At 39.7% G+C, this 55,597-nt stretch carries 69 protein-coding genes, 4 tRNA genes and 1 other RNA gene (1 of these 74 running past the window's edge); 15 read left to right on the top strand and 59 right to left on the bottom strand.

What is annotated here, in order from left to right; genetic code table 11:
* Nucleotides 1-130: 130 nt before the first annotated feature.
* On the top strand, nt 131-580 hold the full coding sequence (gene smpB / locus WC631_03705) for an SsrA-binding protein SmpB (GenBank protein MFA6227548.1): 450 nt from the start codon (nt 131-133) through the stop codon (nt 578-580).
* A gap of 56 nt (nt 581-636) precedes the next feature.
* Nucleotides 637-1,046: a transfer-messenger RNA gene (ssrA, locus tag WC631_03700) on the top strand.
* Between the two features lie 49 nt (nt 1,047-1,095).
* Here the strand turns inward: ssrA and WC631_03695 are convergent.
* Nucleotides 1,096-1,452 (bottom strand): hypothetical protein, encoded by a 357-nt coding sequence (locus WC631_03695; GenBank protein ID MFA6227547.1) that lies wholly within the window; start codon nt 1,450-1,452, stop codon nt 1,096-1,098.
* A gap of 149 nt (nt 1,453-1,601) precedes the next feature.
* Nucleotides 1,602-2,201: a redoxin domain-containing protein gene (locus WC631_03690; GenBank protein ID MFA6227546.1), complete on the bottom strand. Its 600-nt coding sequence runs from the start codon at nt 2,199-2,201 to the stop codon at nt 1,602-1,604.
* A gap of 97 nt (nt 2,202-2,298) precedes the next feature.
* On the opposite strand from WC631_03690, the gene WC631_03685 reads away from it, so the two are divergent.
* Genes WC631_03685 through rplT form a run of 4 tightly spaced genes read left to right on the top strand, consistent with a single transcriptional unit; the run spans nt 2,299 to nt 4,061 of the window.
* A complete protein-coding gene (locus WC631_03685) occupies nt 2,299-2,922 on the top strand; it encodes a phosphatase PAP2 family protein (GenBank protein MFA6227545.1) in 624 nt (207 codons plus the stop codon).
* A gap of 31 nt (nt 2,923-2,953) precedes the next feature.
* A complete protein-coding gene (gene infC / locus WC631_03680; protein ID MFA6227544.1) occupies nt 2,954-3,475 on the top strand; it encodes a translation initiation factor IF-3 in 522 nt (173 codons plus the stop codon).
* A 24-nt stretch (nt 3,476-3,499) separates the two neighbouring features.
* The gene (locus WC631_03675) at nt 3,500-3,688 is read left to right on the top strand and encodes a 50S ribosomal protein L35 (protein ID MFA6227543.1); all 189 of its coding nucleotides are present in this window, start codon (nt 3,500-3,502) and stop codon (nt 3,686-3,688) included.
* A gap of 28 nt (nt 3,689-3,716) precedes the next feature.
* Nucleotides 3,717-4,061 carry a 50S ribosomal protein L20 gene (gene rplT, locus WC631_03670; GenBank protein ID MFA6227542.1) on the top strand — a complete coding sequence of 115 codons (345 nt, stop codon included), beginning with the start codon at nt 3,717-3,719 and terminating at the stop codon, nt 4,059-4,061.
* Between the two features lie 111 nt (nt 4,062-4,172).
* Here rplT and WC631_03665 read toward each other — a convergent pair whose 3' ends face one another.
* The 19 genes from WC631_03665 to WC631_03575 form a co-directional block, all read right to left on the bottom strand.
* Nucleotides 4,173-5,546 carry an MBL fold metallo-hydrolase gene (locus tag WC631_03665; protein MFA6227541.1) on the bottom strand — a complete coding sequence of 458 codons (1,374 nt, stop codon included), beginning with the start codon at nt 5,544-5,546 and terminating at the stop codon, nt 4,173-4,175.
* Nucleotides 5,547-5,565: 19 nt separating this feature from the next.
* Nucleotides 5,566-6,006: a hypothetical protein gene (locus WC631_03660; GenBank protein MFA6227540.1), complete on the bottom strand. Its 441-nt coding sequence runs from the start codon at nt 6,004-6,006 to the stop codon at nt 5,566-5,568.
* Nucleotides 6,007-6,299: 293 nt separating this feature from the next.
* On the bottom strand, nt 6,300-6,986 hold the full coding sequence (locus WC631_03655) for a hypothetical protein (protein MFA6227539.1): 687 nt from the start codon (nt 6,984-6,986) through the stop codon (nt 6,300-6,302).
* A 173-nt stretch (nt 6,987-7,159) separates the two neighbouring features.
* Nucleotides 7,160-7,777 carry a hypothetical protein gene (locus WC631_03650; protein MFA6227538.1) on the bottom strand — a complete coding sequence of 206 codons (618 nt, stop codon included), beginning with the start codon at nt 7,775-7,777 and terminating at the stop codon, nt 7,160-7,162.
* 209 nt (nt 7,778-7,986) lie between these two features.
* Nucleotides 7,987-8,379, bottom strand: coding sequence for a 50S ribosomal protein L7/L12 (gene rplL, locus WC631_03645; protein MFA6227537.1), 393 nt, complete (start codon nt 8,377-8,379; stop codon nt 7,987-7,989).
* Nucleotides 8,380-8,404: 25 nt separating this feature from the next.
* Nucleotides 8,405-8,896, bottom strand: a complete 492-nt coding sequence (gene rplJ, locus WC631_03640; protein ID MFA6227536.1) for a 50S ribosomal protein L10 — start codon at nt 8,894-8,896, stop codon at nt 8,405-8,407.
* A 262-nt stretch (nt 8,897-9,158) separates the two neighbouring features.
* Nucleotides 9,159-9,626 (bottom strand): hypothetical protein, encoded by a 468-nt coding sequence (locus tag WC631_03635; protein MFA6227535.1) that lies wholly within the window; start codon nt 9,624-9,626, stop codon nt 9,159-9,161.
* Nucleotides 9,627-9,823: 197 nt separating this feature from the next.
* Nucleotides 9,824-11,002, bottom strand: coding sequence for an aminotransferase class I/II-fold pyridoxal phosphate-dependent enzyme (locus WC631_03630; protein ID MFA6227534.1), 1,179 nt, complete (start codon nt 11,000-11,002; stop codon nt 9,824-9,826).
* A 142-nt stretch (nt 11,003-11,144) separates the two neighbouring features.
* Complete coding sequence (gene lysA / locus WC631_03625) at nt 11,145-12,416, bottom strand: diaminopimelate decarboxylase (protein ID MFA6227533.1); 1,272 nt, start codon at nt 12,414-12,416, stop codon at nt 11,145-11,147.
* A gap of 194 nt (nt 12,417-12,610) precedes the next feature.
* Nucleotides 12,611-13,462 carry a 50S ribosomal protein L2 gene (gene rplB, locus WC631_03620; GenBank protein ID MFA6227532.1) on the bottom strand — a complete coding sequence of 284 codons (852 nt, stop codon included), beginning with the start codon at nt 13,460-13,462 and terminating at the stop codon, nt 12,611-12,613.
* 9 nt (nt 13,463-13,471) lie between these two features.
* Nucleotides 13,472-13,765 (bottom strand): 50S ribosomal protein L23, encoded by a 294-nt coding sequence (rplW, locus tag WC631_03615; GenBank protein ID MFA6227531.1) that lies wholly within the window; start codon nt 13,763-13,765, stop codon nt 13,472-13,474.
* A gap of 5 nt (nt 13,766-13,770) precedes the next feature.
* Nucleotides 13,771-14,538, bottom strand: a complete 768-nt coding sequence (gene rplD / locus WC631_03610) for a 50S ribosomal protein L4 (GenBank protein MFA6227530.1) — start codon at nt 14,536-14,538, stop codon at nt 13,771-13,773.
* A 56-nt stretch (nt 14,539-14,594) separates the two neighbouring features.
* Nucleotides 14,595-15,200 (bottom strand): 50S ribosomal protein L3, encoded by a 606-nt coding sequence (rplC, locus tag WC631_03605; protein MFA6227529.1) that lies wholly within the window; start codon nt 15,198-15,200, stop codon nt 14,595-14,597.
* 99 nt (nt 15,201-15,299) lie between these two features.
* On the bottom strand, nt 15,300-15,599 hold the full coding sequence (gene rpsJ, locus WC631_03600; GenBank protein ID MFA6227528.1) for a 30S ribosomal protein S10: 300 nt from the start codon (nt 15,597-15,599) through the stop codon (nt 15,300-15,302).
* 190 nt (nt 15,600-15,789) lie between these two features.
* Nucleotides 15,790-16,992: an elongation factor Tu gene (gene tuf, locus WC631_03595; protein ID MFA6227527.1), complete on the bottom strand. Its 1,203-nt coding sequence runs from the start codon at nt 16,990-16,992 to the stop codon at nt 15,790-15,792.
* Between the two features lie 346 nt (nt 16,993-17,338).
* Entirely contained in the window at nt 17,339-19,516 is a 2,178-nt protein-coding gene (gene fusA, locus WC631_03590) for an elongation factor G (GenBank protein ID MFA6227526.1), read from the bottom strand.
* A gap of 178 nt (nt 19,517-19,694) precedes the next feature.
* Nucleotides 19,695-20,165, bottom strand: coding sequence for a 30S ribosomal protein S7 (gene rpsG / locus WC631_03585; GenBank protein MFA6227525.1), 471 nt, complete (start codon nt 20,163-20,165; stop codon nt 19,695-19,697).
* Between the two features lie 9 nt (nt 20,166-20,174).
* Entirely contained in the window at nt 20,175-20,591 is a 417-nt protein-coding gene (gene rpsL, locus WC631_03580; protein MFA6227524.1) for a 30S ribosomal protein S12, read from the bottom strand.
* A 391-nt stretch (nt 20,592-20,982) separates the two neighbouring features.
* Nucleotides 20,983-21,600: a site-2 protease family protein gene (locus WC631_03575; GenBank protein ID MFA6227523.1), complete on the bottom strand. Its 618-nt coding sequence runs from the start codon at nt 21,598-21,600 to the stop codon at nt 20,983-20,985.
* A gap of 53 nt (nt 21,601-21,653) precedes the next feature.
* Here WC631_03575 and WC631_03570 point away from each other — a divergent pair, with 53 nt between their 5' ends.
* Nucleotides 21,654-21,896 (top strand): bL28 family ribosomal protein, encoded by a 243-nt coding sequence (locus WC631_03570; GenBank protein MFA6227522.1) that lies wholly within the window; start codon nt 21,654-21,656, stop codon nt 21,894-21,896.
* A 59-nt stretch (nt 21,897-21,955) separates the two neighbouring features.
* Here WC631_03570 and WC631_03565 read toward each other — a convergent pair whose 3' ends face one another.
* Nucleotides 21,956-22,810, bottom strand: a complete 855-nt coding sequence (locus WC631_03565; protein MFA6227521.1) for a ComEC/Rec2 family competence protein — start codon at nt 22,808-22,810, stop codon at nt 21,956-21,958.
* Between the two features lie 97 nt (nt 22,811-22,907).
* On the opposite strand from WC631_03565, the gene WC631_03560 reads away from it, so the two are divergent.
* Nucleotides 22,908-23,486 carry a Fe-Mn family superoxide dismutase gene (locus WC631_03560; protein MFA6227520.1) on the top strand — a complete coding sequence of 193 codons (579 nt, stop codon included), beginning with the start codon at nt 22,908-22,910 and terminating at the stop codon, nt 23,484-23,486.
* Nucleotides 23,487-23,542: 56 nt separating this feature from the next.
* Here WC631_03560 and WC631_03555 read toward each other — a convergent pair whose 3' ends face one another.
* The 23 genes from WC631_03555 to ruvX all read right to left on the bottom strand — a co-directional run bounded on the left by WC631_03555 (nt 23,543) and on the right by ruvX (nt 39,249).
* Nucleotides 23,543-23,767: a hypothetical protein gene (locus WC631_03555; protein ID MFA6227519.1), complete on the bottom strand. Its 225-nt coding sequence runs from the start codon at nt 23,765-23,767 to the stop codon at nt 23,543-23,545.
* Between the two features lie 40 nt (nt 23,768-23,807).
* On the bottom strand, nt 23,808-25,331 hold the full coding sequence (locus WC631_03550) for a ComEC/Rec2 family competence protein (protein ID MFA6227518.1): 1,524 nt from the start codon (nt 25,329-25,331) through the stop codon (nt 23,808-23,810).
* Nucleotides 25,332-25,402: 71 nt separating this feature from the next.
* A complete protein-coding gene (locus tag WC631_03545) occupies nt 25,403-25,678 on the bottom strand; it encodes a hypothetical protein (GenBank protein MFA6227517.1) in 276 nt (91 codons plus the stop codon).
* Nucleotides 25,679-25,693: 15 nt separating this feature from the next.
* Entirely contained in the window at nt 25,694-26,395 is a 702-nt protein-coding gene (gene rnhA / locus WC631_03540) for a ribonuclease HI (GenBank protein ID MFA6227516.1), read from the bottom strand.
* Nucleotides 26,380-26,979 carry an L-threonylcarbamoyladenylate synthase gene (locus WC631_03535; protein MFA6227515.1) on the bottom strand — a complete coding sequence of 200 codons (600 nt, stop codon included), beginning with the start codon at nt 26,977-26,979 and terminating at the stop codon, nt 26,380-26,382. Before WC631_03535 ends, rnhA begins: the two co-directional genes overlap by 16 nt.
* A 9-nt stretch (nt 26,980-26,988) precedes the next feature.
* On the bottom strand, nt 26,989-27,429 hold the full coding sequence (locus WC631_03530) for a 23S rRNA (pseudouridine(1915)-N(3))-methyltransferase RlmH (GenBank protein ID MFA6227514.1): 441 nt from the start codon (nt 27,427-27,429) through the stop codon (nt 26,989-26,991).
* Between the two features lie 3 nt (nt 27,430-27,432).
* Nucleotides 27,433-27,843, bottom strand: coding sequence for a cupredoxin domain-containing protein (locus tag WC631_03525; GenBank protein ID MFA6227513.1), 411 nt, complete (start codon nt 27,841-27,843; stop codon nt 27,433-27,435).
* 4 nt (nt 27,844-27,847) lie between these two features.
* The gene (locus WC631_03520; protein MFA6227512.1) at nt 27,848-28,927 is read right to left on the bottom strand and encodes a sulfite exporter TauE/SafE family protein; all 1,080 of its coding nucleotides are present in this window, start codon (nt 28,925-28,927) and stop codon (nt 27,848-27,850) included.
* A 58-nt stretch (nt 28,928-28,985) separates the two neighbouring features.
* A complete protein-coding gene (locus tag WC631_03515; GenBank protein MFA6227511.1) occupies nt 28,986-31,244 on the bottom strand; it encodes a heavy metal translocating P-type ATPase in 2,259 nt (752 codons plus the stop codon).
* A gap of 12 nt (nt 31,245-31,256) precedes the next feature.
* Nucleotides 31,257-31,520: a metal-sensitive transcriptional regulator gene (locus WC631_03510; GenBank protein ID MFA6227510.1), complete on the bottom strand. Its 264-nt coding sequence runs from the start codon at nt 31,518-31,520 to the stop codon at nt 31,257-31,259.
* A 66-nt stretch (nt 31,521-31,586) separates the two neighbouring features.
* Entirely contained in the window at nt 31,587-32,321 is a 735-nt protein-coding gene (locus WC631_03505; protein MFA6227509.1) for a ZIP family metal transporter, read from the bottom strand.
* Between the two features lie 146 nt (nt 32,322-32,467).
* A complete protein-coding gene (locus WC631_03500) occupies nt 32,468-33,019 on the bottom strand; it encodes a cob(I)yrinic acid a,c-diamide adenosyltransferase (GenBank protein MFA6227508.1) in 552 nt (183 codons plus the stop codon).
* A 151-nt stretch (nt 33,020-33,170) separates the two neighbouring features.
* A tRNA-Leu gene (locus tag WC631_03495) sits at nt 33,171-33,254 on the bottom strand.
* 87 nt (nt 33,255-33,341) lie between these two features.
* Complete coding sequence (rplS, locus tag WC631_03490) at nt 33,342-33,800, bottom strand: 50S ribosomal protein L19 (GenBank protein ID MFA6227507.1); 459 nt, start codon at nt 33,798-33,800, stop codon at nt 33,342-33,344.
* Nucleotides 33,801-33,840: 40 nt separating this feature from the next.
* Entirely contained in the window at nt 33,841-34,584 is a 744-nt protein-coding gene (locus WC631_03485) for an RluA family pseudouridine synthase (GenBank protein MFA6227506.1), read from the bottom strand.
* A gap of 159 nt (nt 34,585-34,743) precedes the next feature.
* Nucleotides 34,744-34,816, bottom strand: a tRNA-Val gene (locus WC631_03480).
* Nucleotides 34,817-35,152: 336 nt separating this feature from the next.
* Nucleotides 35,153-35,224: transfer RNA gene (locus tag WC631_03475), tRNA-Arg, on the bottom strand.
* A 97-nt stretch (nt 35,225-35,321) separates the two neighbouring features.
* Nucleotides 35,322-35,642: a hypothetical protein gene (locus WC631_03470; GenBank protein ID MFA6227505.1), complete on the bottom strand. Its 321-nt coding sequence runs from the start codon at nt 35,640-35,642 to the stop codon at nt 35,322-35,324.
* Between the two features lies 1 nt (nt 35,643).
* Nucleotides 35,644-36,204, bottom strand: a complete 561-nt coding sequence (locus WC631_03465) for a hypothetical protein (protein MFA6227504.1) — start codon at nt 36,202-36,204, stop codon at nt 35,644-35,646.
* Between the two features lies 1 nt (nt 36,205).
* Entirely contained in the window at nt 36,206-36,745 is a 540-nt protein-coding gene (locus WC631_03460) for a hypothetical protein (protein MFA6227503.1), read from the bottom strand.
* Between the two features lie 3 nt (nt 36,746-36,748).
* Nucleotides 36,749-37,834, bottom strand: coding sequence for a pilus assembly protein PilM (gene pilM / locus WC631_03455; protein ID MFA6227502.1), 1,086 nt, complete (start codon nt 37,832-37,834; stop codon nt 36,749-36,751).
* A gap of 46 nt (nt 37,835-37,880) precedes the next feature.
* Nucleotides 37,881-38,495, bottom strand: a complete 615-nt coding sequence (locus WC631_03450) for a DedA family protein (GenBank protein ID MFA6227501.1) — start codon at nt 38,493-38,495, stop codon at nt 37,881-37,883.
* A gap of 1 nt (nt 38,496) precedes the next feature.
* Complete coding sequence (ruvX, locus tag WC631_03445; GenBank protein ID MFA6227500.1) at nt 38,497-39,249, bottom strand: Holliday junction resolvase RuvX; 753 nt, start codon at nt 39,247-39,249, stop codon at nt 38,497-38,499.
* Between the two features lie 47 nt (nt 39,250-39,296).
* Here ruvX and WC631_03440 point away from each other — a divergent pair, with 47 nt between their 5' ends.
* Nucleotides 39,297-39,530, top strand: coding sequence for a DUF5652 family protein (locus WC631_03440; GenBank protein MFA6227499.1), 234 nt, complete (start codon nt 39,297-39,299; stop codon nt 39,528-39,530).
* Nucleotides 39,531-39,769: 239 nt separating this feature from the next.
* Here the strand turns inward: WC631_03440 and WC631_03435 are convergent.
* A tRNA-Ser gene (locus WC631_03435) sits at nt 39,770-39,856 on the bottom strand.
* A 94-nt stretch (nt 39,857-39,950) separates the two neighbouring features.
* Nucleotides 39,951-40,271 (bottom strand): hypothetical protein, encoded by a 321-nt coding sequence (locus WC631_03430; protein MFA6227498.1) that lies wholly within the window; start codon nt 40,269-40,271, stop codon nt 39,951-39,953.
* An 82-nt stretch (nt 40,272-40,353) separates the two neighbouring features.
* Here WC631_03430 and WC631_03425 point away from each other — a divergent pair, with 82 nt between their 5' ends.
* The gene (locus tag WC631_03425) at nt 40,354-40,518 is read left to right on the top strand and encodes a hypothetical protein (protein MFA6227497.1); all 165 of its coding nucleotides are present in this window, start codon (nt 40,354-40,356) and stop codon (nt 40,516-40,518) included.
* A 100-nt stretch (nt 40,519-40,618) separates the two neighbouring features.
* Here the strand turns inward: WC631_03425 and recJ are convergent, their stop codons facing one another.
* Entirely contained in the window at nt 40,619-42,358 is a 1,740-nt protein-coding gene (gene recJ / locus WC631_03420) for a single-stranded-DNA-specific exonuclease RecJ (GenBank protein ID MFA6227496.1), read from the bottom strand.
* A 62-nt stretch (nt 42,359-42,420) separates the two neighbouring features.
* Between recJ and WC631_03415 the strand changes: the two genes are divergently transcribed.
* Together WC631_03415 and WC631_03410 are read left to right on the top strand one after the other, a co-directional pair.
* Nucleotides 42,421-42,855 (top strand): nucleoside deaminase, encoded by a 435-nt coding sequence (locus WC631_03415; protein MFA6227495.1) that lies wholly within the window; start codon nt 42,421-42,423, stop codon nt 42,853-42,855.
* A 4-nt stretch (nt 42,856-42,859) separates the two neighbouring features.
* Nucleotides 42,860-43,261, top strand: a complete 402-nt coding sequence (locus WC631_03410; protein ID MFA6227494.1) for an HIT domain-containing protein — start codon at nt 42,860-42,862, stop codon at nt 43,259-43,261.
* Nucleotides 43,262-43,341: 80 nt separating this feature from the next.
* Here WC631_03410 and WC631_03405 read toward each other — a convergent pair whose 3' ends face one another.
* Nucleotides 43,342-44,265 carry a hypothetical protein gene (locus WC631_03405; protein MFA6227493.1) on the bottom strand — a complete coding sequence of 308 codons (924 nt, stop codon included), beginning with the start codon at nt 44,263-44,265 and terminating at the stop codon, nt 43,342-43,344.
* Nucleotides 44,266-44,855: 590 nt separating this feature from the next.
* A complete protein-coding gene (locus WC631_03400) occupies nt 44,856-46,457 on the bottom strand; it encodes a YifB family Mg chelatase-like AAA ATPase (GenBank protein ID MFA6227492.1) in 1,602 nt (533 codons plus the stop codon).
* A 186-nt stretch (nt 46,458-46,643) separates the two neighbouring features.
* On the opposite strand from WC631_03400, the gene WC631_03395 reads away from it, so the two are divergent.
* Nucleotides 46,644-46,880: a hypothetical protein gene (locus tag WC631_03395; protein ID MFA6227491.1), complete on the top strand. Its 237-nt coding sequence runs from the start codon at nt 46,644-46,646 to the stop codon at nt 46,878-46,880.
* Between the two features lie 51 nt (nt 46,881-46,931).
* On the opposite strand, the gene WC631_03390 is transcribed toward WC631_03395, so the two are convergent.
* From WC631_03390 to WC631_03365, 6 genes are all read right to left on the bottom strand, one after another.
* On the bottom strand, nt 46,932-47,291 hold the full coding sequence (locus WC631_03390; protein MFA6227490.1) for a TraR/DksA C4-type zinc finger protein: 360 nt from the start codon (nt 47,289-47,291) through the stop codon (nt 46,932-46,934).
* A gap of 35 nt (nt 47,292-47,326) precedes the next feature.
* Nucleotides 47,327-48,379 (bottom strand): hypothetical protein, encoded by a 1,053-nt coding sequence (locus WC631_03385; GenBank protein MFA6227489.1) that lies wholly within the window; start codon nt 48,377-48,379, stop codon nt 47,327-47,329.
* Nucleotides 48,380-48,563: 184 nt separating this feature from the next.
* Nucleotides 48,564-50,702: a polyribonucleotide nucleotidyltransferase gene (locus tag WC631_03380; protein ID MFA6227488.1), complete on the bottom strand. Its 2,139-nt coding sequence runs from the start codon at nt 50,700-50,702 to the stop codon at nt 48,564-48,566.
* 683 nt (nt 50,703-51,385) lie between these two features.
* The gene (locus WC631_03375; protein ID MFA6227487.1) at nt 51,386-51,664 is read right to left on the bottom strand and encodes a type II toxin-antitoxin system mRNA interferase toxin, RelE/StbE family; all 279 of its coding nucleotides are present in this window, start codon (nt 51,662-51,664) and stop codon (nt 51,386-51,388) included.
* A gap of 1 nt (nt 51,665) precedes the next feature.
* Nucleotides 51,666-51,935, bottom strand: a complete 270-nt coding sequence (locus WC631_03370; protein ID MFA6227486.1) for a type II toxin-antitoxin system RelB/DinJ family antitoxin — start codon at nt 51,933-51,935, stop codon at nt 51,666-51,668.
* A gap of 128 nt (nt 51,936-52,063) precedes the next feature.
* Nucleotides 52,064-52,828: a helix-turn-helix domain-containing protein gene (locus WC631_03365; GenBank protein MFA6227485.1), complete on the bottom strand. Its 765-nt coding sequence runs from the start codon at nt 52,826-52,828 to the stop codon at nt 52,064-52,066.
* Nucleotides 52,829-53,189: 361 nt separating this feature from the next.
* Between WC631_03365 and WC631_03360 the strand changes: the two genes are divergently transcribed.
* Together WC631_03360 and WC631_03355 are read left to right on the top strand one after the other, a co-directional pair.
* Nucleotides 53,190-53,747, top strand: coding sequence for a hypothetical protein (locus WC631_03360; GenBank protein ID MFA6227484.1), 558 nt, complete (start codon nt 53,190-53,192; stop codon nt 53,745-53,747).
* Nucleotides 53,748-53,882: 135 nt separating this feature from the next.
* A complete protein-coding gene (locus tag WC631_03355; GenBank protein ID MFA6227483.1) occupies nt 53,883-54,275 on the top strand; it encodes a hypothetical protein in 393 nt (130 codons plus the stop codon).
* Between the two features lie 68 nt (nt 54,276-54,343).
* Here WC631_03355 and WC631_03350 read toward each other — a convergent pair whose 3' ends face one another.
* The 3 genes from WC631_03350 to WC631_03340 form a co-directional block, all read right to left on the bottom strand.
* Entirely contained in the window at nt 54,344-54,868 is a 525-nt protein-coding gene (locus tag WC631_03350) for an NYN domain-containing protein (GenBank protein MFA6227482.1), read from the bottom strand.
* 209 nt (nt 54,869-55,077) lie between these two features.
* Nucleotides 55,078-55,341 carry a 30S ribosomal protein S15 gene (gene rpsO, locus WC631_03345; protein ID MFA6227481.1) on the bottom strand — a complete coding sequence of 88 codons (264 nt, stop codon included), beginning with the start codon at nt 55,339-55,341 and terminating at the stop codon, nt 55,078-55,080.
* A 46-nt stretch (nt 55,342-55,387) separates the two neighbouring features.
* A protein-coding gene (locus WC631_03340; protein MFA6227480.1) for a hypothetical protein crosses the window boundary here: on the bottom strand, nt 55,388-55,597 show its 3' portion. Its footprint extends 576 nt past the window's final position; 210 of the gene's 786 nt are visible here — the last part of the coding sequence; its start codon lies beyond the right edge, outside the window; its stop codon occupies nt 55,388-55,390.

The raw sequence follows: 55,597 nt of genomic DNA, 5'->3' as shown, positions 1-55,597 counted from the left end.
AATCTCTCGGATATCTGTGGCAAAAGCCAAATTTCTAAGAGATGATAGAGTCCCCGATATTCAACGCGAGTTGGTGTTGGGGCTCTTTTTTTTATTTCTCAAAAACCACAAATTTTGATACTATAAACGCATGACCGCCAAATTCGCCGAAAATAGAAAAGTCTATTTTAATTATGAAATCCTTGAAAGACTCACGGCGGGCATTGAGTTGTTCGGTTTTGAGGTCAAAGCGATAAAAGCAGGGCAGATGACTCTCGATGGAGCATACGTCGTGGTGCGTGGTGGCGAAGCATTTCTCATCGGCGCTGGTATCACTCCCCTTCAACCCAAGAATGTTAAGGAGGATTATGACCCTCGCAGAAATCGCAAACTGCTTTTGACCAAAAAAGAGATAGCTGAGCTTGCGAATACAGAGCAGAAAAAGGGTTTGACAATTGCACCCCTTTCGGTGTATAATATGGGTAAGAAGCTCAAGATAGAGCTTGGAATCGCGCGTGGTAAAAAGACCATGGACAAACGCGAAAGTATCAAGAAACGCGAAACAGATCGCGAGATACGAAGAACATTGAAAGAGGAATAGTAGTAAGTTTTAGTCCCTCGATAAAAACTCGGGACAAAATTTGCCACACAAATTTTGGGGATGATCGGCCTAGACAATTGGTCCGTTCTCTCTCGCGCAAAGTAGAGCAACCTTGTGAACTCTTAAATCTACCAAGGAAATGTAACTGCTAAAAACATTACATCAAAAGTAGCGTCCATTGTGTCTCCATTTTTTGGAGCCAAGGATCTTACTTTCGCTTACGCTTTAGCCTAAGCGACGTCTCACCTGCCGATATCTGATAGGCAGATTGAGGTGTTATATTTTCAGACTATATCGTGAGTTTTCTCGCCTCACGACGAAAATAGAGAATCGGTTTGCAAATGTTTTGTTATTTTATAGTTTGCAAACTTAAATCCATCGCAAGGTGGTACTAAAATGACTAAACTTTGTAGAAGCGCTGGGAACTATCTTTTGCACGTGGGTTCAATTCCCACCATCTCCACCATAGTGAAATCAATAAAAAAGGGCTGTCTTGCGACAGCCCTTTTGGGTGCTTACTTGATGCCGTAGAGCATCGCCAAGTCTTGGAATGTACCTCGTAATTCGAACAAGGCTTCTACCTTTTCTGCGTGTGTCGTTGCCTTTTTGATCTTGGCATGTAATGCACTCGCCTCAATGGAGAGGTGGAAATCAAAAACGATGTCCACAATCTCTTTATACAGCAGACTAAGCGCCGCATTGCGTTCGCGTTCGGGTAGGTCTTGCAACCTCCGATTGAAGCTATTGAGTGCGTCGCGCAATATTGCTTGCCGCTTCCCCATCGCTTCAACTTCATCGTCTGACGCTTGCTTGATTCTTTGCGCAATTGCCTCTGCATCGGCGCAAAGACTCCCTGCTTGATTCCTAAACATAATTGCCTCCTTTGATTGGCAGTAGCAACCCACTTGCACCATGCAAATGGGTTCCATCCTGCCAACATTGAAAAACTAGAAATCAGCCCTCCTATCCGCTTTAATCCTAGCATAATAGTGTTATTCTGTCAATGGCGAGTTTTTGTCTCCTATATCTTCCCAACCAAATCCAAACCTGGAGTCAAAGTGTCGTCTCCTGGTTCCCAGCTTGCAGGGCAGACTTTGTCGCCGTGCTTTTCGACAAATTGTGCTGCTTGCAATTTCCTGTAAAGCTCTTTGGTTGACCTACCGATGGAGTTATCATTTATTTCTATCATTTTCAAAATGCCTTTTGGATTGATGACGAAAGTGCCTCGCAGAGAAATTCCTTCTCCTCTGATATATGTTCCGAAATATTCGCATAGGGAGTGCGTCGGGTCGGCGAGCATTGGGAAATTGACTTTTTTTATGGCTTCACTTGTATCGTGCCACGCTTTATGAACATATACCGTATCTACACTGACAGAAAGCACTTCGGTATTCATTTTCTTAAACTTGTCATAGAATGACGCCATCTCTTCAAGCTCTGTCGGACAGACGAAAGTAAAGTCGGCCGGATAGAAAAAGAGGATTACCCATTTGTCTCTATAGTCAGACAATCTAACTGTTTTTATCTTTCCACCATGATACGCTTCTGCTTCAAATTCTTCTACTCCATCTCCAATCGTCGCCTTTTCTGCACAACCATAAATACTGTCGCAAAAGTCCATTTCCAAATCTTTTTCTTCTTTATTCATATATCTTTTAATTATTATTAATGTATTAACATAATATCATCTTTTCACGCAAATATGCTAAAATATAGCAATGCAAAGAGGGAAAATTATATTTCTTATAGTCCTAATAGCTATCTTTCTTATAATCGGCTGGCTTGTAGCTACAAAAAATCCACAGCTCATAAATATCGACCACAATATCATAAGCTACTTCGACAATCTCCGCTTCCCCGCTCTTGATACGACAATGCTCGCTATTACAAAAGTCGGTAATCCACGTTATTCTTTTGTCCTCTTCCTAATATTCGCCATAATATTGATTATAAAAAGAAAGGCCGTCCCTTTTTATATTTTCACTATCGCAACAATTCTCTGTTCAATATTGCCTCCCGAATTAAAAACTTTTTTTGAAAGAACAAGGCCGACCGGTGGACTGCTAAAGCTCAGAGATTATAGTTTCCCAAGCGGGCATGCCACAATATCGGCAGTCTTCTTGCTTTCCGCACTTTTTATCTTCGCTCCGCTTATAAAAAACAATCTCTTGAAATGGCTTTTCATAACTGCTTCGACAATCCTTTTTACCTCCGTCGCCCTAAGCAGGATTTTCCTCTGGGTTCACTGGCCGAGTGATGTCTTAGCGGGCTTTATTCTCGGTACGATTTGCTACCTTTTGGTAGATGTGATGTGTTGCCATAAAAACGAAAATATGCTATAAATAGGCCTCATAAGCTATTATTTTAAATAAATTGAATATAAGGGCAAGAATAAATCATCAAATAAAAGCACCCGAGCTTAGGGTTATCACAGATGACGGTCAGAATCTAGGTGTACTTTCCATGAAAGAGGCTTTGATGAAAGCACAGGAGATGAATTTGGATTTGATAGAAATATCACCAAATGCCGTTCCCCCAGTTGCAAAAATAATGGATTATGGTAAATTTCAGTATTCCGAGAAAAAGAAACTAAAGGAAGCTAAATCAAAGATTCAAAATATCGAGATTAAAAGCGTCCAGGTAAAGATAGGCACGGATGAGCACGATCTCCTCCTCAAAGCCGGCAAAGCTTCGGAATGGCTAAAAGAAGGTCATAGAGTGAAGCTTAATCTTTTTCTTGCGGGTAGAGCAAAGTATTTAGACCAGAAATTTTTGAGAGAAAGGATGGAAAGAATGCTAAAGCTAATAACAGAAGAATACAAAATCGCTGAACCAGTAACAAAAGGTCCAAAAGGGTTAACGACAGTGATAGAGAGAGTGAGTAAGAAAGTATAAGTATTTAGTATAAAAAACACAAATATGAAAACAAATAAATCATTTATAAAGAGGTTGAAAGTGACAAAGAACGGCAAGATTATCGGTAGAAAAGCCGGTCAAAACCACTTCAATGCAAAAAATTCCGGAAGTGTCGGCCAAAAAAAGAAGAGGTCGGTTTTGATACATTTTAAAACAAGAGCAAAGAGAAGGTTTTTGGCAGGAAGATTCTAAAATAGAACTAATTAAATTATAAAATACCATGACAAGAGTAAAAAGAGGTGTAATAAAGACAAAGACAAGAAAGAATGTCCTTAGAATGACAAAGGGCTTCCGTTTGAATAGAAGAAATAAAGAAGCTGCTGCTATTGAAGCCATAATGCACGCCGGAGCAAATGCATACAACCACAGAAGAGATAAAAAGGGCGATTTCAGAAGATTATGGAATGTCAGAATCAACGCCATCTTGAGAGAACATGGTTCAACATACAGCAAATTCATCGGTGCAATGACAAAAGCAAAGATAGAAATAGATAGAAAAATCCTTGCCTTGCTTGCAAATGAAAATCCTGAGACTTTCAAGAGAATAATTGCAAAGGCTAAATAAGACCAAAGTAGAAAGTTATAAAGTTTATAAAGTGAAAAGGCGGCCCGCTTCGCGGGCCGCCTTTTACTTCTGGTTTTCAGACTTTATAACTTTACAAACTTTAAACTATTCTTACACCTCCAATTCAAAACTCTGTCTATATTCCGGATTGAGGGCTTTTACATCAAGCTCATCGCGGAGACGCTGGACGAGGAAAAGTGAGGATTTCGGCTCGCCCATCACCACGAAAACTTGCTTAAGAGCACCACTTTCGTTTGCCTTTTCCACAAAAGCCGTCAAACCATCGGAATCTTTATGTGAAGAATACCCGGCAATAGTGTCTATTTCTGCCCGCACAGGAAGCTTTTTTCCATAAATCTCTACTTCCTTTGCACCATCTTGAAGCTGTCTGCCGAGCGTTCCTACCGATTGATAGCCAACGAGAAGTATCATGGCGTTTGGATCACCGACATGGTCTTTTTCATGATGTATCACTCGCCCGCCATTCGACATTCCTGAACCAGCAATGATTATTTTCGGATTTGGCGTCATTTCTATCCTCTGTGATTCATCTGCCATCACAGTGAACTTGAGACGAGGAAATCTGAATACATCATCCCCCGCTCTCATCTCATCTTGCACAGACTGCTTCAAACTTCCAGAATATCTTTCATAAACTTTTGTAATCTTGCTTGCAAGTGGTGAATCTAGGAAAACAGGAATCTGTGGCACGCCATCCTTTTCAAAAAATTCGTTCATTTCATAAAGAATCATCTGACTTCTTTCAAGAGAAAAGGCTGGGATAATCAAAGTCCTTTTATTTTTTATAGTATCTAAGATAATCTCCTTCAGTTTTGCTCTTCTCAACTCCTTCGGCTCATGATTCCTGTCGCCGTAAACACTTTCCATAACAATATAATTTGCATCTGTTATCGACTCTGTATCATTCAATAAAAGCGAGGGAGAATTGCCAAGATCACCAGTAAAAACAATTTTACCTTTCGCATTTCGTATTTCTATCATTGCCGAGCCGAGTATGTGGCCAGAGTCGCGGAGATAAATCGTCAGATCGTTGTTTAATGGAAAATCTGTATGATATTTGAGCGGTTGCCAGAGAGACATCGCTTTTTCAATATCTTTCTGTTCAAACATCGGTAGTACACCGTCTTTTCTAGATTCGTGCTCGATAATCCCGAGTGTGTCTTGTAGCAGAAGCTCGGCGATATCTCTCGTCTCTGGAGTGCTTATAATCTTGCCGGCAAAACCATCTTTTACAAGCTTGGGGATCCTGCCGATATGGTCTATATGTGCATGAGTGACCAAAAGAAACTCTAGCTCGGAAGGATCGTATGGGAATGGATCACGATTGAAACTTTCGGCAATCCTTGAGCCCTGCATCATACCGCAATCCACCGCAAATTTAATATCCCCTGCCGGTCCAGAATTCTCAACTAAGAAATTCGCGCCAGTGACCGAACCTGTACCTCCATAAAATATAACTCTCATCTATATTTAATAATTAAATTTATAATTTTCTATTTATCCCTAACTCACAGATCATATCATTGGGACAACTTCTCCTTTTTATAAAATATAGATATGCTATAACACCGCCCATAAAAGTGCTGGAGACATCATTACAGAAATCTTTAAAGTATTCCGGGGTATTTACAGACGTAATACCTGCAAGAAGTTCAAAAGATTCCCAAGCAATACCTATAACAAATGCAGATATAATAGCAATTACAAAAGACTTTGATTTATACCTAATAATTGAATCTATATGGCCAAACCTAAATGAAACCCATAGACCGAGAAGCGAAAGCCAAAAACCACCAAGAAGATGCATCGGTATGTCAAACCATTTGTAAGTAAAATACAGATGGTATTCTATTCCAAGATAGTGCAAAATACAAAAGACGACAGCCACTACAAGTGAAATATATAAATATTTGTTATTGGTCACGACTGTAATATTATATCAGTAAAAGAAAATCCGCCTAGTATAGGCGGATCCTCTGATAGGATTATTTGAATCTGCATTACCCTAGAAAAATCTAGGTGGGTGTCCTCGATGATACACCAAGGTGCACCAAAAGTTAGACTCCCTGAAAAAATATTTAGTCGGATAATGCAGCTCTAATAATCCTAGTTCAATTATACTCCTGTTTTCTAAGTCAACAAGAGAAAATAATAAAGAAAAGGTGTCGGTCTAGAAGACAAACACCTTTTCCTACTTTTAGATTGTAAAAATCTAAATTATCCCCTATCTGCTATATCACCCTTTATCTTCTCAATATATCTAGCGGCTGCGTCTTGACCTCCAAGACCAAATGCCAAACCAAGAGCGAGAGAAATAGCGATAATTATACCTGTAAATAAAGTGTTAATGAATGAAACTGCGATTCCGAGTTGCATTACTGCAGCAAGAATTGCAAAAATCCAGATTGCCCATTTTGTTATATTTCCAGCCAAGTGTGCTGATTTAACGCTAGCAGCTTTTGCTGTACCAACAACAACTTTCTGCATAGCTTCTGCAACAATTGCAGCAACCAATACTATAAGAACAGCAACAATAACCTGTGGCAAATAGCCAAGGACAACATCCTTTAAGAAAGCTGTAACCTGTTCCAATTTAAGAACGTCAAATGCAGCTACCAAGAAGACGATAACAAAGAACCATTTTACTAAAGCACCCAAGAAAGCTCCAGAATCTAGCTTAAAACCAGCTCTTTCAACGACTTTCTCAAATCCTGCGGCTCTTAAAGCATTATCTACCTTGGCAAGCTTGATCAACTGAGAAACAAGTTTGCAAAGTATTGCACCGATTATCCAACCAATGATTACGATTATAACTGCAGCTAAGAAAGTTGGTATAAAGTCGGCAATGCCGAGCCATACACTCTTTAATGAAGCAGACAAAACATCACCCCATGTAGCTATCATATTTATTTTTTATTTAATTACTATTAAACTACTAAAACCTGATAAAGCTGAAACCCTTTTCTAAGGGTTAACAACGACCTTATTTACCCTATAATTATATCACTTTAGATTTTAATACAAACCCCACCAAAGGATAGGTTGTGGATAAAGTTATTATAAATACGGCTCAAATATTAGACGGACAACTTGTCCAAAAGTACCTGATGAGGAAAATCTAGTATATCTCTGACTAATTTGTCGTTCATTTCTGTGCGATATTTGAAATCTACAACCTCAAAATAAGCATAGTTTAATTCCTTACCAAGTTCAATCTCTATGGCTTTAATAGCTCTATCTATAATTGGTCTCTTAATTCTGTCACCCACTACCATAATATCTACTCTGCTATCTGGATTTTGAATAAAGATACCTGAAATTAAAACAAATTTAAGCTTGCCCGCCTTTGATAGTCTGCGAATTATTTCTTCACCCCCAAAAGTCTTTGTATTTAAAAGAAGCTGTTTAAGAGAGGAAAGATATGGAAAATCTTGGTTTAATACAAAACCATGTGTTTTCTGTTTAACTTCTATTCTCTTACCCCTAGACACCTTCTCTATAATCTTTACGAAGTTCTTTTTTATTATAAGATTGGCCTTTAATAAAATCTCTAATTCATTTTTTGTCTCTCTTATAGAGATCTTTAATTTTAGAGATATATCGGTAATATCAAAATCATTTTCTGCATTGAAAATAAAAAGTCTCATCATTCGAACCTTCGTCTGTCCGCCAAATAATATGTTTAGAGCATCCATATGTATATATCCTTATTTAAGTATTATACATAAAAGAGAATATAAGAAAAGGAGGGTTCTTGTGCAGAAATCCCAGCCTCAAAGGTCATACAACCTCGTGCTTCGCCTATAAGGGATGTGCTATTCGCACACGCACTCGGCCTAGATTGAGGCGGGATCACATTGAAATAATAAAAGAAAAAACCCGCAAATGCGGGTTTTTTCTTTTATTATTTCAATGTGACCTTTCCACCGGCTTCCTCAACCTTCTTCTTTAAAGCTTCCGCTTCCTCTTTCTTCATCTCTTCTTTCAAGACTGAAGGTGCACCGTCTACCAAGTCTTTGGCTTCTTTCAAACCAAGACCAAGGGCTTCTTTAACGGCTTTGATAACAGCAATCTTCTGTGTACCTGCACTTGTAAGCTCAACTTTGAATGATGATTTTTCTTCTGCTGCGGCTGCTGGACCTGCGGCTGGGCCTGCTACGGCTACAGCGGCTGCTGAAACTCCAAACTTTGCTTCAAGAGTCTTTACAAGCTCATGAAGATCCAACACTGACATTTTTTCTATTTCTGCAACAAGTTTTTCAAACTTTGCAGGAACAACTACTTTGTTTTCTTCCATTTTTGTATTTTAGTTAATTAATAAATTAAGCTGTCTTTTTCTTAGCGATTTCACTAAGAGAGACGACAAATCTCTGAATTGGTGAATTGATAAGATTGACGAACTGAGCATAAAGAGTCTTTTGTGAAGGGATAGCAGCGATAGCTGTCATTTCTTCAACACTCATATATCTTCCTTCAAAAACACCTCCGACAATTTTTACGTTGTCTTTGTATTTCTTTTGGAAAACATAAAACTCTCTTGCCGGAGCTGTAAGATCATCCCCATAAACCATAGCAAGCTCCCCTGTGAATTCCGGCATTGTGCCAGTGATTCCGGCATCTTTCAAAGCAATCTTTGCTAAAGTCTTTTTGACAACCAAATATCCAACCCCCTCTTTTCTCAAAGCTCTTCTCATCGCCATATCGTCCGCAACAACCAAATGACGGAAGTTTGCAAAGACGATTGACTTTGAGCCTTTGATAGCCTTTGAAATATTATCTATCAATTCTTTCTTTTGTGCTTTTGTAATTGGCATCCGAATTTTTGTTTTTCTAAATAAAAAAATCGACCTTATTAAAGGCCTCTAACAATAGAGTTGACCCGCCACTAGCTAATGCAAGTTGTCGGGCAAGCCTCGGCAGGGTTTCTACCCACTTTGTGGGAACCTGCTGTCTTTAGCCTTTGTGATTAGTATATTACAGGTTTTTATAAAAAATGCAAGACATAAAAAAAGCGCGCCCCAAAAGCGGGCGCGCCAAGATTCCAAAAGACAAACTACTTTCTCCGGAATACCGATATCAAAGGTTTTTAGGGAGTTGATGAATTTCGATGAGATACCTATTCCCACTTATCCCAGCAATCTTTGTTCGGTGTTCAATGCTCATATCGTCCCAGTTCTGGAAAGCGACGCGCGCGGAAAACGATTCATCCACCTCTTCGGTAAAGCCTGAAAAGGAGTAGATATATCCTTTACCAGTTCGCACAGCCCCGCCGTATTGTTTCTTCTCAACGTCCCTCGTCTGCCAGCTTGAGATATGCTCCGGATTTTGTGCTAGCCGTGTAGCTTTCTCTTGGCAGAAAGTCTTGAAAAGATTTGCTTTTTCAAGGTCTGGCACTTCGCCGATAAGCATGACTAGGACGATTTTGCCGTCTGGTTCAGCTACACATAGATATCCACCCTTCCTGTCCCTTCCATCGAGCTTACACGCCCGAGGCAAAATACTATTTGCCGCAAAGACAATACACGATATCGCTTCTGCATTCATCAAACACCTCTTTATTTTCTATTGTTCAATACCGAAACACTTCGGTTCCATTTCTGATATTACATTTAAAATCATAAAAGTCAATCCCGTAGTAGAAATTTGCAGACTCATTTCACTACAGGACGAGCAAATAAAAATCGGCCGGCAAAGTGTTAAACAAACACACTTTGCCAGCCGATAAACCGACGAAAGAACAATCAGTAGCTGACTTTTGCTTCCACAAAGGCCAGAGTGATTTCGCGGAGATCGCTCTCCACATCTCCGACAACCGCGTAGCGGATATAGGGGTCAAAAGGCACACCCATCACACCCGTTTTTTGGATCATCAGATTGTTGAACTCCTCCGCATTTGCGACGTCCTGCCCAAAGGCATGCTTCGGACTTTCGCAAAGCAGGAAGAATCCGGCTTGTGGCTCAAGGGCAATCTTCATCCCGAGTTCTCGCAGAGTATTGGAAAGGAGTTTGAGGCGACTGGAATACATCCGCTTCAGCCCCTCAATCTCTTCCTTTCCATTCTCAAGCAAGGCAAGTGCCCCCATAGCAAGAGCGGCGTTGAAACCGCTATCCGCATTACCTTTGATGGTGCGAATATCGCCGATAAAGTCCGGCGAGCCGACCATAGCACCCACGCGCCAACCTGTCAGATTCCCGAGCTTCGAAGCAGAAAACGCTTCCGCCCACGAAAGATTAGGAAACTGCCAAGCAACTTCCGCCAAGCATGAGTGTTCCCCGTACACCAAGCGAGCATATGCCGCATCATTGAAGATGCGGATATTATTTCGCTCGCAATAGGCGCATAGTTCACAAAGCCAATCGTGCTTGGAGACCTGCCCGCTTGGATTATGCGGGTAATTCATCATGACGAGATCAACAATCTGCAGACCAAGCTCGTCGAAGATGAATTGATTCTTGATATGCGTCCTGATAGACACATGACGATAACCGAGTGAATTCGCCCACGTAGCTGGTGGCGGATAACCCGGATTCGTCATTGTCTGCACCCACATATTCTGATCAGCCGATGCACGGCAGGCCAGAGGAATGAGAGGAAGCATCGGTTTGATGCCTGGGATCGGCAGGAATTCTGCATGATTCAAAAGCTCAGCACTAATTCCAGCAGACATGTGGAACCGCACAAAACGTTTCGCGAAGTCAGAGCATGGCAAACAACCATTATCCTGATATTCGTGCACTTCTTGGCGATCGGACAGAATCCATTCTGCTGCCGCTTTCCGCGCGATTTCGGATGCTGGGCCTGTCGGTTGACCGATAGAAAGATTGATGATTTTCACACCTTTCTCTTCGGCTTCCCTTCGAACCCGCTTTATCCTTTGGAAGACATTTTCGCCTCCGGCAGGTAAACGACTCTTTTGCATATTTTCTTTCCTTTCTATTTCTATGTGCAAAGTCTCACCACATTGGCAAGACCTCCCATGCCTCATACTACATATTTTTATTATTTTGTCAAAAAGATTGGCCGAGTGGGACTTGCGTCCCACTCGGCCAATAAACCGACGATCAGACATACCTGACGAAGAGGTCTTCTTCGGTTTCAGCACGTCCGATCATTCGAATCCTGTTCTTATATCCTTGAAGGAGAAACTCCGGCGGACGCATGCGACCATTGTATTGATATGTCATAGCGATACCATGGGCACCGGCATCCTCAATCACCAATATATCGTTTTCTTCCATCACAGGCAGAAGCCGGTCCTTGGCGAATTGATCACAGTTCTCGCAAAGCGAGCCGACCACATTCACCTTTTGCCGACGACCGGTTTTCGGACGACCGTTTTTGTCGAGCACCGTGATGTGATGATACGCTCCATAAATACCAGGGCGCATCAGCGACGACATGCAAGCATCCACTCCGCGGAATTCTTTGTAGGTGTGCTTCTGATTGATGACCTGCGTCACCAAGACACCGTGTGGACCAGTCACCCAACGACCGCTTTCCATATAGAGGGATGGGTAATAACCAACATCTCGCTCGAAATCATCGAATAAGGCGTTGATTTCTTCGGCCATCTTCTCAATGGGTACTTCTTTCTGTCCCGGTCGATATGGGATACCAATACCACCGCCCATATTTATGAAATTCAACTTAATACCGAGTCTCGAATGAAGACGTCGAGCTATCTGAAAAAGCATAGCCACTGTTTCCACGAGATACCGATAATCAAGCTGATTTGAACAGATCATTGTATGAAGGCCAAACCTTTCAGCCCCCAATTCTTTCGCCATTTTATAGGCCTGTACAATCTGCCAATCGGCGACACCGTATTTTGCTTCTTCCGGCTTGCCGATAATTTCATTGCCATCGCGGGCGGGCCCTGGATTGTAACGGAAGCAAATAGTCTTTGGAAATCTCTCGCCAATAGACCGTGCTACCCTGCTTAACTTCTTGATAAGTGTAATATCATCAAGGTTTATCGTCACACCAGACGTCAATGCCGTCTTGAATTCTTCGTCTGATGTATTATTTGATGTAAACATCACATCGTGGTCTTCGGCACCGGCACGTGCCTTAGCCAAAGTAATTTCCGGAAGTGAACTACAATCAAACCCCGCACCCTCTTCCCGCGAAATTTCCAAAATGCGGGGATTCGGACAAGCCTTGACCGCAAAGAATTCCTGAAAAGGAACTCCTGCCGTATTAAAGGCTTTATTGAGCCGACATATTCCTTCACGAATGCCGACTTCGTCATAAACATAGAACGGAGTCGGATAATCCAAAATCATCGAAGGAAGCTTTGGAAACAGACGATCACGAAACGATTGCGACATCATAACTTTTCTCCTTATTTATTTTTCACTGTGCTTATCCAGGAACCATTCCTAGACTTCTAAAATCAACATTACTTGCAAATAAGAAAAAGTCAAGGGGAAAATCAAAAAATACAAAAAGCGGCGCCCGAAGGGCGCCGCCTTTTGTGTTTGTATTCTTCTATCCTTTCAACTTTATAACTTTACAAACTTTTAACTTATTTGCTGTCTTTGTTTTTCCCCACTTTCCTTCTCGAAACAATAAGATAATTCGAGTATTTCTTTGGAGTTCTTGACTTCTGACCCTTTCCGACTGGTTTACCCCAGCGAGTCTTTGCTCTCTTTGTACCTCTACCTTGCCTACCTTCTCCTCCACCGTATGGGTGGTCGCAAGGATTTTGTGCGGTACCCCTCACTGTCGGCCTTATACCAAGCCATCTTGATCTTCCAGCTTTACCTATATTTACAAGCCAGTTTTCTTCATTTGAAACTGTTCCGACACATGCCCATGCATTTTCAGGAACCTTTCTGATTTCAGTTGATGGCATTTTTATATGCGCATATCCAGCGTCGTTTGCGACAATTTGACCGAAGTTTCCAGCTGATCTACAGAGTTTTGCACCTCCACCCTGTTTGATTTCAATATTGTAGACAAAAGTTCCAACCGGAATCTTTGACAAAGGCATTCTATTTCCTGTCTTTACCTCGGCTGTCTCTGATATTGAGAATGTATCACCTACTGTCATTTCCTTTGGCAAGAGAATATATCTCTTTTCCCCATCTGCATAATTTACGAGACCGATAAAGCCGGTCCTGTAAGGATCATATTCTACAGAGACAATCTTTGCAGGAATATTTTTCTTATCATACATAAAGTCTATATCTCTGAAAAGCTTTTTATTACCCGCGCCCTTATGTCTTGTTGTAATCCTCCCTCTATTATTTCTTCCAACATGTCTTTTGAATCCTTTTGTAAGAGATTTTTCCGGAGTAGCCGTGGTCAAAACACCCCTGTATGTAACAGTGGTCATATGTCTTCTTGACGGTGTAAATGGTCTATATGTTTTCATGATAGTGTTTTAAATAAATGCTATTTTATCTCCCTTTTTAAAAAAGACGACCGCTTTTTTGACTCCTGTCTTTATACCAGACTTCCCTCTCGCAAAAACTTCTTTGGCGTGAAGTATAGTGATATTTACTTTGACAGGATTAACCTTGTAGATTTCTCTAATCGCTTTTATTATACCTTGCTTTGTGGCCCTGTTTGCGACCTCAAAAGTGTAAACATTTTCCGACTCTGACTTAATACCGGATTTCTCAGTTATCCTCGGCCTTTTTATAAGAGCCTTATAATCTATTTTTTCGTTTTTCATGATAGTTATTTGGCTTTGGCCATTTTACTCTGAATAAACTTTATCGACTCTTCTGGATTCTCTATTACAAGATATTTTGTATTTAGCAAATCAATAGGGTTGATATTTCTCAATTCATCTACAACAACATTGCCGATATTTGAAAAACTCTTCTCAAAAGATGCTTTCTTGCCTGAGATTGCAATGATTGCGCTATTTCTTTTCTTTGTGAAAATATCTTTTGCAACTTTACTCAAAGATTTCAATATTCCAATAGCTTCAGTTGTCTTTGGTTTTGCTATTTCGAATTTGTCCACAAATAATACCTCTCCATCTCTCCACTTTCTTGAAAGGATTGTGAAAAGAGCTTTCGCTTTCATTTTTCTGTTTATTTTTCTCTCATAATTCTTCTTTCCATTTGGACCGTGAGCGACACCCCCACCAACCCAAATAGGTGACCTCGTGGAACCGTGTCTTGCTCTTCCTGTACCCTTTTGTTTCCATGGTTTTTTTCCTCCACCTCTTACTTGTCCTCTGTCTTTCGTGTGAGCATAAATAACTCTTGAATCTGACAACATTGAGACAACAACCTGATGCACGAGGTCGGCATTCCATGAAAGACCAAAAATATTTTCTGGTAATTTCACATTTCCGACTTCTTTACCTGACTGATTGTAGATTTTTGCTTCGGTTGAAGCTACTTCAGCCACTTTTTTGACAACCTTGGCTTTTTTCTCTACCCCAGTAGAAATCTTAACTTTCACGTCTTTCTTTTCTCTTTTTATTTTTTCCATATTATTTTCCCCGTCTTTATTCCGATTTTATCGGATTTCTAACGGGGCAAGCTTTCTTATCCTCGTACTTCAATAAGAGTACCTCTTCTTCCTGGAATAGCACCACTTATCAAGATCTGATTGTTGTCCTTGTCGACTCCAAGAACCTTTAAATTTTTGACTGTTATACTTGTTCCACCCATCCTACCAGCCATTCTCATATTTTTTGGAACTTTATTTCTCAAACCTCCACCGATGGAACCTGGGGCATTTTCAGAATGCTTCTGACCATGACTTCTTGGTTGACCCTTGAAACCATGTCTTTTGATAACACTCTGGAAACCTTTTCCCTTGGTAGTGCCTGAAACTTCTACTGTATCGCCAGCTGAAAAAACCGACAAATCTATTTTGTCGCCAACTTTAAATTTGCTAGAATCTTCAACTCTAAACTCTTTAATAAACCTTGATTTGAGGCCTTTTAAATGCCCCAAAACTGGTTTGGTAATATTTTTCTCTTTTCTTTCTCCAAGACCAACTTGCACAGCATTGTAACCGTCGGTCTCTATATTCTTCACCTGAGTGACAGAAAGTGGTCCTGCGGACAATATCGTTGCCGGATGGACATTCCCCTTCTCATCGAAGACTTGCGTCATATTCTGTTTTACTCCTAATATAAATTTCATTTTAGTATTTGCAGAGCGCTCTCTATACTTTAAACCAAACACCACTCGCGAGAAGCGAGGGTGCCTGATTAAAAATAAGAATTGCGATGCTTTTAATTTTTAAACCATCTTTACATCAATGTTCACACCAGAAGGCAAGCTCAAGTTTGTGAGTGCCTCTACTACCTTTGCCGAAGGATTGATAATATCTATCAACCTTCTGTGTATCCTCATCTCAAATTGTTCTCGCGCATTTTTGTAGACGAAAGAAGCACGGTTCACAGTGTATTTTTTTATCTGTGTTGGTAACGGTACAGGGCCGATGACTTTTACATCATGCCTCATGGCTGTTTCAATAATCTGCTTGACTGAAGCGTCAAGAACTTTGCTATCATAAGCCATTACTCTTATACGAAGCATTGTTCCTGCATCTTCTTTAGGCTTTGCAGTTATCTTGGACACTTTTGATTTTAATGTACTTCCCGTATTCTTTTTTACTGTTTTTGTTGCCATTGATTTTTAATGAACGAAACGAACCTCAAGTAGAAAATACTCGTCCCGTAGCCAGCCTTGCTGTGGTACTGGGATAGTCGCTACGCTCGTTATTTTCTTATGCTATCACCTTTGTGATAACTCCTGAACCGACAGTCTTTCCTCCTTCTCTAATAGCAAATCTCATCTTGTCTTCAAGAGCTACTGGAGCAACGAGTTTTACTTTAAATGTAACTGTATCGCCTGGCATAACCATTTCGACACCAGTGGCTAAAGTAACATCTCCTGTAACGTCTGTTGTTCTGATATAGAACTGTGGCTTGTAACCTGTGAAGAATGGTGTATGTCTGCCTCCCTCTTCTTTCTTCAAGATGTAAACTTCGGATTCAAATTCTGTGTGAGGTGTTGTTGTTCCTGGCTTACAAAGAACCTGTCCTCTTGTGACATCTTCTTTCTTTGTACCTCTAAGCAAAATACCGGCATTATCTCCAGCATTACCTGATTGAAGTTGTTTATTAAACATTTCAATACCTGTAACTGTTGATTTTGCTGTTGGTTTTATACCGACAATTTCAACTTCATCACCAATCTTGACCATACCTCTCTCTATTCTTCCCGTAACAACGGTTCCTCTACCTTCAATTGAGAAAATATCTTCTATCGGCATAAGGAATGGCTTGTCTAGATCTCTAACTGGCATAGGTATAAATGTATCCAAAGCTGTCATAAGGTCTGCAATACATTTTGCACCTGGTTCATCGGCTGTTTTACAAGCAAGAGCACCCGTAGCTGAACCTCTTATAATAGGTGTCTTTTCACCGTCAAACTGATACTTGGTCAAAAGCTCTCTGATTTCGACTTCGACAAGATCCAAAAGATCTGCGTCGTCTACTAGATCGCATTTGTTTAAGAACACAACTATCTTTGGAACACCGACTTGGCGGGCCAAAAGAACGTGTTCTTTTGTCTGAGGCATAGGACCGTCAACTGCTGAAACAACAAGAATAGCACCGTCCATTTGAGCGGCACCGGTGATCATGTTTTTAACATAGTCGGCGTGACCAGGGCAATCTACGTGAGCGTAGTGCCTTGCATCTGACGAATATTCAACGTGAGAAATGGCGATAGTGATAATCTTTGATGCATCTCTTCTGCCGTCTTTCTCTGAAGCCTTTGCAACCTGATCATAAGCGATAGGATTTGCAAGACCTTTCAATGACTGTATGTATGTGATAGCTGCAGTCAAAGTTGTTTTCCCGTGGTCAATGTGACCAATGGTACCGACATTTACATGTGGCTTATCTCTTTTAAATTCTGCCATATTATTTTCGGCTGATTTTATAAGCAGAACGCGCGAGAACGCTAGACCCAAAGGGTCGCTCTGCCCACAAAACCAGCACTAATATTGATTAACTCCCATCATTCGTTCATTCCGCACAAGGCAAGAAAAAGCGAACTGAGAAACTTATAAATTACGACATGCAACTCCGGCGCCAAGTGCCACAGAAAAATCCGCGACAACTAAAAAGCGCACAAAATGCGTACTAAGATAATAGCAAATGGGAAAAGTAAAGTCAAACAGCTCGCTCGCGAGTAGAAGACAACGATAAGGGCGGTCACTTCGTGACCGCCCTTATCTGTATTCCTTAATATCTATCACCTAACACCTAACTAGCCCTATTCCCCGCTGGAGCAGACCCTGCTCCTCTTGCTTCGATAATAGTCTTCGCGACATTTGGTGGTACTACTTCATAGTGGTCAAATTCCATGGTCGATGAAGCTCTTCCTTCTGAAATCGAGCGGAGTGTCGTGACATATCCAAACATTTCTGCAAGCGGGACTTTGGCATGAATAACTTTATTCAAACCTCTTTCAAACATTTCTGTTATTTGTCCTCTTCTTGAATTGATGCTTCCAGAAACATCTCCCATGAATTTCTCCGGAGTGACAACTTCCACTTTCATAATCGGCTCAAGTATGACCGGCTTTGCTCTCTTTGCTGCATCTTGGAATGCCATAGAAGCAGCAATTTTATAAGCGATTTCTGAAGAGTCCACATCGTGATACGATCCGTATGTAAGCTCACAAGAAACATTTACTATCTTGTATCCCGCAAGAATACCCCTATCCATAGCCTCTTTTACACCTTTTTCAACTGCAGGTATGAATTCATTTGGAATAACACCTCCTTTAATAGAGTTGATAAATTCGAAGTCGTCATATCTGCTGACATTCTTTGGAATCTTGGCACCTTCTTCAAGCGGTTCCATTGGTTTGATCTTAATAAGGACGTGACCGTATTGACCCTTACCTCCAGATTGCTTGATGTATTTTTCTTCTCTTTCGGCAGAACCCATAATCGTTTCTTTATAAGCGACTTGCGGTTTGCCCACATTTGCTTCGACATGGAATTCTCTTTTCATTCTGTCTACAAGAATTTCAAGGTGAAGTTCTCCCATACCTGCCATAATAGTTTCGCCTGTTTCTTGATCTGTCTTGATTTTAAATGTTGGATCTTCATCTGAAAGTTTTTTCAAAGCAAATCCCATTTTTTCCTGGTCAGCTTTTGTCTTTGGTTCAATTCTCAAGTTGATAACCGGCTCTGGGAATACGATTTGATCCAAAATTATTGGATTATTTTCATCGCAAAGTGTATGGCTTGTCTTTGCACTCTTCAAACCGACAGCCGCTGCGATTTCTCCGGCAAAAACTTCTTCCACATCTTCTCTATCATTTGCATGCATACGGACAATTCTTCCCAATCTTTCTTTTTCACCAGTTGTGGAATTGTAAAGATATGTTCCGGATTTCAATGTTCCTGAATAAACTCTAAAATATGTAAGTTGTCCGACAAATGGATCCGTCTGAAGCTTGAAAGCAAGTGCCGTAAACGGCTCGGCATCTGAAGCATGTCTCAAAAGCTCCTCGCCATTTCTTGGGTCAATACCTTTGACGGGCGGAATATCGAGCGGGCTTGGCAAATAGTCTACGACGCCATCTAGCACAAGCTGAACTCCTCTATTTTTCAAAGCTGAACCAGTGAAAACAGGGACGATAGTATTTGCAATAGTTGCTTTTCTCAAGGTCTTCTTCAAATCTTCAATAGCGATTTCTTTTCCTTCAAGATAATCACTCATAAGCTTGTCATCATTCTCAACAATCTTCTCTACAAGCTCTGCTCTGTATTTCTTGGCATCTCCCAGCATTTCGGCTGGGATTTCCGCTTCGATAACTTTATCCCCCATTTCTCCTTCAAAATAGTAGGCTTTCATTTTCAAAAGATCTACAATTCCTTTGAAATCTGATTCCGCACCGATAGGAAGTTGCATTCTTACAGCGTGTTTTGTAAGCCTTTCGAGAATAGACTGATATGATCTTTCAAAAGATCCGCCCATTCTGTCTAGTTTATTTATAAAACAAACTCTCGGGACCATACCTTCGTCGGCATATCTCCAGTTGGTTTCTGACTGTGGCTCAACACCGGCAACTCCGTCGAAAACAACAACAGCACCGTCAAGAACTCGAAGGGAGCGCTTCACCTCTGCGGTAAAATCTATGTGCCCAGGAGTATCGATAATATTGAATCTGACTTTTTTACTAAAATCTGTCTTCGGCATATATGAAGGATTCCAGAAACAGGTGATGGCAGCGGAGGTAATAGTGATACCTCTTTCTCTTTCTTGTTCCATCCAGTCTGTAGTAGTTTCACCTTCGTGAACTTCACCGATATTGTGTTGTGAACCGGTATAATACAAAATTCTTTCGGAAACTGTAGTCTTACCCGCGTCGATGTGGGCAATGATTCCGAAATTACGAACTTTTTCTAATGGATAATCTCTTTGCATTTTTTATTAATTAATAATTTAAATTTATAAATAATATTCAAGTATTTCTTGTCGTCTTTTATCTTAATTTTCGATGAGTTGTGAGGCGCGAGCGAGCATTGCGACCAAAATGTATTCTTATACATTGCGGGAGCAAGCGGAGCTCGCAACAAAGCAAATCGTAAAAATTAAATAAAAATTACCAGGCGAAATGAGCAAAAGCTTTGTTCGCCTCTGCCATCTTATGAGTATTCTCCCTCTTCTTCACCGCTTCACCTTCATTTTTCGAAGCTGCGATTATTTCATCGGCGAGTCTGTTGGCAATAGTTGAACCTTTCTTGCTTCTTGCAGCATCGATAATCCATTTCATAGAAAGTGCGGCTCTTCTTGAAGGTCTAACTTCCATAGGGACTTGATAGTTGGCACCTCCGACTCTCTTTGACTTCACCTCCATATTTGGAGCTGTGTTTGAAAGAGCAAGCTCAAGAACCGCGATAGGATCCTTCACTTTTGCCTTTTCCTTTATAATATCCATGCAACCATAGACATTCTTTTCAGAGATTGTCTTTTCTCCATCATACATCATATAGTTGATAAGCTTTGAAACTTTCTCTGAACTGTATTTATAATCTGGAACTATAGGTGCTTTTGTTTTTTGTTTTCTTCTCATGGTAATATCTTATTTTGCTGCTTTTGGTTTCTTGGCTCCATACTGACTGCGACCTTTTCTTCTTCCTTCTACTCCTGTAGCATCGAGTACACCTCTTACGATAGTGTATCTTAGACCGACATCTTTTACTCTTCCACCTCGAAGAAGCACGACAGAGTGTTCCTGTAAATTGTGACCGATACCTGGTATGTAGGCTGTAACTTCTAGACCATTTGTAAGACGAACTCTGGCAATCTTTCTGATAGCTGAGTTCGGTTTCTTTGGAGTTTTTGTAGTGACCTTTACACAGACACCCCTCTTGAATGGAGAGTTAACATATGTAGGCCTGTTTTCCAAAGTATTGAAAGAGCGAGTCAAAGCCACAGACTTTGATTTCCTTGACGTAGTCTTTCTATTCTTCTTGATTAACTGATTTATTGTTGGCATGATTAATTTTTAAAAGATTCATTGAGGTCGTATCTTTTTCAGGGGGTTTTGAGCGCGACTGGCGCGAAAACTTCAGGATTTTTTAAGCTTCAAAAAATCCGTACCCTGAAAAAAGATATGACGAAAAAGAATCTCCATTCTAATTTACCGGCTTTGCTGGCAATCCTGAATTCTTCACTGATACCTGCATGAGATGCTCTTTATGAGCGCCGGTATCAATTACTCATTCTTGCCTTAATAATGAACATATCTCACGACCGAGATAAGTGGGGAGATAATACATCATATAAAAAGATTTTGCAAGCACTAGCTTAGACAGGAAATCACCCTTGGTAAGCCTTGTCCGGACTTAGGCGAAACCAAGGGTGATTTCCTGTCTAAGCAAAGTTCCTTAGTATATTCCTGTTAAAAAGTGAAAAATTGAAAAAATCATTGGGGAAATAAAGTTTGGCAAAAAAGCCACGATTACAATAAGAATCAGAAGCCCGTATCTTGAAGCCATTTCGGTAAAGGCGAATCTGCCGACTGGCAAAAAAGAGAAAAGGATTTTTGAGCCATCAAGTGGTGGTATCGGTATTAAATTGAAAATCGCTAAAGCAATATTTATCAAGACGACATAACTAAAAATCGATACTAGATTTACCATCTGGTCACTTGAAACTGGAATAAATCTAATGAGCAGGCCAAAAATAATCGCTATTAAGATATTTGAAAGCGGACCGGCAAAAGCCACTAGCGGTTCGGCGATTTTTGCATTTTTGAGATTGTAAGGATTGTAAGGTACCGGTTTTGCCCACCCTATCATAAAACCAGCGTGTGAAATAAAGAGGAGGAGTGGAAGTAAAATTGTACCGAAAATGTCTACGTGTTTTATAGGATTGAGAGTAAGACGACCTTCGTATTCTGCCGTCCTATCGCCGAAAACTAAAGCCATAGCACCATGAGAAACTTCATGAATTATGACAGAAAATATAAGAATTATTATTTGAAATACGACGTTTATGTCCATTTGATTTGCTTTTTTATAATTTTATGATAGCATACAGGAACTCAAATAAAAACATGAAATCTTGCGCAATCACAAAAAAGACATCAATAATGGGCGGGGGTTACAGCAATAGGACTAGAGCCACGCAATACAACCCTACCGGAAAAGTCAGGAAGCAAGTTAATTTGCAGAAAAAGAGGATCTATGTGCCTGAGCTTAAAAAGACTTTTGTATTGAGTATCTCAACAAGAGCCATAAAAACTATTCAGAAAAACGGCGCTTATGCTACATTGAAAAAGGCAGGGATAATAAAGTAATCTATAATAAACTTAAATACAAAATGGTGGCCGCGCTTCGCGCGGCCACCATTTTGTATTTAATCCCTTTTCATCTTCGCCCCATTGCTCTCAAAGACGATATTTCCATACTGAAAAGTCTCAATTACTTTTGAATTTATCTTCTGCAAGAAATCCAACACCTCTATATGTGGGTGTCCATAACTATTATCTTTCCCCGCCGAGATTATCGAATAGTCCGGTGATACAGCAGAAAGGAAAGCTTCGGAAAGAGAGTTCCTCGATCCGTGATGTGCAACCTTCAGAACTTGGCTTTTTAAGCCTTCACCATAAGCTATCGCTAATTTATTTTTAACTTCTGTCGGAGCGTCGCCCGTCAACAGAAAAGAAATCTCGCCGAAGATAAGCTTCGCCACGACCGAATATTTATTTGTATCACTTCCTCTTGGTTCACCACTTGGTGAAATAATAACAAGATATGCCCCACCTCCGATATCAAGCACTTCGCCACTTCTCGCCAATTCATATTTGATTCCGAGTTTTTCAACTTTATTTTTCAATTCTCTATCTGTCGCTGTCTCCGCTACCGCCCCATTATCGAAATATTCATTCACTTTATAATTCTTCAAAATTTCAGGTACACCCCCGATATGGTCTTTGTCTGGATGTGTGGCTATCACAGCATCTATAGAGCGGTCATAAAATGGTAAAGCTTGGCCAAGAGATTCGAGGACTTTTCCATTTGACCCGCCATCTATAAGTATCTGATTACCGACGGGCGATTCGACGAGAATCGAATCGCCCTGCCCAACATCAAGAAAAGCGACTTTCAGAATACCTGCATGACTTTTATAAATAGCGTAATAAATAAAAACATTCGTGACTACAAAAAATATTAAAATAATTCCTTTAAAATTTCTTCTAACTTTTTCCATTTACGCTATTTTAGCAGATTTCATTCCGGCTTAATACGATATCCGATCACATGGTATAATTTACCCGGACGAATTATAAGATTAATTTACTAAAGACATGATAAATTATGAAGAAAAAAAGCTTAATATCCCAGAGTTAAAGGGGATTTCAAAAAAAACGATTGATGAGCATTTGAAACTTTACGCTGGGTATGTAAAAAATACAAATGGTATATTCGCGCAAAAGGCAGAGATGGCAAAAAATCCGACGCTAGCTTATGCATCTTCCGAAACACAAAGAAGGCTTGGTTTTGAATTTGACGGTATGAGAAATCACGAATATTATTTTGCACTTTTTGAAGACGGAGCAAAATCACTTTCTGATGACAGCTCGCTCAAAAAAGCTATTGAGAAAGAATTCGGCTCATTTGAAAACTGGCTTGCAGATTTCAAAACTCTTGCCATGACCCGCGGACCGGGCTGGGCGATACTTTATAAAGATGGCGACAAGCTCTTAAACTCTTGGGTAGACGAGCATCACTTGGGCCAGCTCACCGGACTCTCCCCTGTCGTCGCACTTGATATGTGGGAACACGCTTATATGATTGATTATATTCCGGGAGATAAGAAAAGATACATTGAAGCTTTCTTTGAAAATCTAAATTGGGAAGTGGCGGAAAGATTTTTTACAAAATAAAATCACGAATCCAAAAAGTAGAATCCGTGATTGTAAGATTTTAGACAATGAAGGTTTTATTGCCTTTCGACAACACTAAATTCATTGTCTATGATCTTAATGGTTCTCATAATACATCTATCGCCGACCTTTAATGTCCCATCGGCAGTTAAACATTCTTCAAGGTATTCTACTCCTTCCCTGTCATAATAACACGCCTCTATACAAAACATTTGGCTACCACGGCCACATTTTCTTGGAAGACTTTCTACGACACACTTTATCTTTCTGATAGTTTTCATTTTGAAAACCCTTTCTTTTTATGATCAATCTATTTTTAGGTTAACTCTTGACTAACTTTCTGTCAACTTGAGCTTTCTTAAGCCACCACACAAAAGCAAAAACAAATAAATACAAAATCACTAGGACGAAAATCGGAAAATTTGGAATTACGACAGATGAAAACGGCAGGCTGGCGAAAAGGCTTGCTGTTTTTATTATATAAGTAAGTAAAAACCAAGTAGCCCAAGCAAATGGTATTGAGAGGATTGTGCTTATGAAACCAAGGACTCCGGTGAAGAAACCGAAAAACATTGTGAGAGGTATTACGGCAAGGACGAGAATATTTGCAGGCAGAGCGACAAAGGAGAGTATTCCCATTTTATAAAGTATTAAAGGCAAAACTAAAAGCTGTGCCGATAGAGTACCGGCAACCGTATTTCTCAAACCAAATCTTTCAGTGATAAAAGAGAATTTCTTTTCCAAAAGCGGTGCAACATAGACAATAGCTATTGTCGCAAGAAAAGAAAGCTGAAATGAAATATCAAAGACGAGGATTTTCGGATTGTAAATTATCATCGCTACTCCTGCTATCACAAGTGCTCTGCCTATTTGATATTTCCTATGCGTCACTTGAGCAAGTATTACAATAAGCGACATCACGGAGGCGCGCACTGCCGTAGAAGAAGCACCGGACATTATTACGAAAAGTAAAATGCCAAGCACCCCACCGGAAAAAGCAAAGGACCTTGGCAGAAATGAAAGTGTGTTCATAATAGCTTCCGAGACGACGGTAATATTGTACCCAGAAAGTGCCACGATATGTGAAAGTCCAGCGATACGAAATATATCACTTACGCTTTTGCTCATAGAGCTTTTTGCCCCGAGAAGTATGCCACTGAGAAGCGAAGACTGTGGTTCGGAAATCACATAGCTTATATTTTCCGTGAAAGAGTTTTTTATCTTGAACAGGGCGGATTTTATAATATTGCCGTGGCCACTTGATATTAGAGAGGTCTTCACAAAACTCATCTTGTATTTAATATCATCTTTCTCAAGATATGAGATATAATCAAAATCTCTGCCATCATCTTTTGATATATTTTCAGGCTTTTCGAGCTTGCCTTGTATCTTTATGAAATCGCCGTATTTATATTCGGGATAAAAGTCTGTCTGTATCAAACCTCTGCCAGAAACTTTTATTGTGCTACTCGATGAATTCTCAAGATCCGTAAAATCTACCGTAAGTAGATTATAATTTTCTCTTTTATCTGATTCGTCTGTAATAATCCCTGAAATTACGACTTTCTGACCAACTTTATTTTCTAAATTAATATCAAGGTTTGGATTATCTTTTATTTCATATCTTAAAATCCCTAGCCCAAAGCCAAGTAGAAATATTGCTATAAGAAATACAGCCCGGCCACTTGAAATGTCTAATAATAGGAATCTCTGATAAATGAAGAGGACTAGAGAAATAAAAATAGTCAGTAAGAAAAAAGAAAAACCAAGTTTGAAAAATGAACTTATAAAAATCGCCAAGACAAAGCCCGCGATTAAGATGAAAAAACTTTTATCTTTCTGCACGAAAGATATTTTAGCATAAAAATAAAGGGCTCGGGATTCCGTAGAATCCCGAGCCCAAGAACTGTGGTAGCTTACTCTCTAGCAAGCTCCCGCATAGCATCGCGTTCCCGCTCTTCCTTAGCGACCTTCAGTCCACCAAGGACGAGAAGAACAACGACGAAAGCGATAAGAATGCCGAGAAGTGAGAGCCCGGCCAAGATGGTATAGATTATCCACCTGGCATACTCCCACACCATCAGTGCCCCCACAGCAACCACCGCCAACAGAAACAACATTTTCAATGTCATGATATTCCCCTTTCTAAAAGAACACCCTAAAATGATAGCATAGCTGACGAAATAAGTCAATAGCAAAAATAGAGCTTATTTTAAGGCCCATTCTGCCACTATTTTCTTCTCATCTTCAGCACTTAAAGCTTTTTTATATTTTACTCCCCCTTTCACACCCTTCACTCTTTTCTCGCATTCAACCCATGTTTTATGTTTTTCAAGTTTACCATTTACAAGACTCAAATATGAATACGCTTCACCTTTATTTTTACTACTACTCTTTTGTTTGATACCTGAACCCTTTGTGTCTTTTAAATTAAATTTATAATCCGTGCCTTTCCCTGAAAAAAGTTTTGTAGGTTTGCCATCGGCAAAAGTAGTAGCTATTTCATCGCATCTCTCATTCCCCGGAATACCAGAGTGTCCGCCAACATAATTCCATTTAATCTTCAGACCAGCTGAAGCTTCAATAAGCTTTTCCCAAAAATCACGGTTTGCCACATCTTCTTTTTCACTATTTTTCCAACCGTTTTTCTGCCAACCATAAACCCATTTGGTAATACCGCTTATGACATATGAAGAATCCGTATTTAAAGTTATTTCCCCTTTTGAATCCCTAGCGAATTCAAGTGCTTTTATAGCACCCAGAAGTTCCATCCTATTATTTGTAGTATGATTTTCTCTACCGCCAAGCTCTGCGATTTTCCCACCCATATAGACTATCGCCCCCCAGCCACCAGGACCAGGATTTCCTCTCGATGAACCATCCGAAAAAATTATTATATTTCTTTCCATACTTTTATTATATCATCACTTTTAATTGCACCCTCGCGTAATATTGATACCTCGTTATCTACTATTTTTACGAGAGTTGATGATAAACCTGAAATCTCTCCTTCGTCTACATAAAAATCTACTTTGTCTCCCTGGCCGGGCAGGCCAAAATATTTCCTAGCTTCTTCAATATTTCTCGCCGGTGGCATACCCTCCGGATTGGCACTTGGTGCTATTATAGGGCCGGTTTTTTTCAAAAATTCAATTAAGTCTTTTTTGTCCGGTAATCTGAAGGCAAGAGTTCCATCCAGCCGATCCAGATGGTCTAATCCAACTTTATCTACAGAAAGAGCAACACTTATCCTGCCCGGCCAAAATTTTTTCATAAAAATTTTGGCCTTTTCTGTCAGCCTTGCTCCAAAAAGATTCAAGTCTTTCACGGAGCTTATCAAAATCACTGGCGGTTTTTTCGAATCGCGCCCTTTTATTTTATAAACCTTTTCAACTCCCTCTATGGAAAAGGCACTGGCAACTATGCCATAAATAGTATCTGTCGGTATGACACCTATTCCTCCATCTTTTATGATGTTCACATATCTTTCCATATAAATAGACTACGCATGATGATATGACTCTCCTTTTATAACAGTAAAAGCTCGGTATACAGATTCGGCTAAGACAATCCACGCTATCTCATGTGGAAAAGTGAGCTTTGAAAGAGACCATATCATATCTGCTCTTTTTATAATAGATTCGTCTAATCCATACGCCCCACCGATCACAAAAATAATCTTTTTCTCACCAGAGATCATCTTCCCTTCTAAAAACTTGGCAAGTTCAAGGGTTGAGAGTCCCTTTCCCTTCTCGTCTAGGGCAACGACAAAATCTTCATCTGAAAGGTGTTTCGCAATCGTTTCATTTTCTTTCTTCTTATTTGAATTCGGCAAAATCACCCTTTCGACAGAAATATATTTTTGCAATCTTTTTACATATTCTGAAACAGCATCGTCTGTGATGCCCCCCTTCTTACCAACCGTTAGGAAAATTATTTTCATAAATTAATTGAAGTCGATTTCAAACGAATACATTCCCATTCCACATGTTCCGAAGAATTGGCCAGCTGTGGAAGTGCCGATATCTATATCTGAGCTTCCGGTCTGCGGAAGTATTTTCCTAATACCCTCACTTGGAAGTCTGACAGAAAGTGAACAGTCAAATGTACTACTCGTCTTAAATCTTATTATAGTAGGAATTCCAGCTTTCGCCACTGTCTTCCTAGGCCAATATCCGCCCTTAACATCTATGTCTATAATCTGCCTGCCATTTTCTATCAAAATATTATCACCAGAAATTAAAACCCCTTGATTCACATTCATATCAGAATTATTTTCTCTACCTACGAAAAATATGGCTCCGCCGACTAACATTGCGGTAATCAAGATCGAAATAATTATGTTTTTATTTTCCATACTTTTAGAAATTAAATATTGGTCTTATAAAACCAGAAGCTACAAGAGCATTTAATAAATTCAGGATGGCAAATGCTATTACGATAAGTCCGGCAGTTTTCAAAAAGATTCTAGATTTGTTTTTATCTTTAAATCCAACCGAGCTAAAGCTTATAAGAGCAAGGACAGGAAGCGTCCCAAGCGCAAATACAAGCATGGTCAGCGCACCGGAGAAAAATGATCCTGTCGAAAGAGCGATTATCTGCATTGATTGAGTAAAGCCACAAGGCAGAAAGAAAGTCACAATACCGACGAAAAGCGGGGTAAGCGAATGATTAAGCTTTGAAACTCCAATAGCATGCTTTGAGATAAATCTTGGCATTGATGGAGTGATATATTTGGTCCATTGGAAAATCCCAAGTAAATTTAATCCTAAAATAAACATCACAATACCAACAACAAAACCAAGGATAAGTGAAACTGTGCTATTTATCGCCAGAGTCGAGCCTATAGCGCCAAGGAGCCCACCAAGAATAAAGAATGAGATCAACCTGCCGACATGAAATAAAGTTTGAGGAATCATTTTGTTACCAGAGCTAGCAAAAGTCGCTGACATTGAAAGTACAAGTCCTCCCACGACAGCCATACAGCTTGAAAGAGAAGCTACGATGCCCACCACGAAAATCGTCCCATAAGAAGTGCTTCCTGAATAAATGAGATTCACAAGACCCATCTTTTGTAAGAGGAAAAAGCTGGCGATTATTACAAAAGCTATCGGTAAAGCAATTTTAAAATCAGACCAAATATTCTCTATCCGCCCGATAGGTTCCAAAGATATTGTGTAGCCGTGCTTTTTCAAGACTTCTGTCAATCTCATCGCGATGCTCTCTTGATTTTCGTCTTGGAAACCTCCAATAACCTCTATTTTTGATGTTTTCATATTGGCCTTCACGGAAATAATCTCCGGAAGTTCTGAGAGTTCACTCTCAGATAAAAGCTCGCAAGATTTGCAGTGCATACCACTTATGTGAAATGTAAATGTCTTTTGCATCCCAATAGAAATTTTACTAATATTGTCTTCTATAATTTTTTGATTATCTTCCATAATATTTTTATATTTATAATTTTATCTAAATGAATTTCTAACGGGACAAGTATTTCTATTATAACTTTTTAACTTTAATACGGAGTGAATTGCCTACCACAGACACACTTGAGAATGCCATAGCAAGACCTGCAAATACTGGTGAAAGTAGCCAACCAAAAATCGGATAAAATAATCCTCCAGCAAGAGGTATCCCGACAATATTGTAGAAGAATGCCCAGAAAAGGTTCTGCTTTATACCAAGCATTGTCATCTTTGAAAGTCTGATCGCTTTTACAAGCTTTGAAATATCTCCGTGAAGAAGTGTGATGCCAGCACTCTCAATCGCCACATCTGTTCCTGTCGCCATGGCTATACCTACATCTGCCTGTGCAAGAGCTGGGGAATCATTTACTCCATCACCGGCCATCGCTACTATATTCCCCTCCGATTGAAGCTTCCTAATCACATTGAGCTTGTCCTCCGGCATCACTTCCGCCACGACCTCGTCTATGCCGACAAGACTGGCGATAAACCTAGCTGTATTCTTATCATCACCAGTAAGCATCACTGTCTTTATGCCAAGCTTGTGAAGATCTGAGACAGCCGATATCGCCTCTTTCTTTATCGTATCTGCAACCATTATAACACCAAGAATTTTATTTGAAATCGCAAGGATTACAGGTGTCTTCCCTTCGCTCGTCTCTTTTTCCAAAGCTTTTAAGTCAAGAGGGAGTCCGAGTTCTTGCATCATCTTTGTATTGCCGGCAAAATATTCAACTCCATTGATGACACCTTTCAACCCCTTCCCTTTCACCGCCTCAAATTTGTCTACGGTCAAAAGTTTAATTTTATTTGAGTTTGCATAAGAGATGATCGCTTGCGCTATCGGGTGTTCGGATTTATTTTCAAGCGTAGCAAGTATCGAGATTATCTTAGAGTCTTCTTCGTCAGAGAGATTCTGTATTGATACAAGTTCTGGCTTTCCCTTTGTTATCGTCCCTGTCTTATCAACCACAACCACATTTACCTTATGAAGTTTCTGGAGTGTCCCTGCATCTTTGACAAGGATACCTGCGTGAGCACCTTTACCAACACCGACGATTATAGCTGTCGGAGTAGCAAGCCCCAAAGCGCAAGGGCAAGCGATTACGAGAATCCCCACAAACGAAACGAGTCCGGCAGAAAGAGCTTGTGAAAAACCGAGAAAATATGTGCCGATAGCAAGCCATAAAATCAAAGCGAGAAACGCTATGACTAAAACAATTGGCACAAAAATACTTGATATTTTGTCTGCGAGAGCCTGGATCGGCGCTTTACTCCCCTGTGCCTCCTCAACCATCTTTATAATATTAGCAAGCATAGTTTCAGAGCCAACTTTTATCGCCTTGAAGATAAAAGTACCTGTCGTATTGATCGTCCCTGCGACGACAGTGTCTCCTATGCTTTTCTCTACCGGTATTGGTTCACCGGAAATCATCGCTTCGTCTACAAAAGAGTGCCCTTCAGTAAGTATACCGTCCACTGGTATTTTTCCAGCTGGTTTTATAATGATCAAATCTCCATGTATGACTTCGCCTATCGGTATCTCGATTTCACTTCCGCTCCTTACGACCAGCGCGGTCTTCGCCTGAAGATTTAAAAGTTTTTCTATGGCATCACCTGTTTTTAGTTTTGATCTGGCTTCAAGATATTTACCAAGAGTGATAAACGCTACGACGACGATGACCACATCGAAATAAGTATTTTCAACATTTATAAAAAACTTCAGACTTTCTTCAAAAGCACCGACGATGAAACTGTAAAGAAAAGCAACAGATGTTCCTATACCTATAAGGGTATCCATATTTGCCTTGCCGAAACGCAGGAAACGATAAACGCCTAGAAGGTATGGCTTGCCTACGACAAATAACATATAAGTGGCCATTACTGGAAGCAGATGATGGGAAAACTCTTTCCAAACATAAGGCATATCTGGCGCAAAGTTAAACTGAGAAAAAATATCCCATCCCATTATAAAGATACTGATCACTGCAAGTGGTATAGCAGAAATAACTTTGTTTTTCATGTCTTTAAGTTCAACCATTTTATCTGCTTTTGAATGATTTATGCCAGCATGATTTGAGTGATCTTCTTCTGTTAAAAAATAGTAGCCGAGGGGATTTATTTTGCTGGATAAACCATTTATATCTGTTTTTGTTTCATCAAATCCAACTTTTGCCGTCTCGGTACCATAATTCACTTCTACAAAAGAAACTCCGACACTTTTCTTAAGTGTCTTCTCAATGATACCGGCACATGATGCGCAATGCATCCCTTTTATTTTAAAAGCTTTCATGTAGCTCATATTTTATTTCCTTTTAAGCCTATAGACTTTCAGTATTTCGTCGGTAGCTTTTTTCTCTTTACCCTTTTTAATCTGGGCTATAAGACATGTACCAAGATGATTCTCCATAAGTGCGTCCTCTACTCCGGAGAGCGCCTGCTTTACTGCCGATGTTTGAGTGATGACATCAATACAGTATTTATCTTTCAAAAGCATTTCTTGGAGGCCTCTTATCTGCCCTTCAATAATCTTTAATCTACGGACAAGTCTTTTTCTCTGTATATTCATATATAGACAAGTATATACCCCCTAGGGGTATTGTCAACGGCTAGGGTTTATCAGACCTGTTGATAACTAAAAACTAGTCAGACTTATAACAAGATATAAAAGCCCCATACCCAAAAGGGTCATGATAGTAGTAAAGATTTTTGGATGTGCGTGGTGGCTTTCTGGCAAGAGATCACTTGCGCCTATGTATAAGAAAAAACCGGCAAATAGAGCGAGGATTATACTGAAAGATTTCTCTGGCAGGATAAAAAGAAATGTCGAGAATATACCTAAGACTGGAGCTAAGGCATCAATAATCAAAAATCTGAAAGCCTTTTTCTTCTCTCCCCCGCCTCTCAATATCAAGCTAGCAGTATTTAAGCCATCTGAAAAGTCGTGGACAAGCACAGCGACGGCTATCACAACACCCACAGCAACTGAAACCTGAAAACCGATTCCTACAGCCACACCATCTAAGAAACTGTGAACCGAAAGACTTATTGCTCCAAAAACACCCTTATTTTGTTTGCTTTCTTCGGAGTGTCCATGATCACAACCTTCATCGTGGCAATGTAGAAGAGTTAGTCTGTCTAAAATGAGATAAAAGATAAAGCCAAGAGCGACAAAGCCCATGACATAAGATATCTCATAAAATTTATTTCCCAAACTTATTGCCTCGGGTAAAAGGTCAAAAAAAGCGACTCCGAGCACCGCTCCAGCACTAAAACCAAGTATTAGATGAAGTTTATCTCTAAAACGAATAGCAAATAATCCACCCAAAATGGTCGCTACAAAGGCTCCAATGGCAATTAAAATAAGCATGGGAGAAAGTATAACATAATTAAATGGGTGCCCATCCGGTGTCGAACCGGAACTTATTCCTCCACAGGGAATCGTGCAGAGCCGCTACACTATGAGCACCATGGGGTATTTATAACAGATTTTTTGATTAAAATCTAGTTTTTGTCTTATTTATATTCTGGAGATTCTTCCTTTATACCGGCTTCTTTGGAGAAATATCTAGCCAGAGCATAGATTAAGCTTGAGAGGCGGTTGAGATATGCGAGGGTTTCTTCATCTATCTTCGCAAGGTTTTCTTCACTTACTGCTACCACTCTCCTTTCAGCACGTCGGCAAAGTGTGCGAGCGAAATCGAAAAGTGCGGATATTTCGGTACTGCCAGAAATCATAAATGATTTTATGGGTGGCAATTCGCTTTCTATCCCTCCTATCAGACTTTCCATTTCAGAAATTTTTTCTTTATCGATTCTTTTGTCACCACCAGCGACTTGTGCTTGTATTATAAATAAGTTTTCTTGGATGGCATGTAGAATTTCTTCAATCTTTAAATTAAGAATCTTGGTTTTCGATTCTCTCATCTTCGCCTTACAGATTCCAAGGAAAGAATTCGCCTCATCAAGTGTTCCAAGTGCTTCAGCAATATCAGAACTCTTTGAAAGCCTCTGATCACAGCCAAATATTGTGGTTTTACCATCGTCGCCTTTTCTAGTGAATAACATAATGTGCACGGGAGAGGACTCGGTCACAAGTTTTTTGTTCGCCGTCGCTCACAAAAACTCTCGACCCCGCCTCACGGCCTCGCCTGCTGGCTCGGCATCGCTCCGGTTTTCTCGTCCCCAATTACATAAGCAAATAAATTTGCTTATTTTGTGCACGGGAGAGGACTCGAACCTCCACGCCCTTACGGGCGCTACCACCTCAAGGTAGTGCGTCTACCAGTTTCGCCACCCGTGCATTTCGAACTTTCTCATAATAGCAGATTTACCCTTATTTTCAATCTCTTATAAAAAGCCGCGCCCGAAGGGCGCGGCTTTTCTTTTTTTATTTCTTCTCTTCTGCTTTTGCTTCCACTTCTGCCTTTTTTACTTCTTCTTTTACTTTCTTGGCTTCGGAAGTATCTGTATTTGATTCTTTTCTTGCCTCTAAAAGTTCGCTCTTCATTCTCTTTCTTATATCTTTTGCGGCTTTTTCTCTGATAAAGTAAAGTTTTGATCTTCTGACTTTTGCTCTCTTCAAAACTTCGATTTCATCTATAATTGGTGAGTATAACGGAAAGATTCTCTCTACTCCAACACTGTCTATAACTTTTCTTACGGTAAATGTTCCGCCATTTTCTTTGCCGTGTTTTTTAGCAAGGACAACACCTTCAAAAGCTTGAAGTCTTGATTTTTCGCCTTCCTGAATTTTCTGCCAGACACGAACGGTATCTCCTGGTCTTATGTCTACATTCTTTCTTGCTTCAACATCTATCGGTGCCACTTTGATATTCTTTAATTCCATAGTGATGAGTAATTTAACATAATCAGCCTCAATTAGCAAGCTAAACTTTATTTATTTCTTTCACTGCTTTATCGAAATCTCTCGGGTACGGGGCTTTAATATTTATAGTCTTCTCCGGTGAAATCTTAATCTCAAGCTCTTTGGCATGAAGGGCGAGCCTTTTGAATCCTGCTTGATTCTTTTGATCCAAAAGATTCCTGGTGGCATAAAGATGATCTTGCACCACAGGATAGTTTATAGCTTTAAAATGTGTGCGGATTTGATGCGTTCTACCGGTTTTTGGTATTGCTTCAATGAAAGTAATGCCGTCTTTTCTTGCGAGCACTCTAAAATATGTGGTTGCCGGACGAAGTTCACCTCTTGCCCCTCTCTGTGCAGACCATTTTCTGAAATCGTTCGGACTTCTACCTATCGGGCGGTCTATCATTCCTCTGTCTTCTTTTAAATTCCCATAAATAAATGCATGATAGATTTTATGAACCTTTCTCGCTTTAAATTGACCTTTCAAGAATTCGTAGGCTTTCTGATTCTTGGCAATAATAAGTGCACCAGAAGTATCGCGGTCTATTCTATGGACAATCCCTGGGCGGAAGATTTCCGTGCCATCCGAAAGTACAAGTGGTTCGCCAACTTTTTTCATTCTCGGATACTTCTTCAAAATCCAGTCCACGAGGGTCGGTTCTTCTGTATGCCCGTCGGGATGCACAATAAGCCCAGCAGGTTTGTTTATAACCAATGCGTCTTTATCTTCATATAGTATTTCTATTTCTGGGGATTTTTTCATAAAAAAGTGGGCGATACAGGACTCGGTCACAGGTATTTTCCTGCTAGAAAATCCTGCGACCCCGACTCACACCGTCGTGTTCCGTCTTTCGAATCCTGTATCATTAGCCAAAAAGAGAACAAATACTTCAAGTTTTCGCATTTGCCCTCTTTTTGCCTGTGGGCGATACAGGACTCGAACCTGTGACATCTTCAGTGTAAATGAAGCGCTCTACCAACTGAGCTAATCGCCCAACCAGACATTTATAACACAAAGAGAGAGATTTTACAAAAAGCCGCCAGCAGGATATCGACCCTTACAGGGTCAGTACCCCCCCCATTGGATTTTTTGTTCATTCAGAAATTACAAAAAACGCTCAATGGGGCTTCGATTCCAGCAGGACCACTTCGCTTATCTCCCTCGACTTTTTTCTCGCCGTCGCTCGAAAAAGTCTGGGCACCAGCTCACTAGTTTTTTCTGCTGAAAAAACATAGTTCCGCTGTTCGATTCCTACCCGCAAGCAAAGCAGTTTGCTTGCTTGGCGACACAAAATGAAAAAGGCGGATTGATTTCCACCTTTTTCATTTTGTGCCGCCAGTAGGAATCGAACCTACATCAAAGCCTTAGAAGAGCTCTGTTCTATCCATTGAACTATGGCGGCTGAAACATTTAATTCTGATAAGATGTTCGCCCGAATATTTTTGTAATAAAGATATTTTAGGGCAAATCAATACCAGACAATAGGCAATTTAACATTTTTACAGTGACGGGTCAAGAAGAGGTTTTTTCTCTAAACTAGAAATCGCTTCTTTTTTACCATTAAAATAAATATTTACTTTATCCATATCTTCTGTTTTTAATCTTTCTATGCTTCCTGACAAATTGTTCCCCTCTACAAACATCTTCTCATTATTTATATCTCTGTAAACCAAATAGTCAAAAGTTAATAAAGCTATAAGAACAAGGAAAGACAGGACAATAAGCGTCTTCCAATCTCTGTGTGGTCTAAAAATATCAAGGGAAGTAAATGTTTTCTCTTCCCTCCAAAGACTTTTTATCTTTTCTTTAAAATCTTTCATACTATTTTTTCTCTTTAAGCTTAACTACCGTAAATTCAAAGCTTCCGAGCCATTGAGATATTTTTTTATTATTTTTCTCATAATCTGAGAACTTACTCATATTAAAACTCTTTATATCGATTGCTAATGGATAGTTCTCTAAGATCTCTAGAAAATATTCCACATTTCTCCACTCTCCTATCACGTCTATCTTTATATCAACCAATTCGATATTTCGATAGTTTCTACCAGAAACTGTGCCGAATGAAATTGATTTTACTTCTGACTTTAGACCATTATTCAGTGTCAAACTCCCAAGTCTTTCTATAAAGTTCGCTACACCATCTGAAGACATCACGTAACTATCAAGATTGTTAATTTTTACATTATTCTCTCCCCAATCTCTTTTAGTAGAGAAAAAAGTATCTTGTTTATCAGCTTCAGATTTTATCTCAAATGCCTTTAGAGTAAACTTATTATTAATGGAATTAATATCCCATAAAATAAATACAAAAATAGAGACAGCAATAATATCGGCTATTAAAATCATTATGAGTTTATTCTTCGTCTCTGATAATATCATCTTATTTATTTAATATTAAACCGATTGTAAAATCAACATTGGAATTTTTTATAAGATTAGAAACAGGAAAATCTACAGAATTAAAAATCCCAAGGCTTTTAATGTCCTTTACAAACATTATCAAACTATCCCTCGCAGCAGAAATACCCCTAACAGAGAGTACCTTCATCCTATTTGGATCAATCGAAAGAGATATTGCGGAGATTCTTATATCACCATTCTTAACAGCAAGCATTTTCTTCAATAAAGAATTGAGCTGGTCTTTATTATCTATACTAAGAGATAAGGCGCTGATCGTCTCATTAATCTTTTTAATATCCTCTGCAAAAGAAGAGTCTCCTTTAATGGTTACAGTCTTTATACTAGAAAGCTGTTGATCTACAACCGAGCCTCTGACCTTAGATAGAAAGCTTGATGGTAATAAGAAACAAATTGAAATAATCATTACGACTAGAAGCAAAAACAAAAAGACTATAAATAATCTAGATAGATATTCTTTCTTAACTTCATCCTTTAATTGTCCTGGTAAAAATTTTGTCATAAATTATTCTTTACAAGGCATGGCGAGACCTATTGCAGTAGCATAATCTAGTGAATCGACAAATCCGAGTGTTGGCAGAAATTTATCTGTGTCTATAGCATTTACCCAGACATTAGCTAGAATAGTCTCTATTCCAAGACTTTGACTAATATGATTTAGAAATCCTGGCAAGGCAGCGCTTCTGCCGCAGAAAACTATTTTACGAGGTTTATCAGACCTAGAGGTCTCTGTATTTGCTGTTTGAGTTAACCAGTATGTATTGAATTTCTCTATTTCATCCTTAAGTATAGAGTATATATTTAAAAGAGAATCAAATGCTTCAACGCCAAGATTATCATTTAAATCTAGAAACGAAAGTGGTATTTTATCTGAAACTGAATTATCTTTATTTATTCTCTTTAGACAGCTAATCATACTGGACTCACCCACAGAGACAACAGATGAGAAGCGAACTCTTCCACCAATAACAACAGATAAAATAGTAGAATCTCGTTTAATATCAACCACTAATACTGTGACATTATAATTACTTGGAACGATTGCTTTTGCAGCCATTTTCGACTCAAGTTCAAAAGACACTATCTTTAAATCGGCTAGCTCGAATACCTCAAGATAGTTGTTTATCATCTGTCTTGAAATCACAGAAACACCCAAAAACATATCATCATTACCGTCTTCTTTACCATTTACGATTTCATACTCAAAGACAGCCTCATCTACTTTCAACGGAACATTTTCTTCAAGCTTAAATTCTAGTGCTGACCTTATCTCGTTTTTATTAAGCCTAGGTATCACTGTATTAAAGATATAAGTCCCCTCTTCCGGTATAGAGACCCTAACAAAATCGCTAGAAATCTTTTCTTTAACCACTTTCAATGCCTGAACTAACGCGTCCCTATTTAAAATCTGTCCGTCCTTAACAGTATCCTGCCCAAGAGAGACCTCGCCAAAATTGGAAAGGATTGTTCTACCTCCTTCGTTTCCAAATTCTACAAATCTTATAAATTTATTCCCAATCTCAATACCAGCAGATGACATTGCAAGGTATTCCGGAGGGCAACAAATTCTTTTTAAAAAATCAAACTTCATAAAAGCTTGTATAATTATATCTTTTTTAAGAAAAAATGGAAATGTACTACTTTAGCTTTCTAGACGACTTGTACGCTTCAACAAAAATTGGAATTATTGAAATAATTATTATCAAAGATACTATCGGTAAAATATATCTATCTACGTTCGGTACAACATTTCCTAGTATGAAACCACCCAAAACCATAAGAAATGACCACAAAAATCCACCCACTATATTATAAGTGATAAAATTCCTATATTTCATGAGGCCGACACCAGCCAATATTGGTGCAAAGGTACGAATAATCGGCATAAATCTGGCTAATATTATTGTTTTATTGCCATATTTTGCATAAAATATTTGTGCCCTTTCAACGTGTTTCTTATGGAAGAAAATGGAATCTTCTTTTGTAAAAATTTTTGGACCAACTTTTTTACCAAACCAGTATCCAAAACTATCGCCGAGAATTGCCATAAGAAAAGATCCGAATAAAAGTATATAAATGTTTAGGAAACCTTGCGAAGCAAAGAGTCCAGCGGTGAAGAGAAGAGAATCGCCAGGAAAAAAGAAACCGAAAAAAAGCCCGGACTCGGCAAATACAATAGATAGAACCCCAATGAGTCCGAGAGCTTTTATTATCGTGATTGGATCAATAATATTAAAAATGTCTTGTATCATTTTAACTTAGTTCTGTCCCCTCTTTTATAAAATCCGGAACTTCCATGATAGCGAGACTATCACCAGTATGTGCAGCAAGAATCATACCGTTACTCTGAAGTCCCATCATTTCCCTAGACTCAAGGTTGGTGACGAAAGCGACTTTCTTTCCGACAAGTGTCTGATAATCAGAAAAATACTTGGCGATCCCAGAAAGAATCTGCCTTGGTGTGCCTTCTGCGAAATCGACAGAGAGTTTCAAAAGCTTATCAGAACCGGCAACCGGCTCGACAGAAAGTATTTTCCCTATTTTCATCTCGACTTTTTTGAAATCGTCATAAGTTATTTTTTTGTCGGCAATTGTCGCCTCGGCTTGCTTTTTTTTCTCCTGTCTATTTTTTTCTTTATCTAAGAATGTCTGCAAAATTATCGAAGCGGCAGAAGCATCGAGCATTTCTGTCTTACCAAAAGTTTTCTCTACCTGCATCGAAGACATAAATTCTGGTTCAAGTGAAATTGGTAGTTTAATAAGACCAGATAGTTCTCTCTTGAAAGAAATTATCTTGGGATTTATTTTGTTTTCTTCACCTTTGTAATTTTTCGATTCTCCCACGACGATAGCCTCCACTTTGTTTTCTATACAAAATTCAGATATTCTTTTAAAAAGGTCAGTGTTATTCTCAAAGACAATCTTGGGAAAGGCTACCTTTCCATCATTGTCAGATATGGCTATCCCTACCCTTTTCTCTCCATAATCAATTCCTAAATATTTCATGAAATCATTCTACACTATTTTTTAAAAAAGTGATATAATTCTACATTATGGATACACAATTAAACGCAGCGCTGTCGGCATATTTTACAGCGCACCCGTGGATAGTCTTAATAATAATTTGGTCCATCATTTGGAAACTTATCGCTTTGTGGAAGGCATCCAAAAATGATCATCTCGTGATTTTTATCATTTTGGCTTTTCTAAACACAATAGGTATCGCAGAGATAGTATATCTCGCATATCTTTATATAAAAGAGAAAAAACAAACTCAGAATATTTAACAAAACAAAAAACACCGATAATAAATATCGGCATTTTTTGTTAATGCGGAAGAGGTGAGATTCGCCCGCACCTCTCATCCTCGCCGTCGCTCGGATTCGGGTTGGGCACCGGCTCGTGCCTGTCGCGTGCTCGCGACAGACTCCGCTTCGCTCCGTGTGCTCCGCCGTTCGAATCTCGGCAAGCTTTCGCATAGTTAACAAAAAATACCGATATTTATTATCGGCATTTTTTGTTAATGCGGAAGAGGTGAGATTCGAACTCACGGGACCCTTGCGAGCCCTCCGGTTTTCAAGACCGGTGCTTTAAACCACTCAGCCACTCTTCCCTGACTTCAATAATCTAACTTAATTTTTCAAAATTCGCAAGCAGAATAAAAATAATAGCGACAAACCCTCCATAGGATTTGTCGCTATTTGATCTCATTTTCCTCGTAACACTATAAGCGCTAGTGAGCCATTAAATACCAGGCCACCCCATGCAAGTATCGTACCAATGAAACTCCAATCAGAGGCCAACAACGTCAGCACACACGCCAGAGCCGTTACAGCCCAGACATAGAATGTACCACGAATTGGTTCTCGGATCATATCTATGTAGAGAGGTGTGCCAGCAACCGTCATGGCGACAACTCCAGCAAGTACCCCAACAGATGCACCCTGAGTTTGCCAGAAATATGCCGCGATAACCGTAGCCACAGCACACACAGTCTCCTTGTAAGACCATGACCATTTGCCACGCACGAGACATAATGCGGTGACTGCAGTCGCCCCAATCGTGTAACTCAACGGTAACCACATAGGCTTACCAGAGATAACGGTCGTGATGAGCAACATCACATCAAGCACGGTCCAGAGAACCCAACTTGCTATGCTTGGCGCTTCCACTTTCTTGACCAAGATCTGCCAAGCAAAAAAGACAAGATTTGCACCAGAGATGATACCTCCAGCTATCCCAATGATTTCTTTCAAAGAACACCGCCTTCCCTAAATTTAAAACGCAACACTATGTTGTATTTTGTGTCCTAAAAGGATAGCAGACTTGCGTATAAAAGTCAATAGTGAAATGAACTTAGTATATTAGCCGTAAATTAGAAAATATCTACAATCCTAAGCCGTATCTCTGCCCTACCACGGAAAGTGCTTTTTTCTATATTTGCGAGTAAATCTACTTTTTCACCGACAGCTATTTTGGTGCCAAAGTCTTCTGGCTTTGTAAAAAAGCCAATCGCCGATACCTTGCCACCTTTTTTATTTTTAAAAAGTAATTCCAAATGCTCATTATTTTTCCCGAAAATTCTTACACCAAATATTTCCACTTTTTGAAATGCAAAAATCGGTTTTGTATTATTCATACCAAAAGGTGCGAGTCTCGCTAATTCTTTTTCCAAATCATAATTGACATTATCAATATCAAGCACGAGATCGGCGATTATTTCTTTTAGAGAATCACTTTTTATACTTAGTTTTTCATAAGCAAGCTCGAGACCGTCCGCAAGCAAATCTATTTTCTCAAATGCGACAGAAAATCCGCCCGACGCCGAATGCCCGCCGTATTCATCAAAAAGGTGCGCGGTATCTTTCATCATCTCTACTATATCCACGCATCCGTCCGACCTGCAAGAGCCCTTCAAAGTCCTACCCTCCTCCCTACCCCAAAGAAAAACTGGCCCGTTATGATCGTCTAAAAGCGAATTCGCCACAAGCCCGAGGAGCGACGGCTTCCAATCCGGATTTCCGGCGACAAGCACACGGCGTTTCTTCTCCGGATCTTTTTCATTCCAATGTTTCCTGATTTCTTTTACCATTTGCGCCACGATTCCCTTCCTCTCGCTATTTATCTTATCCAAATGCCGTGCCATCTTGTCTGCTTCCACTTCATCTTTTGTTGAAAGTAAGATAAAAGCATCTTCTGGCTCACCCATCCTTGATGCGGCATTGATACGAGGAGAAATCATAAAGCCGATATCGTCCTCGGTGATATTTTTCTGATCGATTTTCAAAATAGAGAGAAGTTTTTGAATTCCCGGCCTCGGCGATTTTCTCAAAACTTTCAAACCATAATATGCAAAAAGACGATTTTCTCCCACAAGTGGCACCATATCTGAAACTGTCGCAATACCCACCATATCGAGAAGCCATTTCTCCCAGCCGAGCTTAACACCATATCTCTCACCGTATTTTTGCAAAAATGCCTGCACAAATTTAAAAATAACGCCTGCCCCGCAAATATTTTTGTCTGGATATTTACAATCTGCACGCTTCGGGTCAAGCACTGCCACCGCTTCAGGAAGCTCTTCCTTCGGCAAATGATGATCTGTAATTATCAAACCTATTCCAAGCTTTTTTATTTTCTTCGCTTCTTCAATATCAGCAATACCGCAATCTATTGTAATTATCAAATCAACTTTTTCTTTCGCAAATTGGTCCACAGCTTCATCATTTAAACCAAAACCTTCAAGCACTCTGTGAGGAATATAACTTTTCCAACTGAAAGTTGGTCCGCCTTGGGCGGAGAGATTATCCGATATTTTTTTGAATAAATCGTGTAAAACCACTGCTCCAGGGATACCGTCTGCATCATAATCGCTATAAATCACTATTTTTTCTTTTTTCTCGATGGCGGAAAAAACTCTCTCCACTGCTTTGTCCATATCTTTCATCAAAAATGGATTATGATTCCCAGAAAAGTCGGGGTTCAAAAATTCCCTAGCTTCCTCGGCCGTCTTTATACCTCTATAAAAAAGCAACTTGCGCAAAAGCTCCGGATATTCCGCCAGATTTTTACTATATTTCTCCTCTATTTCCTCTCTTACCGAAGAATTCTTCATAGTTTCATTATACTTGATTCCCGCCTACACGGGAATAACAGAAAAATGTTATAATTTTCGGTATGAATCATCCAGATAAAAAAATAATGCAAGAGGCGATAGATTTCGGCCTAAAAAATTCTACTGTCGGAGTAATAATTACCGAGGGAGAAAAGATAATTATAAAGACAGGTGGAACAATATACTCTGATTCACATGATGCAACAGGACATTCTGAAATTGTAGCGATAAGAAAGGCTTGTAAAAAACTGGGTACTAATAGGCTTAGTGATTGTTGGATATATTCTACTTATGAACCTTGCCCGATGTGTATGTCGGCAATTTGCTGGGCTAGGATGAGAGGTGTGGTTTACGCAGCAAGCCAAGATGATAGAAACGAAAAGTGGAAACAAATGATTATAATCCCAGCAAAGGATATTATTGAAAAATCAGAACATAAGCCTATACTAATAGAAGAGTTTATGAGAGAGGAAGCTAAGGAAATATTAAAATACTAATGAAATGAAAGACCCAAATTGCATTTTTTGTAAAATAGTGGCTGGAGAAATACCGGCGGAAAAAGTCTATGAAGATGCCGGCTTTCTGGCTTTTATGGATATAAGACCGCTTTCTCCTGGCCACGCCCTTGTAATACCGAAGGAGCATTATAGATGGGTTTGGGATCTGCCCGCAGGCAGACAAGTGTCCCCAAATATCGGAGAATATTTTGAAGTTGTGAGGAAAATCGCTCTGGCACAGAAAAAAGTTTTCAATATTGATATGGTCCGTTGCCAAATCGTCGGTGAAGAAGTCCCCCACGCGCACATCTGGGTGATTCCTGATCCAAAGACGACAAGGGGGGATAAAAAGGATTTTAAGGGGAATAAAGAGAAAATTATAGAAGCCTTGATAAATATAAAATAAAAGGCTACCTACACTGGAAATGTAAATAGCCCTCGTAGCTTTCTTTCACCTTACAGCGAAAGGAATTCAAGAGACAAGTTTCAGCTTTGCGGGAAGAACCCAGAGGCGGAACCGCAGTAGCCGCCCGCATTGCTGACACCACACGCGTCGAACTCCACCCCGTCGTCGCGGAAGCCGAAGTAGGGCGCGAGCGAGAACTTACCATCGCCATCCGGACTCCACTCGTCGCCACTGCAATCGATCCAGAGATCGTCGTAATTCTGCAGGCGATTCGGATGCACCAAAAACATGCAACCGACAGCGAAGGCTCCAAAACCGAACTCGCCTTGCTTCGGCATGACTGCGAGCGCCCGACGAACCGAACGTCCCCGATGACGCAGACCAAACTGGCCGGCGACAATCAGAATATCCGGATTGCCTTGCTCTTCGGCGATATTCTTCCATGCCTCGAGGGATCGAGCCGACTGGCGCAGATGCGCTTCATCGATCGAACCTTCGCGGTAGTTGTACAACCGCCCGCGAGCTTCCTTGATCATGTCGAGCACCTTCTGCACGGCTTCGGCATAGGTTTTGCCAAAGATTTGCGGATTCTTCATCCAATTCGGAATGGCAAACCATCCTTCAGCGAGAGGTATACCGGCAATATTGCCGAGACCAAACTGATGGACGATTCGCGAGTCTTCTGTTCCAGCCGGAGCTGAACCCAGATCTGGGAAAAACACATGAAGTAACTTGCACTGAATATACACTTCGTCTGGCTTCTTGTAACCCGAGAGGTAGCCGTATTTCGACGGCACTTCTTCTCCCTTGAACTCGTTCGGGACACGATTCTCCGCGATATAGCGATCCACCAAGCCTGATAGACCGGGTGTTTCATTTACACGCTGGGCTTCTTCTTGGCTAAGGCCCGCCCTGTTGTAGGCCGCAGCACAGATCGCCATGAACTTCATACCCTTCGGATCCCGATCGGTCACTACTGACGGAGCCAATGTTTTTGTTGACATCGGAGCCATCCTTTCTTTCTTCTGCGTTATGCCAGATTTCGCTCTGACGTTAGCGTCTTGTCTCTTTTTTAATGAGATTAGATTTTTATAACCAATATTTTGGTCACAAAAATCTAATCTCACTATCTTTCAAGGAGCTATAAATCTATATAAAAGCATATCATATTATGACAGTGCGTCAAGGGATTTGCCCCTCCATAAGCGAGCGAGGATTTGCATTGAAAATATTTTTGTTAGGGGTGGCAATTCGGAGGTCTCACCTCCCCAAGTAGTAGAGCAAGCTCACTACGGGGCAGGCAAAATTACCAGAGAGGAGAGACCTCCAAATTCTGTAAGCGAGCGAATATCACCATTTTTCATCATTGCCGAGAACCCCAAGTAAAATCAGAACACTTCTCAGTATCTGCAAGTCTACGACCGAGTATCACCACTTTTCTGTGTCCGCAGGCGAGTTTGCCGGTACGGCGTGGTGTAATTTTGTTGAAAGTATGTCTTGAAACAAAAGTATACCACGACGGAAACCGCCGAGGATTAGGAGAATTTCCGCTGGGAAATTCTCCGCACAGAAAAGTGGTGATGCGAGGGAGTTCTTATTGATTCCTCTTCGGCCTATACTGCAACGCCTCCAAGATATGATTTGTCTTTATACTTTCACTCCCTTCAAGATCAGCAATGGTTCTCGCGAGTTTTATAACCCTGTGATATGCACGAGCAGAAAGATCTAGCTTTCTTGCGGAAGAAATTAAAATACCTTTAGCTTTGTCTTCCAAGTCGGCAAGTTTCAAAATATCTTTGGCTTCCATTTCGCTATTTGTGCGAATTTTTCTCTTTCCAGCAGTAAATCTCTCTTTTTGGATTTCTCTCGCTTTTGTCACCCTCTTTTTTATATCGGCCGTCTCTTTTTTAATATTTTCTTTCTCACCGAGCTTTTCATAATTTATCTGCGAGACTTCCACCCACATATCTATTCTGTCCACTATCGGCCCAGAGATTTTCCTCTGATATCGAAGCAAATCTGTCGGCTTACAAATACACTCTTTTGTCTTTGAGCCAAAGTTTCCACAAGGGCACGGATTCATGGCGGCGATGAGAATAAAATTGGCAGGGAAAGCATGTGAACCTCGGGCACGAGAGATAGTGATCTCCCCTTCTTCAAGTGGTTCACGGAGTGCTTCAATAACTTTCCTATCAAATTCTGGAAATTCATCCAAGAAAAGCACTCCGCCATGAGCAAGTGTCACCTCCCCAGGCTTTGGCACTGTGCCTCCACCGACAAGTGAAACATAAGAAGAGGTATGATGTGGTGCGCGGACGGGAGGTTTCGAAATAATATCTTTTTTCAGATTTCCAGACACAGAATGTATGGCTGTTATCTCCAGTATTTCATCGAAAGAAAGTGGTGGAAGAATATGACTAAATGCTTTTGCAAGCATTGTCTTGCCTGTCCCCGGTGGCCCATACATAGCGATATTGTGTCCGCCAGCGGCGGCTATTTCAAGCCCTCTTTTGGCAGTTTCCTGACCTTTGATTTCACTAAAATCTATTATAGCTTCGTCTTCTTCTACGAGAATCTCTGTCTGCGGTTCTGGATTTATTTTCTGCGAAATAAATTCATCTTCTGCTTCAAAAGTCTCTGGGTCAATTTCTCTTGACTTCCCTTTTCTTGGAGCATCGCCTTCATCCAAGTGGCCGATTATCTGCCCCAGATTTTCTGCACCATAAATATTTATATCAGAGACTAGCGCTGCTTCTTTTGTATTCTCTTTTGGCAAAAAGACCTCCTCAAAACCTCGCCTTTTTGCCTCTGCCACAATCGGCAAAACGCCATTTATTTTCCTAAGTTTGCCATCAAGAGAAAGCTCGCCAAGAAAAAGTTTCTTCTTTGAATCAAATTTGATCTCCCCATCCGCCAAAAGGTATGCAAGTGATATGGCTACGTCAAAAGCCGGACCTTCTTTGCGAACATCTGCTGGAGCTAGTGAAACAACAACTTTCTGATTCTTATTTTTAGGAGATTTGTAACCGCAATTTTTAATAGAAGCCGAAACTCTATCACGTGACTCTTCTACTGCTTTATCTCCGAGGCCCACAATAGAGAAGGAGTGTAAACCTTTTGATAAATCAACTTCTACATCAATAATTTCTGCACCCAAACCGACGGTCTGTGCGCTAAAAGTTTTTGCAAAGGACATGATTGATTTTTAATGAGTGAAGCGAATATAAAAATCATCACCCCGTGAAATGCCGACGTAGATGGCATATTTCACTGGGGTTGATCGGATAAATCCGCTTCAATTAAATTGAATAACAAGAAATATTATATCATATATAAAAGTGGATTTGCCTATATTTTATATAAGAGTTATTATAGTTGTATTATGAATGAAGAAGTCGGGACAAAATTGCCAGATGCTGAAGAAAGAGAGAGAATAGAGAAATCTCTTATTACTGTAAATAGAGAGATTATTGATTTAGAAATGGCTTTATTAAAAGCGATAAGAGATAAAAAAGATACATCAACGATTAAGGCTAATATTGAATCGGCTAAAAAGGCAAAAGATAATCTGGAAAGACAAATGGTTGGGGATGGAATGTTGGATGATTTTCCAATGTAAAAGAAAAATACAATGGGGGGGCGCTTCGCGCCCCCCATTGTATTTTAAATATTATTTCGTATGCTTTATACAATTCTTCGCGCTCGGATTCGCTTCTAGTCTTGCCTCTGGAATTTCTTCCCCGCAAACACTACACTTGCCGTAAGTACCGTCAGCAACTCTCTTCAGCGCATCTTTGATATCATTGTACTGATTCTCTAGTTTAGACAATACGGCACGATTCTCCTCGTAACTTTCAATATTGTCTGCCACATCATTTACATCTGCATGATCAGAATCTATTTCTGTCTCAACCGCTTCCCAGTCGGCTGGGTTTGAAGGATTCTTTCTCCCTATCGCTCTAAGTTCACCTTCTACAAGTTTAAACTCTTTTTCCAACTGTAATTTATATCTTTTTGTATCTATATTCATATAAGAAATTGTATCAGATTAAATAATACGAGCAACTACTGTGTAACCGTCTGTGCTTTCAAGCTTCTTGAAATTATTTCATTCAAAGTTTTTGTATTCGTAGTAATAACAATAGTATCTTTATCTATTATCGAATATAGGAACATAATGTTTCCGGAAGAATTTTTTACTACACGGCTATCTTTATTACTATATATCGCATCTTGAAATGTCGCTATTTCAATACCTTTTATCTGACCGCTTTGTATAATCGTGGGTAATGCAAATAAGGTCTTAAAATCTGACCAAAGATTTGTCTCCCAAGCAAGCATCCCAGAGAAAGAATTTTCGTAGGAACCTACTTTTAATATCAGAAATCTCTGATTTCCATTAAAATTATGCATTCCAAACATATATTCAGGTTTTAATGTCCTCAGTATTTCAGGGGGAGTGTGTGATTTTATAAGATATAAGAATTTTGTAGTATCTATAGTCTTTTCATTTACAGCTTGACCTTCGGTAAGATAAAGATTTTTAATACCTCCAAGTCGTATTGACGATTGTTCTACTCTTTCAGACAAAGTAGAGGCGATTCTATCTAAATTTAATCCATCCACATTTATCTTTTCATCAAGATCTGGAGTTATTATCATTGTTGATTTTACCTGCACAACCGGAGCTGTGTTTTGTCTATTTACCAAAAAGTATGGTACAGCAAATGCCAAGATGCCACCCACAATAAATATTGTACTGATTATTAAAATAGTATAATTCTTCTTTGCTGTTTTTTGTTCAAACTCGGCATTTTGTATTCTTTCCATCATCTTTTTGTTTTCAGCAAGAGCAATATTTATAGAAGAGAGATGTTGGGACTGTATTGTCTCTTCTACATCACTTTTAAAAGTCCTGATCATGGGTTTAGACTTTATACCTTGTTGCTCAATAAATGGCGCGTTGGTATTTATGGATCCTATTGGTGTTGATTGAGAAGCTGTAGGTATGTCTGTACTTAGATGAGGGTTCATATAAGAAGAAAGTTCGCTGGAGACAGCACTTTTGACTTCCGGAGATACATTATTTTCTTCAACTTTTTGATCTTCTGGATTCATGGTAGTTTATCAACTATATTATACTAAATTCAGGCGGGTTTGGCGAAGCCAAACCCGCCTGAATTTAGTTAATGAACGAAATACCGCCCTTTTTGGAAACTCTCGGAATGCGACGGCATGAGAGGGAGCAAATTTTCAGCAGAAAATTATGCGTGTTCCAAAAAGGGCGGTATTGAGTGAGTGTTTATTTCGCTGGCGGTATCGGCGTAGCCGCAGCTGGCGCACTAAACAATTTCGGATCCGCCATTTTGATAGAAAGACTTACCCTCTCTCTTTCATCTATACCCTTCACCATGATCGGCACCTTCTGCCCAACTCTCAGATATTTCTCAACTCTGTCCACTCTGAAAGGCGCAATTTCAGAAATATGCACAAGACCTTCGGTGTTATACCCAATCTTCACGAAAGCTCCGAATTCAGTGATCTTCACAACCTCTCCCTCATATCTCTCCCCCGCTTTGTATTCATGGGTCATCCCCTCAATAATTTTCTTTGCTTTTTCTGCAGAGCCGTCTTTTCCAGTACAATACACAGTGCCGTCATCTTCAATATCAATATCTGCACCAGTTTTTTCTTTTATTTCTTTAATCGTCTTTCCACCGCTACCGATTATTCCACCGATTTGTTCTTGTTTAATCTTTATAACCAAAATCTTTGGCGCACTCGAAGCAATATCTTTCCTTGATTCAGGGATTGCTTTCAAGATGACATCCAATATTTTTAATCTCGCTGCCTTTGCTTTTTCAAATGCTTCGGCAAGAGCTGGAATAGGTACACCAGAAACTTTCACATCCATTTGTATCGCTGTGACACCGCTCTTTGTCCCCGCAACTTTAAAATCCATATCTCCATAATGATCCTCTGGGCCTTGAATATCCGTAAGCACTTTATAATTCCCTTTATCATCCATCATAAGACCTGATGCAATACCAGCAACAGGTGCTTTTATCGGCACTCCTCCATCCATAAGAGCGATTGTGGAAGCACAAACAGATCCCATCGAAGTCGAGCCGTTTGAAGACATCGCTTCAGAAACAAGCCTTATCGTATAAGGGAATTTATCTTGTTTTGGAATCATTGGCTCAAGGGCTTTTTCTGCGAGGGCTCCATGACCGATCATTCTTCTATTTGTTCCACCCATTCTACCTGTTTCACCTGTTGAATATGGAGGGAAATTGTAATGGTGCATAAATCTTTTTGCATCATTACTCTCTTCCATACCGTTTATTATCTGTGCATCGCTTGGCCCACCAAGTGTTAGTGCGGTAAGAATATGTGTTCCTCCTCTGTAAAATATTCCAGAGCCATGAAGTATCGGCGAAATCCCGCCAGCTTGTGCAAAAAGAGGTCGGAGCTCATCTATTCCCCTTCCATCTGCTCTTTTATTATTTTTCAAAGCCTGCTCGTGTATCATTTCGTCCACTTTTCCTTCAAATAAAGATTCGGCAAAATGCGAATCAACTTCAGGAAGCTTTTCTTCTGCAAGTTTCATCCAAATATCCATTATTTCTCCTATTTTTGACCCGCCAGGAATACCACTCATTACATAGCTTTCGAGTTTTGGTTCAATTTCTGTTGCAAAAAGTTTTTTCACTTCTTCTGGCATCACCGGAGCTGGAATAGAAAGTTTTTGAACACCGATTTCTTTTATGACGGACTTCTGCCATTCATTTATTTTTTCAATTTCTTCAGATGCTTTTTCCATGGCATCCACGATCACATTTTCCTGGGCTTCATCTCCGCCAAGCTCTATCATATTTATATTTCCGTCTTTTCCGCAGGCGATAAGGTCAATTTCATAATTTTCATTTTCTCTTTCTGTATATGTTGGGTTTACTTGGAAACCATCTGCTTTGTGTTTGCCGATTCTGACAGCTGAAACTGGCCCGTGGAATGGAATCTTTGAAACTCCAAGAGCAAGAGACGCGGCGACAACTCCAAGTACATCTGGATCATCCTCCTCAATGGAGAGAATCGTGACCACCACTTGTATTTCATTTCGAATCCATTGGTCAAAAAGCGGGCGGATAGTCCTATCTACCACGCGACCAGACAAAATAGCTTCGTCAGAAGGTTTACCTTCTCTCTTCATAAATCGGCTACCAAGAATCTGTCCTGAGGCATAAAACTTTTCTTCATAATCTACCGTGAGCGGAAGATAATCGCCCCCCATTTTTGGCTCCTTTGAAATAACAGCTGTCGCGAGGATAACTGTATTTCCGTATCTAAGCAAAACAGACCCATGTGCATTCTCCACAAGGTCATTGAACTCCGCCGACAATTTCTTGCCGTTGAGCTCCATTGAGAATTCTTTTTTTATCATATTTTTACTCTGTCATTCCGGTGACTTGCCCCGTGAAATTTGATTTGTTATTTCACTGGGGAGGCTGGAATCCAGAAAATTATAGTTTGCTCTCCAAATTTCAGATCAATCCACCTAAGGCGGATAAAACCTGCTTATTTAGAGACCAAACACACTACTAAAAGGCGGAAAATTGTGGCCTAAAACAAATAAGAATTTGTTCGGCCGATAGCAATTTTCCGCCTTTATATTAGCACGATTGTTTATTTTTATAAATTTGACAATTAGATATTGTCGTAGTAGTATCAATTTAGAAAAAGGAGGTCTTTTTATGACATTAGAAACAAGACAGGAAGTCGATCCCGAGCTTTTAGCTCAGCTGAACACTTGGGGAGAAGGCTGTACTGGAAAAGAGGATCACGGACCGAACCAATGTCCACATTGTCACCAAGATAGTGGGTCAAGAGATTTCATGGAAAGAGTTGTGGGTTACACAACCGATCCCCCATGGAGAGCAGACATCTGTTGGGATCTTGGAGCCTTTGTATGGCGATGTACCGCATGTGGAGGAAGATATTGGTCTCATATACATGCAATGTATGAGATAGAATGGGCGGTGAAAAGTCCAAAATGGCCCAAACAGACAACATAACAACCGAGGTTCGCCATGGCGAACTTCGGTTGTTTTTTTCTTATGCTCTCGCCTATTCAAACAAATCCGAATGACTGCCGATATTTGAAAGGGTTAGTGTCCCCAGAGTTTTATTAACTTTGTATATTAAGATTAAATCATTACAGACATGACAATCCCTGTACTCCGAAAGCGGTCCATTTAGTGCATGATCTTTGTATTTTTCATCTAATTTTTCCTCTTTCATTAATATCCCCACTAATATCATTAATTTATCTTTGTCGAAATTCCCTGATCTCATAACTTTCTTGAAAGCCTTTTTATACTGTCTAGAAAATACTAGTTCGAGCATATTATTTATTTAATGCTTTAAACATTTCCTCAACAGTTTTGTATCTTTTACCATGTTTTTCTGCCCATTCAGTTTCCTTTATAATCCTAGCCTCATATTCAGGAGTAAAACCATTCGCGGTTCTTGGTTGAAAAGGAATACCCTTCATCATCAAAGACTGACTATAAAACATCTTCGTAGCAGAAGAAATATCTAAACCAAGACTTTTATAAAGTTTGTGAATTTCCTTTTTTATTTTGTCATCTATTCTTATTTGAACTGTTGTAGTCATATTATTTATTAATTATCTCAATAACAATATAAGTATATACAATGTCATTACATTGTCAATACATAAGATGTGGACAAAATACAAAGGGGTTTTTGCGAAGCAAAAACCCCTCTTTGTATTTCCCCATACTAATCCCCCACACTTTCCTTATCTTCGAGCGACTTCCACATCACCTCAAACATCTCTTGATGCATTTTGATAATATTTTTATTTTCAATCACAATAGCCATTATCGGCGGAACGAGCTGGTGCACCACGGCTTTTTGCGGAGTTACGATCAAATTCGTCGTGAGTTTTGTCTCTTTTGGCAAAATCCTCGTCGTATAGTTAAAATTTTTCTGATATTTTTTTAAATATTGAGCATCTTCATTATCTTGAATAAGCATTCTTATCTTTATCGGTAATTTAGATCTCCTTTCGGTAAAATCCATAAAATAATCTCTATCAAGTGCAAACCATTTCTCTGCATCGGATACAATCAGATAATCTTCTCCATTTTTTATATCATTTATCAAACTCTCGTATACCCCCTTCACCGCTTCAAGTCCTTCATAGATTTTGATAAGAGACTCGCCACCACCTTTATTATAAATCTGCATAAAGTCGAGCAAATGCTTTTTGAATTTATTTTTTCTCTGTTCAAGTATTCCCTCCAGCTTTTCCGGACTTTCGGCAACAAAAAGACTTTTGAAACCTTTCAGTTCTACCCTGACAAGACCCTTCTCTTTCAATGAATCAATAACCGAATAGATTGTAGTCCTTTTTACATCTGAAGTTCTGGCGATCTTAAGCACTGGTGAAGGACCAAGGGAAACCATAGTAAAATACACTGCACTTTCATGCTCTGATAGCCCGATTTCCTTCAATATCTCAATGTAATGATTATTTTCCATATTCTGTCGATACAGTCGACAACATAAATACTATCATAATAGGCATATTTATGCAAGGTTTATGTATATTGACGACATTTTGGACTATTTTATAAAAGCAAACTACACTATATACAGAAAGATTAAGCAAGGTGCTTAGTCAAAAAAGCGTTCGTTAATAAAGCAAAATAGGTAAGGAGTATATTATGAAGGGCAAGGAAAACTGTCCTAAGAAATGCAAACGCAAGACTTTTCACTTTTGCATGGAATCAGGCACACATTGTGATAGACATTGCACATGTGCCTGTCCGGGCTGTGCAAGGAAACGTGAACTGAAAGAAATTCGCCACTTAATGAAAGAAATGAAAAAAGGAGGAAGGTTATGAGACATCTCAAGAGGGGTTTCTGCGATTATGGAGACAATCTATATTCTCTAGCAAGAAAGATGATTGGGAGGGCAAAAAAGCTCAATAACTCTGTCTGTATAAGGTTCAATGGAATCATTGTTACTGCTCACCCAAAAGGTAGTAGTGTTAAATCCATAGTGAGAAACTATGAAAAAGAATGGGGAAGATCTCCGGAAGGGAGAGCAGAAATCCTCAAGGAAAAAGCTGAGGACAGAAAATACTTAAGGCTCAAGAGGAAAGCCATTGCACAAGGCATTGTACCATTCAAAGTTCGTAACAAGAATCTTTGGGCAGAAATCGTCGAAACAAATAAAAGAGAGATGATGGGAATGCTTCGCTTTGCCTCCAGATGGGCGCAGATCATGGAGATTAAAATAGGAGAAGGCAAAAAGTTGAGCAGAATTGCAGGATGGGCCAGTCATAAGGTTGACACCGAGACGATATCTGGATTAGAGTTTAAATGCGCTTTGGATGTTCTATGCAAAGTATGGAAGTATGGGAAGGAGCTTGAAAGGCACTACTTCCGTGGATAACACATCAGCCGAGTTTCACTTCGGGGAACGCCTGTGGTTCCCCTTCTCATCAAACTCATCACTAAAACAAAAAAGTGGTGAGTTTGTAGGAAAGTATAGGACTTTTCTAAATGTTCTTTAACAAAAGGAGAAAAAATGAAAAAAATAAAATATCGATTTGGCAGAAAAGTATTTTATCTTGTTAATTTTGAGAAGATTATGCATGGAGTCAAAGAGGTCAGGCAAAAACTCATTAGTATAAATCTCGATCCATGTAGCGGTAGTTATCTCTCGATAATCCGTCGAAATTCATCGGCATTCGGCACCAAGAGATCATTTGCTACTATTGGTTTGATTGGCAGTGGTAAATACATAATACTGTTCGGCAATAGAAATCTACCAAAAGGTATCTATAGTCATTGTGATGAGGAGATGACCTTTCACAAGAGATTTTGGTTCGTGTGTAATCCTAGATTTCCAGGTCCAAGAGGAGTAAGTATGGTTTTGATAGTACCACAAAAAATTATAAGGGGAACAAATACTCCATAAACCAATCAGCCGAAGTGCACCATGGTGAACTTCGGCTGTTTTTTTATTCTTGAATCTTGAATCTGTGCCTACCTCTTCCCCCCTCCCGTCCCTAGCAAATATTTTCTCGGATTTACATCCAAATCCATAAAGCCATCTACGGCTTCTATGAGCTTGGCTGATGTTGATTTACCAAAGGAAACTACTTCCACTTGGCATCCTTGTTTGATTTTCAAATATTCTACAAGCGGAATAAAGTCTCCGTCGCCTGTGATCAAGACCACTGCATCCACTTTTGCTGAAAGTGATATAGCATCTATCGCCATACCGACATCCCAGTCTGCTTTCTTGGCTCCACCGGGGAAAATCTGTAGATTTTTTGTCTTTGTCGTGATACCAACCTTACCAAGAGCTTCGAAAAAGCTTTTCTCGTCTCCAGATTCTGTGGTGATGACATATGCTGTCGCTCTGATCAAAACTCTTCCATCCAATGCGTCTTTGACGACTTGGCCGAAGTTGACCTTGGCTCCATACAGATTCTTAGCTGAATGATATAAATTTTGTGTATCTATAAAAATCCCAACTCTCTGATTTTTGTGTTTTATTACTGACATGATTGATTTTTAATGAGCGAAGTGAATATAAAAATCATCACCCCGTGAAGTGAAATCTTTTAAGATTTCTCCGCCATAGGCGGATACTTCACTGGGGTAAATCGATACAACTACCCCGCTCTTTATTATAAAATTAATAATACCGACCTACTTACATTATAACACGATAAAATAAACAAAAATCCGCTCGAGGCGGATTTTTGTTTAAATTACTTTAGTCCCGTCTTCTTTGCTATCGCTGAATGCCTTTTTGGATAGTTCTTTGCCAAATATTTCATATGTTTCTGTCTGTCTGCCACCATACCTAGAAGACCTCTTCTTGAGTGATTGTCCTTGGCATTTTTCTTCAAATGTTTGGTCAATTCCTCGATTTTCTTCGTAAGCATAGCTATCTGGACCTCAGGAGAACCTGTGTCTGTATCGTGCATAGCGTGTTCGGCGATGACTTTTTGTTTCTTTATCTTTGTAAGCATTGTGGGGAGATTGTAGCATATCTGCCCAATATTTGCAACCCCTCATTTAAAGCCCCTTTTCCTTTCTGATCTCATTTAATGCCATTACTTGGTACTGATCCAATCCATTATTTACACCGGTTTTAAGAAAATCATCCATCTTTTTCTTATCACTCACGTACGTTTCTATTGCACGTTTATTAGGATCCTTACCATCAGCCCCTAATAAAGTCTCTACTGTCTCCCTAGCGGAGTCTGGCCATTGTAAAATCTTCAA

Source organism: Candidatus Paceibacterota bacterium (assembly GCA_041663045.1).
Taxonomy (GTDB): Bacteria; Patescibacteriota; Minisyncoccia; order Phycocordibacterales; family GWA1-40-21; genus Bog-1340.
This window is presented reverse-complemented; position numbering and strand designations above follow the sequence as displayed.

Bases quoted from the DNA above. Each gene is read 5' to 3' on its own strand.
- smpB (MFA6227548.1), top strand. From the start codon at position 131: ATGACCGCCAAATTCGCCGAAAATAGAAAAGTCTATTTTAATTATGAA.
- WC631_03695 (MFA6227547.1), bottom strand. From the start codon at position 1,452: ATGTTTAGGAATCAAGCAGGGAGTCTTTGCGCCGATGCAGAGGCAATT.
- WC631_03690 (MFA6227546.1), bottom strand. From the start codon at position 2,201: ATGGACTTTTGCGACAGTATTTATGGTTGTGCAGAAAAGGCGACGATT.
- WC631_03685 (MFA6227545.1), top strand. From the start codon at position 2,299: ATGCAAAGAGGGAAAATTATATTTCTTATAGTCCTAATAGCTATCTTT.
- WC631_03675 (MFA6227543.1), top strand. From the start codon at position 3,500: ATGAAAACAAATAAATCATTTATAAAGAGGTTGAAAGTGACAAAGAAC.
- rplT (MFA6227542.1), top strand. From the start codon at position 3,717: ATGACAAGAGTAAAAAGAGGTGTAATAAAGACAAAGACAAGAAAGAAT.
- WC631_03665 (MFA6227541.1), bottom strand. From the start codon at position 5,546: ATGAGAGTTATATTTTATGGAGGTACAGGTTCGGTCACTGGCGCGAAT.
- WC631_03655 (MFA6227539.1), bottom strand. From the start codon at position 6,986: ATGATAGCTACATGGGGTGATGTTTTGTCTGCTTCATTAAAGAGTGTA.
- WC631_03650 (MFA6227538.1), bottom strand. From the start codon at position 7,777: ATGGATGCTCTAAACATATTATTTGGCGGACAGACGAAGGTTCGAATG.
- rplL (MFA6227537.1), bottom strand. From the start codon at position 8,379: ATGGAAGAAAACAAAGTAGTTGTTCCTGCAAAGTTTGAAAAACTTGTT.
- rplJ (MFA6227536.1), bottom strand. From the start codon at position 8,896: ATGCCAATTACAAAAGCACAAAAGAAAGAATTGATAGATAATATTTCA.
- WC631_03635 (MFA6227535.1), bottom strand. From the start codon at position 9,626: ATGAATGCAGAAGCGATATCGTGTATTGTCTTTGCGGCAAATAGTATT.
- WC631_03630 (MFA6227534.1), bottom strand. From the start codon at position 11,002: ATGCAAAAGAGTCGTTTACCTGCCGGAGGCGAAAATGTCTTCCAAAGG.
- lysA (MFA6227533.1), bottom strand. From the start codon at position 12,416: ATGATGTCGCAATCGTTTCGTGATCGTCTGTTTCCAAAGCTTCCTTCG.
- rplB (MFA6227532.1), bottom strand. From the start codon at position 13,462: ATGAAAACATATAGACCATTTACACCGTCAAGAAGACATATGACCACT.
- rplW (MFA6227531.1), bottom strand. From the start codon at position 13,765: ATGAAAAACGAAAAAATAGATTATAAGGCTCTTATAAAAAGGCCGAGG.
- rplD (MFA6227530.1), bottom strand. From the start codon at position 14,538: ATGGAAAAAATAAAAAGAGAAAAGAAAGACGTGAAAGTTAAGATTTCT.
- rplC (MFA6227529.1), bottom strand. From the start codon at position 15,200: ATGAAATTTATATTAGGAGTAAAACAGAATATGACGCAAGTCTTCGAT.
- rpsJ (MFA6227528.1), bottom strand. From the start codon at position 15,599: ATGCTTCGTATAAGAGTAATGGCTTATGATAGCAAAGTTCTTGACGCT.
- tuf (MFA6227527.1), bottom strand. From the start codon at position 16,992: ATGGCAGAATTTAAAAGAGATAAGCCACATGTAAATGTCGGTACCATT.
- fusA (MFA6227526.1), bottom strand. From the start codon at position 19,516: ATGCAAAGAGATTATCCATTAGAAAAAGTTCGTAATTTCGGAATCATT.
- rpsG (MFA6227525.1), bottom strand. From the start codon at position 20,165: ATGAGAAGAAAACAAAAAACAAAAGCACCTATAGTTCCAGATTATAAA.
- rpsL (MFA6227524.1), bottom strand. From the start codon at position 20,591: ATGCCAACAATAAATCAGTTAATCAAGAAGAATAGAAAGACTACGTCA.
- WC631_03575 (MFA6227523.1), bottom strand. From the start codon at position 21,600: ATGGACATAAACGTCGTATTTCAAATAATAATTCTTATATTTTCTGTC.
- WC631_03570 (MFA6227522.1), top strand. From the start codon at position 21,654: ATGAAATCTTGCGCAATCACAAAAAAGACATCAATAATGGGCGGGGGT.
- WC631_03565 (MFA6227521.1), bottom strand. From the start codon at position 22,810: ATGGAAAAAGTTAGAAGAAATTTTAAAGGAATTATTTTAATATTTTTT.
- WC631_03560 (MFA6227520.1), top strand. From the start codon at position 22,908: ATGATAAATTATGAAGAAAAAAAGCTTAATATCCCAGAGTTAAAGGGG.
- WC631_03555 (MFA6227519.1), bottom strand. From the start codon at position 23,767: ATGAAAACTATCAGAAAGATAAAGTGTGTCGTAGAAAGTCTTCCAAGA.
- rnhA (MFA6227516.1), bottom strand. From the start codon at position 26,395: ATGGAAAGAAATATAATAATTTTTTCGGATGGTTCATCGAGAGGAAAT.
- WC631_03535 (MFA6227515.1), bottom strand. From the start codon at position 26,979: ATGGAAAGATATGTGAACATCATAAAAGATGGAGGAATAGGTGTCATA.
- WC631_03530 (MFA6227514.1), bottom strand. From the start codon at position 27,429: ATGAAAATAATTTTCCTAACGGTTGGTAAGAAGGGGGGCATCACAGAC.
- WC631_03525 (MFA6227513.1), bottom strand. From the start codon at position 27,843: ATGGAAAATAAAAACATAATTATTTCGATCTTGATTACCGCAATGTTA.
- WC631_03520 (MFA6227512.1), bottom strand. From the start codon at position 28,927: ATGGAAGATAATCAAAAAATTATAGAAGACAATATTAGTAAAATTTCT.
- WC631_03515 (MFA6227511.1), bottom strand. From the start codon at position 31,244: ATGAAAGCTTTTAAAATAAAAGGGATGCATTGCGCATCATGTGCCGGT.
- WC631_03510 (MFA6227510.1), bottom strand. From the start codon at position 31,520: ATGAATATACAGAGAAAAAGACTTGTCCGTAGATTAAAGATTATTGAA.
- WC631_03505 (MFA6227509.1), bottom strand. From the start codon at position 32,321: ATGCTTATTTTAATTGCCATTGGAGCCTTTGTAGCGACCATTTTGGGT.
- WC631_03500 (MFA6227508.1), bottom strand. From the start codon at position 33,019: ATGTTATTCACTAGAAAAGGCGACGATGGTAAAACCACAATATTTGGC.
- rplS (MFA6227507.1), bottom strand. From the start codon at position 33,800: ATGGAATTAAAGAATATCAAAGTGGCACCGATAGATGTTGAAGCAAGA.
- WC631_03485 (MFA6227506.1), bottom strand. From the start codon at position 34,584: ATGAAAAAATCCCCAGAAATAGAAATACTATATGAAGATAAAGACGCA.
- WC631_03470 (MFA6227505.1), bottom strand. From the start codon at position 35,642: ATGAAAGATTTTAAAGAAAAGATAAAAAGTCTTTGGAGGGAAGAGAAA.
- WC631_03465 (MFA6227504.1), bottom strand. From the start codon at position 36,204: ATGATATTATCAGAGACGAAGAATAAACTCATAATGATTTTAATAGCC.
- WC631_03460 (MFA6227503.1), bottom strand. From the start codon at position 36,745: ATGACAAAATTTTTACCAGGACAATTAAAGGATGAAGTTAAGAAAGAA.
- pilM (MFA6227502.1), bottom strand. From the start codon at position 37,834: ATGAAGTTTGATTTTTTAAAAAGAATTTGTTGCCCTCCGGAATACCTT.
- WC631_03450 (MFA6227501.1), bottom strand. From the start codon at position 38,495: ATGATACAAGACATTTTTAATATTATTGATCCAATCACGATAATAAAA.
- ruvX (MFA6227500.1), bottom strand. From the start codon at position 39,249: ATGAAATATTTAGGAATTGATTATGGAGAGAAAAGGGTAGGGATAGCC.
- WC631_03440 (MFA6227499.1), top strand. From the start codon at position 39,297: ATGGATACACAATTAAACGCAGCGCTGTCGGCATATTTTACAGCGCAC.
- WC631_03425 (MFA6227497.1), top strand. From the start codon at position 40,354: ATGAGCAACATCACATCAAGCACGGTCCAGAGAACCCAACTTGCTATG.
- recJ (MFA6227496.1), bottom strand. From the start codon at position 42,358: ATGAAGAATTCTTCGGTAAGAGAGGAAATAGAGGAGAAATATAGTAAA.
- WC631_03415 (MFA6227495.1), top strand. From the start codon at position 42,421: ATGAATCATCCAGATAAAAAAATAATGCAAGAGGCGATAGATTTCGGC.
- WC631_03410 (MFA6227494.1), top strand. From the start codon at position 42,860: ATGAAAGACCCAAATTGCATTTTTTGTAAAATAGTGGCTGGAGAAATA.
- WC631_03405 (MFA6227493.1), bottom strand. From the start codon at position 44,265: ATGTCAACAAAAACATTGGCTCCGTCAGTAGTGACCGATCGGGATCCG.
- WC631_03400 (MFA6227492.1), bottom strand. From the start codon at position 46,457: ATGTCCTTTGCAAAAACTTTTAGCGCACAGACCGTCGGTTTGGGTGCA.
- WC631_03395 (MFA6227491.1), top strand. From the start codon at position 46,644: ATGAATGAAGAAGTCGGGACAAAATTGCCAGATGCTGAAGAAAGAGAG.
- WC631_03390 (MFA6227490.1), bottom strand. From the start codon at position 47,291: ATGAATATAGATACAAAAAGATATAAATTACAGTTGGAAAAAGAGTTT.
- WC631_03385 (MFA6227489.1), bottom strand. From the start codon at position 48,379: ATGAATCCAGAAGATCAAAAAGTTGAAGAAAATAATGTATCTCCGGAA.
- WC631_03380 (MFA6227488.1), bottom strand. From the start codon at position 50,702: ATGATAAAAAAAGAATTCTCAATGGAGCTCAACGGCAAGAAATTGTCG.
- WC631_03375 (MFA6227487.1), bottom strand. From the start codon at position 51,664: ATGCTCGAACTAGTATTTTCTAGACAGTATAAAAAGGCTTTCAAGAAA.
- WC631_03370 (MFA6227486.1), bottom strand. From the start codon at position 51,935: ATGACTACAACAGTTCAAATAAGAATAGATGACAAAATAAAAAAGGAA.
- WC631_03365 (MFA6227485.1), bottom strand. From the start codon at position 52,828: ATGGAAAATAATCATTACATTGAGATATTGAAGGAAATCGGGCTATCA.
- WC631_03360 (MFA6227484.1), top strand. From the start codon at position 53,190: ATGAGACATCTCAAGAGGGGTTTCTGCGATTATGGAGACAATCTATAT.
- WC631_03355 (MFA6227483.1), top strand. From the start codon at position 53,883: ATGAAAAAAATAAAATATCGATTTGGCAGAAAAGTATTTTATCTTGTT.
- WC631_03350 (MFA6227482.1), bottom strand. From the start codon at position 54,868: ATGTCAGTAATAAAACACAAAAATCAGAGAGTTGGGATTTTTATAGAT.
- rpsO (MFA6227481.1), bottom strand. From the start codon at position 55,341: ATGCTTACAAAGATAAAGAAACAAAAAGTCATCGCCGAACACGCTATG.